Source organism: Helicobacter marmotae (genome assembly GCF_003364255.1).
Taxonomy (GTDB): domain Bacteria; phylum Campylobacterota; class Campylobacteria; order Campylobacterales; family Helicobacteraceae; genus Helicobacter_C; species Helicobacter_C marmotae.
This window is the reverse complement of the sequence record NZ_NXLR01000011.1, coordinates 1-57671: the sequence shown is the minus strand read 5'-3', so window position 1 is coordinate 57671 and position 57671 is coordinate 1. Positions and strand designations below refer to the sequence as shown.

Here is a 57671-nt window from a genome sequence, read left to right as displayed (position 1 = left end):
ATGCGCGAAGCGAAGCTATGAGCCATCATTACTATGAAAGTAAAGGGCGAGTTTAAAAGCCAAGTAAGCCACTCTGCATGGAAGATATTCTCCCTCAAATGCGCACTTACAATCAGCACGCCCGAGCTCACCCCCCTCAAAGTAGGCACTATCCCCGCACTCAATGCCCCACAGAGTGAAGAGCTAAGCCCCGCTATACATTCACACTCTACACCCTGCTTTTGTAAAAAGCTCACTTCCTCCCACACTCTACCAAAAAGCGCAGGGTCGCCCCCTTTAAGCCGACCTACGCATTTGCCTTCTCTAGCGTATTGAAGCATAAGGGCATTGATTGCTTCTTGCTTAAAGCTATGCTTACCTTTAGCCTTGCCTACATTTATACACTCTACACCCAAATGCTCCAAATATGCCCAAATCTCTTCCCCCACAAGATTATCTAATAATGCCACATCAAGCAGGCTTAAGCTTTCAAACGCCTTGAGCGTCAAGCTTGAGAGCTTATTGGGACCACAGCCTATAATAAACACCTTGCCTAAGTTCTCTTTACACAATGCCCTTATGCTTTGCTTGGCTTGCGCCCCTAGTGGCTTCGTGCGACTCTTTTGTAGCATATATGAAAAAGACGCAATAGCCTTAGGCAAAAGCGTAGCGATTTTATCCCTAATGTTTTGAGCCAGAAGGGGACTAGCACCATTTGAGCTTACAAGCACAGATACTTCACCCTTGCGCGTAATCGCACCGAAATAAAAATCACATAAATGCGGCATATCTACGACATTGAGCAAATACCCGCCCTTGCGCCTATAAGCAAACAAAAACTGCCCCAAAGCACCATCCCCACTCGCATCAACCACCAAGCCAAAGCCTCTTTTACTAATAAAATCACTTATATCCTCATGCCACTCTCTATCCATAATCGTATAGCCCATCTCCTCTGACATACCAAAATGAGCAAACACTATGTCTTCGCTTAAAGGAGAGAAAAATGCATCTTTTATCTCCTTTGCACAGATTTGTATCTCAAATCCCGCTTCTTTTAGCACTTGGTATTTTTGCTTGGCTACTGCCCCCGCCCCTATAAGCAAAGTTTTCTTAGGAGTGAGGGCTATAGGAAGCACATTTTTAGCATCTTGTTTTAATAATTTATTATCCCCCATAAGTTTTCCTTTAATCTATGCACCTTTTTTATTGTTTTCTTCCCCTATGCCTCTCTTGCTTAAGCTCACATCAAAAAGCTCATCACTTGTAAAATCATAATAAGGCTTTTGGTCTTCATCAAAATCTGGTATCTCTTCATACTTTTGGGCTAAAGAGATAATCTCCTGCTCTCCGCCCCCTTCTCCTAGCCATGATTCAAAGCTTGTAAATTTAGGCTTGTCTTTCATATAAGCTGATAAAACGGCATAAACAAATTCAGGTAATCTAAAGGCAGAAATATCTGCTATTTTTTTTCCTAGTCTTGTCTTCCCCTCCTCTATAAATGCCCCAACAAGCACATTATAAGCAGGATAAGAATGCTCCCCCTTGCGTTTAATCTTCCCAAAGAATCCTAAGTTTGCAGTGGCGTGATTTCCACAAGAATTGGGACAGCCAGACATATGCAGGCTAAAGCCTTGCAAACTATCAAGCTTCATATCTCTTTGGCTAAGGTAAGATTCAATAGCTAAAAGCGCACCCCTTGGGCGAGCTATCCCTAGCTGGCAAGTCGCTGCCCCTGTGCAAGCCACCATATCCCCCAGTAAAGTGGGCTTTAAACTTTGAGGAGAAAACTCCACTATAAGGCTATATAAAGAGAGCGCGAGCTTAGAGTTTAGATGCCTAAGATAGAGATTTTGCTCAGAGCTAAAGCAAATGCAACCTTGCGGGGCATACTTTAAAGCAATGCTTAGCTTCTCTGCCCACTCATAGGGTATATCCCCTAACTGCAAGGGTACTTTAATGTAATAATACCCTGCTTGCTTTTGCGGAGAGACAAAGCGACTCCACCATAGCTTTTCTTCCCTATTCATCTCTGGCAAGACAGTATCTTCAAGCGGAGGCAAAGATACAGAGTGAGATATATGAATCTCCCATCCCCCCTGCTGCCTTAGATATGCTATCTCTTTCTTAATAAGCCTTGCTAGCTCCTCCTCTCCCAATCTCTCTGCAACAAACCTTAGTCTTGCTTGAGACTTTCTCTCCCTATCACCAAACTTATCAAAAACGCGTTTTATGCTCTCTGCGACCAAAAACACTTCATTATCAGGGATAAAGTCAAAAAGCTTAAACCCCAATCTACTTTTTGCCCCCAAACCCCCTGCAGTATAAACGATAAACCCCCTTTTTTCCAAACCTTTATTGTCTTTATTAATAGTTGCTATAAAGCCCACATCTGTGATAGTTGCTAGGCTTCTATCAGCCCGAGAGCTAGAAAAGGCGATTTTAAACTTTTTGGGCAAGGTAAAGCTATCCTTAAGCCCTAAAAACTTGCTTGTGAGCGCATTTGCATAAGGCTGCACATCAAACACATCATCTAAAGCCACCCCGCTTAGCACATCACTCACAATATTACGTACACAGCCCCCTCCGCTGCCTCGTCCTGTAATGCCTATCTTATGGCAAGATTCTATAATCTCGCACAAATCCTCAAAGCGCGCATAATGCAGCTGCAAGCCTCCCCTTGTAGTTACATGCAGCTTTAAGTTCGCAAACTTTTTAGCAAAGCCAGAGAGCGCTAAAAGCTGCTTTGGGCTCACCACTCCCCCATGCGTTTTTAATCTAATCATATAAGTATTTCTTTCTCTTTGCTCATAGATTCCATAAGGTACGCGGATAGCCTTAAATGCGGCAGCATCTATTTTGCCATTTTTGAAGTCATCATAACTTTGCTTAAAAAACGCAAAATCATCCCTTAAAACCGAATCTGGTATGTTATACACACTCATCTCTCCCCCCTCCATTTATTACATATCTAGCCCATTAGGGCACAATCGCAAAAGCCCTCACAGGAAACCCGGGAAATCCCTCAAATTTAGGCACACCTATGACAATAAGCCCTCCCTTTGGTGGCAAAAGCGTGAGATTATTTAATATCTCTAGCTGGAATTTATTGTGTGCTAGTACAAATTTCTCACTCTCAAAAAAGCCATTTTTTGCCACATCAGCGCTGCCATCGGTATCAAAAGTTTCATGCCCTATAGCCACAACTCCCCTTTTGTTTAAAAGCAAATCAAGTGCTTCTATGCTCCAGCCGGGCGTATGAGGATTACCTTTAGAATCTTTATTGCTAAAATCACTTTTACCAAATCTTTTGCTCCACCCACTTGCAAAAGCCACAAAGCTCCCGCTAGGGATCTCCCCATGTATTGCCTCCCAATCCAAAATGTCCTGCGCGCTTAAAATAAAATCCGGATTCTGCTCTACTTCGCGCTCCTTATTCACCACCACCAAAGGCAAAATAAACTCTTTAAGCTCGATTTGCTCTAAAGTGCGTTTATTATCTACAAAATGCACAGGCACATCAATATGCGTGCCATATTGCGTTACAAAACTCACCTTATGCACAAAGAATCCATCTTCTGCCACACTATAGGGAGTCTCTATCTCCAAAGCAGGGAAAGCCCCAAATCGTGGAATCTCTGGGCTTACATTATGAGTCAAATCAATCCATTTGCCCTTTTGCAACACTTGCAATGCTTCTAAAAGTGTTTTATCTGTATTCAAACTCTCTTGCGGAGAGCTTGAACAGCCAAGGAATAAAATTGCCGCTAAAAGGCTTAAAGTCAAAGATTTCATATATGCTCCTTTTGTGTTTATTTTTATGATTCAAGGGCTTGCTTTAAATCCGCGATTAAATCATCAGCATTTTCTAAACCTATGCTTAGGCGCACTGTGTTTGGCGTGATACCCGCAGATAGCAGCTCTTCTTGGCTAAGTTGAGAATGCGTGGTTGAAGCAGGGTGAATAATAAGGCTTTTGCTATCACCAATATTCACAACCACCGCAAAAAGCTCTGTCGCATTACAGATTTGCTGCGCCTTTTGATGACTTTCTACCTCAAAGCTCAAAAGCCCGCTTGCTAGGGCATTGGTATAATATTTCTTTAGCAAGGCATTATAAGGATCAGAATCTAGCCCCGGATAAGCCACACTTTTTACCTTAGGGTGAGATTGTAAAAACTCTGCGACTTTCAATGCACTTTGGCTATGCTTTTTAATACGAAGCTCTAAAGTCTCCAAACCTTGCAAAATAATCCATGCCGCTTGCGCGCTTAAAGTCGCCCCGATATTCCTTAGCCACTCAATAATTACGCGTATAGAGAAAATAGGCAAGGGGAGGCTCGCATATATAAGCCCATGATAGCTAGGATCTGGGGTATTAAAGGCAGGATAACGTGGATTATCTTCAATCAGCGCATTTAAGCCATTTCTCTCTATAATCGCCCCACCTAGCGCACTTCCTTGCCCATTGATATATTTACTCAAACTATATACCACTACATCTACACCATAATCAAAAGGCTTGTGTAAGAATGCTGTAGCAACGGTATTATCACAAATAGTGATGATTTTATTTTGTTTAGCAATTTGAGTGATTTTCTCTGTATCAGCTATGGAAATTTGCGGATTTGAGAGACTTTCAAAGAAAATTGCCTTAGTTTTTGTATCTATCAGCTTGGGGAGGGAATTTTCTATATCATCTATATCAAAAACCCTCACTTCTATGCCAAAACGCTTTAAAACATGCACAAGCAGAGTTTGTGTGCCGCCATAGATTTTGTTTGAATACAAAATATTATCGCCATTTTGCGCACAATTCACAAGCGCGTAAAAAATCGCACTCGCCCCGCTTGCTGTAGGCACACCAAATGCCCCTCCCTCTAGGGCAGCTAGCCTAGCCCCTAAGACATCAACCGTGGGATTTGTAAGTCTGGAGTAGATATTCCCTAACTCTTGCAAGCCAAATCGTGCTGCGGCTTGCTGGAGGGATTCAAAACTATAGGCGGTATTTTGATAAATTGGCACACTCATTGTGCGCTGTGTATCATAAGTATAACCTGCGTGTAATGCAAGCGTATCTGGTGAAAATTTATTATGTGTTAAATTTGCCATTTTGTGTCCTTTATTTAAAATTAACGAGGTGATATTATCACAAAAAAATGAGATTACAATATGTAATATATGAAAATATGTAATTTTTTGCGGAGATGTTACTTTTTTACATATTTTTTAAAATACATATTGTAATTTTAATTTTTTGATGAAATACAGCGAGTTATCTCTCGGTAATAACATGCTTAATTCACATTTTCATTTACTCTCAAGGAAGATGAAGCCAAAAGTGTATCATAACCCAAATATCTTATTGGAAGTTTTGAGTGGTTGTATTGATTTGATGTCTTGGTTTGCAAAAATAAATTTTGCAAACCGCCTAAAGCCCTGCGGGGGGCACTCTATACTAACTTTTTTGCCCTTTTTTGGGTGTGGTTTGAGCTTCTCGCCTGTGTGGTTAGTTTGTCATTCTGAGCCTGTGAAACAGGCGAAGAATCTCTCTTATCCGCTAAAGACTCCTTAACAGAAACACTAGAAAGGCAGTTATTTTGTCATGTCTTGCGGGCTTTATGCCCGAAGAATCTCTTTTAGATTACTAGAAAATCCGTTAGCTTGTCATTCTGAGGGAGCACGAAGTGCGACCGAAGAATCTCTTAAAGAATCACTAGTCGTCAAAAGAGATTCTTCACCCCTTGCAGGGGTTCAGAATGACAAACTAACAACATTTACTAAAAATCCAAAAAGCAATGATTCACAGAAAGCCCACAGAGATTCTTCGGTTGCTACGCTCCCTCAGAATGACAACGGAATGAAATCTGCTAGAAATCCAAGTAGCAATTCTTCGGTAGCCATCACGCCTACCAGCAAGGGCTGACAAACTAAACAAAGTCTTTAAATAAACTGCAATTAAGCAATACACTTACGCCTTACTTAAGAAAACAAACTTATCCCTCTTTCTTGCCCCCTCTTTTTATCCCCTCTTTTTACCTAATCTTGGAGTCCGCATTGATATGCAATTATTCCATCACATACATCACATAAAGGTATGAAAGATTAAGATTCTCTAAGTAAAATCCCTAAATCATTGAACTCTATTAAGGTAATGGAGGCTTAGAATGAAAGCCGGCGCGTTTTTTTGGATTATATTTGGCTTAAGTGCATATGCGATGTATTATGTTTATTCTGCATATTTAATGGATATGCTTATAGCACTTTTAATTTCTATTGCGACTTTTGGCTTATATACTTATCTCTCACACCATATCAAATACCCCATTATCTCTGCTTTTATTAGTGTGTGTATTCTTGTGTTGCTCTTATTTGTGCCATTGTTTTTTTTGATTAAAAGTATCATCACTCAAGCCACAGAGCTCACACTTAATGCCTCTGCCTTTAGCGCATTTATCGAGGGGGCTAAGGGGGAGATTCTCTCCCTTTTTGCTTCATTCCCCGAAGTTCAAGCCAAAATTGAATCTGCTCTGCAAAATATATCAGCTACCTCCATCCTTAGCTATATCTTTAACTTCAGTTCCCAACTTGGCAAGTCAAGTTTAAGATTTATGGTAGATACAGGCTTTATCATTGTGTTTTTATTCTTTTACTTCCTCTATGGGAAGCAAGCATATATGTATGTACTCGAGCTTATACCCTTTGATAATGCCCAAATCTCGCTTGTCTCTAATGAAGTAACTAACACCATTAAAGTGGTCTTTTATACTTCATTACTCAATATCGTTTTGCAAGGCTTTGCCTTTGGCGTGATGATTGTTTTCTTTGGCTATGATGGGATATTTTTTGGTATGCTTTATGGACTAGCTTCCATTGTGCCTATCATCGGCGGGGGCTTAGTGTGGCTACCACTTGGGTTTTATGAATTCTATCTTGGGCATACGCAAAATGCCATTATCATCGCTGTTTATGCGCTTGTAGTATGCGCGGTGTTGATTGATAATATCATCAAGCCCATTTTAATTGGCATTATCAATAAAAAAGTGCTAAAAACTTCAGTGAAAATCAATGAATTGCTGATTTTCTTTGCGATTTTAGCGGGGCTTACAAGTCTTGGATTCTGGGGGATTATCATCGCCCCTGCCCTCACCGCGCTCTTTATCTCACTTTTAAGAATCTGCAAAACTCAAACCATTAAGACAGATTTAGGCAAAGAAGACTTGGGAGTAAAGTGAATAATTTTTAGCTTCAAAGTGGAGCGGAACTCATCTCTACTTAGCTCAAAGCACACATCGCCACTCTGCCCTACCTCACGCATAAATGGAGCGAAAAACTCAATACCCACAAGCTTAATATGAGCCCTCCTATCATAAAGGACATATTCAAAATGCTTGCCATCCTTGCCTATGGGCTTTATGGATTGTATCAGCAAATCCTCGCATATAAATAAAGGTATGGGATTCCCCTCCCCAAATGGAGCAAACTCCTCGCATAATGCCAAAAGCTCATAATCAATCTCTTCACTGCCAATAATGCCAAGTATGGGCTCTTGTGCTCGTGCCTCATACATAAAATGCTCCCCTAAAGTGCCTATAAAATCTTCTAATATATCCACACTTAAACTTAAGCCAACCGCGCCCTTATGCCCACCAAAGTGAAGCAAATAAGAATCTACGCAAGTAATGCTGCCTATAAGATTTGCTCCTCCCTCACTTCTGCCGCTGCCTTTAAGCACATCTTTATGTTTATTGAACACAAAGGCACTTTTTTGATATTCTTTAGCTAAAGTAGCCGCCACAATGCCTAATACCCCCTCATGCCAGCCCTCCCCATAGCTTAGAATAAAATGCTCCTTCTCTATAACACACTCTTTAGCGGCTGCTAAAACCTCCGCTTGAATGGCTTTACGCTCTGCATTTAAAGATGAAAGCTTGGCATAGAGTTGGTGTGCTTGGGTGAGATTTTCAGACACTAAAAACTCCAACGCAATATCCGCACTTGCCATACGTCCTGCAGAGTTTAAAAGCGGGGCGATATAAAATGCTAAAGTTTGTGCATTGATATACTTATATTTGAGGCAGAGAAACTCCGCCAAAGGGCTTTTCGCACTCTGCAAGGCTTGCAAGCCTTTTTGCACAAGTATGCGATTAATCCCCACAAGGGGCATTACATCACCAATGCTCGCTATGGCAAGGTATTCAAAAAAGCATTTCATATCAATATCTGCTTGCAAGGCTTCTTTGAGTGCAGCACAAAAATACCATGCCACTACCGCACCACAAATGTCCTTTTGAGGGAAAGAGCATTGAGGCAGGTGAGGGTCAATAATCACACTAGCCTTTGGGAGTTCTTTACTTGGGGTATGATGGTCTGTAATCACAAGCGGGATATGCGCTTTCGCACACCATTCCCCCGCACACATCGCACTTATGCCATTATCTACACTGATTATCACAGCGGCATTATGGGCATGCTTTTGCAATAATGCCGCGCTAATGCCATAGCCATCGATAAAACGATTAGGGATAACAAGCCGCATACGCTCATAGCCTAAAAGCTTAAAAAACTTCACCATAACCGCACTTGCGCATATCCCATCTGCGTCATAATCCCCCACTACAAGCACTTCTTTGGCATTTTTAATACATTGCGCGACAATTTGCGCCCCTTGTGTGATATGAGCTAAACTCTGCGGAAGGGGGAGATGAGAGAGTGAGAAAATGCCTCTTTGCACATCGCGAGATTTAAGAATCTCCACGACATCTGCTTTATTGATATAAGGATAAGACATGGCTATTTTTTATGCTTTAAGGTATGCTTGACAAACTCAAGGATAATGGGGTTTGGTCGTTGAAGGCGAGAGGTAAATTCTGGGTGGAATTGCACGGCAACAAACCAAGGGTGATTTGATAACTCAATAGCCTCTATAAGTCCATTACTTTGCGCACTTATCACCATGCCATGTGCTTCAAAAAGATCCCTATAAGCGGGGTTTGCCTCATAGCGATGACGATGTCGCTCTTTAATAAGGCTTGCGCGCCCATAGGCTTCATAGAGCTTACTACCCTCTTTTAAGGAGCATTCATACTCGCCTAAGCGCATTGTCCCACCCATAGGTGAAGTATGCGTTCTTAGCTGCATATTGCCTTGTGTATCAATAAAATCTTCAATCAAATACACTACAGGCTCTTTCGTGTGGGGATTAAACTCTATAGAATCTGCCTCAGCTAGCCCTAGCACATTGCGTGCAAACTCAATCAAAGAAAGCTGCATACCCAAACAAATCCCTAACATCGGTATGCCCTCAACCCTCGCATATTTAATGGCATTAAGCTTGCCCTCTATGCCCCGCTCACCAAAGCCCCCGGGGATAAGGATAGAATCTACATTATGTAATAAACTTGGCTCTTGAATGAGCGCCTCACTATCAATCCATTTGATATTCACACCTATGTCGGTATTTGCCCCTGCGTGGATAAGCGATTCTATAAGAGATTTATATGATTCTTTAAGGCTAAGATATTTACCCACAAAGCCAATGGTAATATGCGACTTTGGGGCGATGATTTTTTTAACAAGCATATTCCAATTATCCATTTTGGGCTCTAATTTCTCTAGCTTTAAATGCCTTGCTATGGGGATAAGTATCCCCTCATCTAAAAAATTAAGAGGACATTTATAAATGCTCTCTGTATCTTCTGCGACAATCACGCTATCATCATCGACATCACAACTCATCGCAAGTTTGCGCTTTAAGTCTTTATCAAGGCTTTTTTCACATCGTGCTACGAGAATCTGCGGGGAAATCCCTATGCGCCTTAACTCTTGCACTGAATGCTGCGTGGGCTTAGTTTTAAGCTCCCCTGCGGCACGTATAAGGGGAATGAGTGTAACATGTATAGAAATTACCTGATTTGATCCTAGCTCATGCTTCATTTGCCGCATAGCTTCCAAATAAGGCATACCCTCTATATCGCCAACCGTCCCTCCAAGCTCTACAACAAGAAAATCTCTATCCTCTCCTGCAAGTCGTATGCGCGCTTTGATTTCATCTACAATATGGGGGACAATCTGAATCGTTTTCCCCAAATATTTGCCTTTGCGCTCATTTTCAATCACAGACATATATACTTGCCCGGTAGTGAAGTTATTAGTCTTATGAAAATCTTTATTTAAAAAGCGCTCATAATGCCCTATGTCTAAATCCGTCTCCGCTCCATCACAGGTCACAAACACTTCCCCATGCTCTAAAGGGCTCATTGTGCCCGGATCTACATTAATATAAGGATCAATTTTAAGAATAGATACATTATAGCCGCTATGTTGAAGTAAGGTTGCTATTGAAGAAGAGGTAATGCCCTTGCCTAGAGAGCTTAGAACCCCTCCTGTTACAAATATATATTGAGCCATGCGAAGCCTTTAAAGTGATAAATTAGATTGGCAATAATATTAAATCCGTGGTTAAAAGCTCGTTAATTTACTTTATTTTGTATTTTCTTACCTATGATTCTACTCTAATCCAAGCTTTAATTAACATCAATAAGGAGCATACATTGCAAGATATTCTGCTTTTATCTATTGGTCTATTTATCTGTGCATATACCATTCCAAGCATTATTTTAGCTATGCTACAAAGCAAACATATCAAACTAGAGTTGCATAAACCTGCCGTTCTTTTAGAATCAGAAGACTATATCTTAGCAGGAGAATATGCCCTCGCCTCCCTTAGGCTTAATATCATCTCTCAGCTCTATGAAATGCTTATTTTCATCTTTTGGCTTACTTTTGGCTTAAGCTGGCTCTCTGCGGGGCTTGAATCTTTTTTCCCTCAAGCCAACTTCTCTTCTGCCTTTTCTTTAGAGGGCAATACACTCTATTATGATGTCGCTCTGGTGCTAAGCTTTGTGCTCTTAAATAGCATTGCAAACCTCCCCTTTACTATCTATCAAGTATTTGGGCTTGATAAAAAATTTCATTTCTCTAAGCAAACACCTCGCATTTTTATTACAGATTTGTTAAAAACATTTGTTTTGAGTGTGATTATTGGCGGTGCGGTTGTTGCATTGCTTATTTTTATTATTGATAATTTTAGGCTGTGGTGGATTTTAGGCTTTGGAGCACTCCTTGCTATAGTGATACTCGCAAATTGCATTTACCCCACCTTAATTGCCCCACTTTTTAATAAATTCACCCCGCTTGATGATGAAAATCTCAAATCACGTATAGAATCACTTCTTAATACCATAGGCTTTAAAAGTAATGGCGTTTTTGTTATGGACGCTTCTAAGCACGATGGGCGGCTTAATGCGTATTTTGGCGGCTTGGGGAAGAGTAAGAGAGTTGTGCTCTTTGATACCTTGCTTGATAAAATCAGTGCCGATGGGCTCATTGCGATTTTAGGACATGAGTTGGGGCATTTTAAGCATAAGGACATACTTAAAAATATAGTGATTATGGCAAGTTTGCTTTTTGTGCTCTTTTTTGTCGTGGGGCATTTGCCTAGCGCACTTTTTAACGCATTAGGCTTAGCTCATAATGGATCTGGCATACTTATTATTATGCTCCTTATCTCTCCTGTCATTGCTTTTTGGTTTATGCCGCTAGTTGGCTATTTTAGCCGCAAGGCAGAATATGCCGCTGATGAATTTGGTGCTCATATTTCAAGCAAACACTGCCTTGCAAATGCTCTTGTGCGGCTTGTGAATGAAAATAAAAGTTTCCCAAGCTCCCACCCTGCATATATTTTCTTTTATTGCACACATCCTCCACTCTTACAAAGGCTTAAAGCCCTTGATTATGAAATCCAGCATTGAAGCACTCTTAAAACAGGGCTCCTTAGAGCTGCAAAATGTGGCAGAAGAGCTAAATCTCAAGCCACATTTTGAGAGTGAGATTCTCCTTGCTTTTATCCTTAAAAAACCTCGAGTGTATCTCCACACACATACTAAAGATTCTGTAGAATCTCCCCTTGCAGAGCACTATCTCTCGCTTATCAAAATGCGTAAAAATGGTATGCCTATTGAGTATATCACACAAAGTGCGAGCTTTTATGGGTATGAATTTTTTGTGAATCCAGATGTGCTTATCCCTCGCCCAGAGACTGAACTGCTTATTGAAGAAGCAAGGGCGATTATAGAATCCCATAATATCCGCTCTATAGCAGAGATTGGCATAGGTTCAGGCGTGATTACCACCACACTTGCTAGGCTTATGCCACAATGCCACTTTTTCGCCACAGATATAAGCCTAGAAGCCTTAAATGTAGCCAAGCAAAATATCGCCACACACGCAAAAAACGCAAACATCACTCTGCAGCATTGCTCCCTGCTCCCACCCAATGCCCCTCGCTTTGAGCTCCTAGTGAGCAATCCCCCTTATATAGAAGAGGGCTATCCTATCAGCAAGCCCCTCACCTTTGAGCCAAAAGTCGCTCTTTTTGGAGGTAAAGACGGACTAGATGTATATAGAGAGATTATCAATCTTGTATCAAATTATTCAAATGTATGGCTTGTTTGCGAGATAGGTTATAATCAAAAAGCAGCCCTAGAAGCGCTATTAAAAGGGGCAAAGCATATTCACTTTTTTAAAGATTTAAGCGGTTTAGATAGGGGCTTTAGCGCGTATTTCCCCTAAAGGCGATGTTTTGAAAAGTCAATCAAATCCTGCACACTCACCACACAAAAGGGAAACATCAGCATAGCGATTTTAAAAATTTCAAAACTTGTTAGCGCATCAGCGTACGCACGATGAGAAACAGGAGTGTGTATGCCTAAAAAGTCATTGAGATATGAAAGCCCATATCGACGTGCAGGGATCGTTCTTTGTGCAAGCTCTATCGTGCAAAGCTTGGGATTAAGTAAGCCAAACATACCGCACTTTCGCAAGTGAATATCTAAAAAATTGTAATCAAAATTCACATTATGCGCCACAAACACGCTATCGCCTAAAAATGTGCGAAACTTTGCTAGGACTTCCTTTTTTTTAGGGGCATGGGCTATATCTTTAGAAGTAATACCTGTAAGGTTACTAATAACTTCAGGCACGCAAGCAGCATACACGAAGCTTTCAAAAGATTCTATAATTTCACCATTGCGAGTTTTTATCGCGCCAATCTCTATAATATCGCTACTTTTGGGCTTTGAGCCATTGGTTTCAATATCTACAAACACCAAATCACTCTCACGCCAGAGCTTTTTAAAAGTATTGAGACTAAAGTACATGCCATCATTACGCACCTCTATATCTAAAGGCGCACCACAGCCTTTGAGTAACTCTAATTCAGAATCTAAATCTGCATAAAGCCCGCCTATACTTTTAATATACATATAAAACTGCTTTTTGCTCATAGGCTCTAAACGCCTTAAACGCAGTCTTTCAAAAAGTTGGGAATAGGTCATAGACTATCTAAGGGCAGCTATGGATTTCGCATAATCTTGTGAGTTAAACACAAAACTTCCCGCCACCACCATATCAATCCCCGCATTTTTTAAAGCTTGGATATTTTTATCACTCACGCCCCCATCAATCTCTAGCATACAGGCAGGATTTAATCTATCGCGCATTTTTTTGAGATTAGCAAGTTTGGTTAGACTAGAGGGAATGAAGCTCTGCCCGCCAAAGCCCGGATTCACACTCATTAGCAAGATGACATCAATATCAGGCAAGATATATTCTAAAAGCTGCTCATTTGTATGGGGGTTAAGCACCACACCAGCCTTAATACCCGCATCTTTAATATGCCAAATAAGGCGATGTAAATGCACCACTTCCTCTATATGCACGCTTAAAATAGCAGGCTTTAAGGGGATAAATAAATCTACAAAAAATGGCACATTTTTTACCATAAGATGAATATCAAGGGGTTTAGAAGAAGCCTTAGCAATATGCTCTACCACGCAAGGACCCATGGTAAGATTTGGCACAAAATGCCCATCCATGACATCTATATGCACATAATCACAACCCGCAGCACAAATACGCCCTACCTCTTCTCCCAATCTTAGAAAATCTGCTGCGAGCATACTAGGGGAAACAAGCACTTCTTTTTTCATTCTTATCCTTTATGTATGCCATAAACTTTAAAAATGATTGTAACACAAAAAGCTACACCTGCCTAAAACCTTAAACTTTATAGCTACAATACTCTACTCTAAAAATAAGGGGGAGAGATAGTGATGGGGAGAAAGTATGGCGGAGGGAAAATGTCTAAGCTTAAAGCATTGTATATGCCTACATTTATCTGCCCAGATACACTCATAAAGCCCAAGCAAGCCTTTATCAACTATGGCTTTAGCATACCTATGCAACATATACTATCTCCACGCAACCCTAAGGCTATTGTAATCTTTATAGGCGGCTTTTGGGATACCATTATGTGTGCGGTATATAGGGAGTTTGAAGTCTTTAACACACCCTCTTGCATTAAAATATATGCAAGCTTTGATAGCAGCACGCTTTTTAGTACTTATCTAAAAAGCCTCTGTGCATATCAGCTCCCGCTTTTTGTGATCGCTCACTCATGGGGAGGAAGTAATTTTTATAAAGCCCTGCAACATAGCCTTGATACCCCGCTGCATTACCTCCTTACCCTTGATCCTGTGGGCTATCATACGCCCAAAATCCGCCCGCCTTATCTTCAAAAATGGGAGAATGTCTATATAGCAGATAAACCCTCATATTTACGGCGTACGAATATTATCGCTCTTATAGGGCATGCGTGGAACGCAATACCTCTAAGTGATACAAATATCCCACTCTATAAACCTGCCCACCACGCGAGCATTTCCCCAATGATCGCCGCAAGTAGCTTTGAACTAGAGCTTAAGAAAATCATTAAACTTTGAATATTAGAATCTTGGAGCTACAAAGGAGCGTGCCACATTAAGGAGATGACCCATATAAGGAGATGAAATGGTAGATATGATTATTGAAACGCTAAAAGAATCTGCTATCCATATAGACACATTGCTTAAAACCCACAAGGGAGGCTATTTGCAGAGCACAAATACAAGCGGAGATACACAGCTTGAAGTAGATGTCAAAGCAGATAAAATCCTTGAAGAGGCATTACTTGAGCTCCCTTGTGTAAAGGGTATCTGCAGTGAAGAGCAAGCAGAGCTGCATTATTCAGCATATCAAGATGCTCCATATATTGTGGCATATGACCCACTTGATGGCTCTTCACTCATTGATAGCAATCTTAGCGTGGGGAGTATCTTTGGTATTTATAATCAAAAGCTTAGCGCACAAGCACTCATAGCAAGTGGCTATATCATTTATGGACCTGCCCTTGAAATAGTCATAGCCCAAGAGCAAGTCTTGCACTATCACTACAATGGAAATATATGGCAAAACTTAGGGGCATTAGAGCTAAAGAAAAAGGGCTATATCAACGCACCCGGTGGCACGCAAAAGCATTGGGAAGCAAAACATAAAACACTCATAGAATCACTTTTTGCACAAGGGTATCGCTTGCGCTATTCTGGCGGGGCAGTGCCTGATTTACACCAGATTCTCATTAAAGGCGGAGGGTTATTTAGCTATCCTGCCACAAGCGATGCGCCTCAAGGCAAGCTACGCAAGCTTTTTGAGGTATTTCCCTTTGCTTTCATATATGAGAAAGCAGGAGGTGAAGCGAGCACAGGCACACAAAGAATCTTAGACCTTGAAGTGGGGCATATCCATGAGAGCACACCTTGCTTTTTTGGTAGCCTTGAAGAAATGAAACTTGTAAGGAATATTTATGAATGAAGCAAACCTAGCCCAAAACATAGCAATAGAATCTCCCATAAAGACTTCAATAGGAGCTTCAGCACAAGCTGCAATAGAGCAAGGAGATGATATTTATGAGCAAAGACTACAAGAGAAAACAAGCCTTTTGCAGCAATGCCAGCATGATAAATCCCTAAAAAGCTGCTCATTGTGTGAATCCTTTATAGGCTGTGAAGTGCGCGATGCGTATGTAAAAGCCGTATATGAGAGTATGTCTAAAGGACAACAAGGCAATTTTGATTTTAACTAGATTCCTAAAGGAGTATTATGGAGCAAAAAATCTACATTACCTCGCCTATTTATTATGTCAATGATGTCCCTCATATCGGGCATGCTTATACGACATTTTTATCTGATATGCTAAAAAAATTCTATACCCTAGAGGGTAAAGATGTGCTTTTCACCACAGGGACTGATGAACATGGGCAGAAGATAGAGCAATCTGCCCAAAAGCACGCCCTTAGCCCCAAAGCTTATGCGGATAAAATTAGCCTAAGATTCCGTGAGTTGTGGAATGAATTTAGCATAGATTATGATATTTTTGTGCGCACCACTGATGAATCTCACTGCCTTAGTGTGCAGAGGGCATTTGAGATTATGTATGCAAAAGGAGATATTTATAAGGGCAGCTATGAGGGGCATTATTGTATCTCTTGTGAGAGCTTTTTTACCAAAACGCAGCTAGGAGCAAATGAATCTTGCCCTGATTGCGGGAAGATAACCCAACTTGTGCAAGAAGAGAGCTACTTTTTTGCATTAAGCAAGTATGAGAAGCCTATTTTGGAATATCTCAAATCACACCCTAAAATGATTGCCCCCGCATTCTATCAAGATGAGATTATAAACTTTGTCCAAAATGGCTTAAATGACCTCTCCATTACTCGCACGAGTTTTGAATGGGGGGTAAGCCTACCAGAAAATCCTACACGAGATGATAGTAAAAAGCATGTAATGTATGTATGGCTTGATGCGCTTTTAAGCTATCTTAGCCCGCTTGGATATTTAAGTGATAATGCCAAAATGCCTTATTGGGAGGGAGCTATACATTTTGTAGGTAAAGATATATTGCGCTTTCATGCGATATATTGGCTTGGATTCTTAATGAGCCTCTCTCTCCCGCTACCTAAGCATATCTACGCACATGGCTGGTGGACAAGAGATGGAGCAAAAATGAGCAAAAGTATCGGCAATGTGGTGAATCCAAAAGAAATGGCAGATATATATGGCGTAGAGCCTTTAAGGTATTTTTTACTCCGTGAAATGCCCTTTGGGCAAGATGGAGACTTTAGTGAAACATCTTTGATTGAGCGCATTAATACAGAATTGGGCAATGATTTAGGCAATCTCTTAAATCGGCTCTATGGTATGAGTGAGAAATACTTTGACTTAAGCATAGATAGCACCGATGTGAGAGCATATTTTGAAAATGAGCTAGAGCAACTTCATACATACATACACAATGCTTTAGAGAAAATGCACCTTATGCAACCTCATCGCTTTATTGAAGAATTATGGAAGATTTTTAGTCTCGGTAATCACGCCATTAGCAAATATGAACCATGGAATCTCATTAAAGAGCATAAAAATACCCAAGCTATGGCTTTACTAGCCCTTATAGCCAATATCCTTGCTAAGGGGAGCATTCTCCTCTATCCCATTATGCCTAAAAATGCTACAAAAATCGCGCGCTCCTTGGGTTTAGACATAAATGCCAAAAGCTTTGAATCTTATATCACAAAAAATCAGCTCCTCCCACTCATTACTTTAGAGAAGATTCCACCGCTTTTCCCACGTTTAGAATCTAAACCCAAACAACAGCAAACACATAAGGAAAAAGAAGAAGTGAGAGAAAATCTGCTTGATATAAAAGACTTCCACAAGCTTGATATATGCATAGGCACGATTGTGGAGTGCCAAGCTATAGAAAAAAGTCAAAAACTATTGAAACTCTTAGTAGATATTGGGGAAAACAAGCCACGACAGATCATTTCAGGCATTGCCCAACATTACACGCCTAAAGATCTAATTCATAAGCAAGTATGCCTTATTATCAACCTCAAGCCAGCAAAACTTATGGGGCAAATCAGTGAGGGAATGATACTTGCTAGTTCTGATGAAAATGGCTTATCGCTCCTTAGCGTGGATAAGGCGCGAAAAAACGGGAGCAAGATTAGCTAATTTCTCTACTCAAGGAAGTTATGTGAGGGTAAATGAAATTGTAGAAATCGCCAAAGGCGTCCTCATTCAAGCACCATCTATTGCTATGTTTTCTCGCATAATCTGCGATGCGGGGCAGATTCAAAGGGGAGATTTATTTATCGCATTGAATCCATCGCATATAGAGCAGGCTATTTTAAATGGCGCATATGGGATTATTTGCGAGAGAGAGATACCCATAAGCGATAAAGAAGTTGCCTATATTCTTGTAGAAAATATGCAAGACTGCCTCGTACGATTAGTGCGCTATAGGCTTTTAGTGCAAGATATTGCATTCATTAGCGCTTTAAGTCCTATTGAACAAGCCATAGCTAAAAATATTATTGATGATGAAAGGGTGTGCTTTTTTAATGGAGATATTAGTGCATTTTGTGAGCTTTTAAATCAACCCTTGCATTTTATTATCACTAATAATACGCAGATTATGGAGCTTGGATTTAACACCATACAAGTAAATAAGCCTAAAGAGCGTCCATTCCTCACGCTCTCTTATACACTTTTTGATAGCACTATTCTCTATAAAGATATGCACTATCGCATTAATCTCCCTAAACTCTTTTTTAATGAATTAAGCACGATTTTGCACTTTTGCGAGCAAGAGGGGCTTAGCTGCCATCTTGGCAATTTTAAATATATCCCCTTTTTTAAGCCTAATTTTTTAAATGCTTTTGGCAAAGTCATAGAATATGGGCAAGCCTCAAAAGTAGCCATTGCTGAAGAAGATATAGAGCAATTTAAACGTTATATGGCTTATATCGCCAATAACGCCGCTTGGGGGAAAACACTCTTTTTGGTGCCCAAAATGTATGTAGAGCTTTTTAGCCAAATCGCCCAAACCTTTGCATACAACTCACAAGAAGAGCTATGCTCATATATTCATAGAGAGAATTTTAACTTCGCCCTTATTTTAGGCATTAATGATGATACCCTAATCAACGCGCTCAATACAAACCACAGGCAGATTCTCGAGCCAGATTTATTCTCAGGTATGTGGAATGAAGAGCAGCAACTTTGAAGAATATGCCCTCACAAAAGCACAACATATTCTAAAAGCAAAAAACATAGCCCCGCTTTTGGCGCAGATAGAGTCTCTCCCTAAGATTGAATCTACATTTTATAGCGATAATGGAATCCACATTTGCACATCACAAACACTTGATTCTAAAGTATGTGAGAGACTCTATAACCTTGCTTATACGCTTAAACCATGGCGTAAGGGACCATTTTTTTTATTTGATATACATATTGAGAGTGAGTGGAAAAGCTTTATAAAATGGCAGATTCTCGCGCCTCATTGTGATTTAGGCGGTAAAAGAGTAGCTGATGTAGGTTGCAATAATGGGTATTATATGTTTGAAATGCTATTACATAATAAAGCCAATGCCCCATCAAAGATTATAGGATTTGACCCTAGCGGGGTTTTCAAGGCACAATTTGATTTTATGAACCACTTTATTGGAGCACCATTAGACTTTGAACTCCTTGGAGTAGAAGACCTCCCGATGTTTTGCCAAAATAAGCAAAGCTATTTTGATATAATCTTTTGCTTAGGCGTGCTCTATCATAGATTAAGCCCCATAGAGACATTAAAACAACTCTATCAATCCCTTAATGCTAACGGGGAGGTAATCTTAGATACACTGATATATGAGCATGAGCTCCAAATATGTCTCTGCCCAAGCCCAAGCTATGCCAAAATGTCAAATGTCTATTTTATCCCAAGTGTCGCTGCCCTTAAAGGCTGGTGTGAGCGTGCGAAATTTACTTCCTTTGAGATACTTGGATTTAAAGCCACAACCACTGCTGAGCAAGCAAAAAGCAAGTGGGTAGATTCCCAAAGTTTAGATGGCTTTTTAAATGCAACACAAACACTCACTATAGAGGGCTACCCACCTCCATTAAGGGGATATTTTAAAATTAAAAAATAAGGAAGAAAAATGATTAAAGATGATTTAAATGAAGAAAATGCCCTCCCATTAGAAAATGATGATTTGCTTATCTGCACAGAGCTTAATGCAAATATGGTTGGAGATTTATTAGAGCTCTATCGCAATAAAGCCCTTGTGCGTTTTGTGCCTAGTGAGCGTATGATTATGGATGAAAATAAAATGATACATATGGGATATGTATTTAATGCAGCGAGTTTTGCAGCAATGGCGGCGATCAATAAAAAGCATAGCGTGCTTATCGCCGCTGATGTAAAGTTCTTAGCGCCTATTGAGTTAGGGCATGAGATACTTTTTAAAGCTGATGCGATCCAAACTGATACCAAAAAGTGTGAAGTCAAGGTTGAGGGTTATTTGCTCGATATTAAGATCTTTGATTCAATCTTTCATATCGCCGTTTTTGATAAAAAAATCTTCAAACTCCGCTTTAAAGATGAGGAAGAAAAAACGCATTGATGTATTGTGCTGCTTTTATGAATGGCTAATTTTCTCACCCCTTGAGGAAGCACACACAATGGAAGTGAAGTATCTCTACTTCAAACACTAGCCGCCCACGTGAATTCTTCGCCTCCTACGCTCTCTCTAGAGATGACAATAGGACAAAATCTGCTAGCAATCCAAAAAGATACTTCGCCGTCATTGATTTGATGTCTTGGTATGTGTGAAATCAATTCACACATACCGCCTAAAGCCCTGCGGGGGGCGCTCTATTGATTTGATGTCTTGCTCGCGGGAGTAAATCCCGCTTCGCGCCTAAAGCTTGACTTATAGCTAAGCTTACGCTTATCTATCAAGTCTTTTTTTAAGGTATGTCTTGCTTCACATAAAGTAAATTTTTGCACACGCCCTCAAAGATTGACTAGTAAGCGCACTTTGTGCGTTTATCAAGTCTTTTTCTAAGGGCTTTAAGTTGTTTGCCTAAAGCGCCTAGCGGGGGCGCTCATATTATTTTGATGTCTTGGTTTGCAAAAATAAATTTTGCAAACCGCCTAAAGCCCTGCGGGGGGCACTAGTTTTGACTTTTTACCTTTTTTGGGTGGTTTGTGCAACTCAAGCGGTAGCAAAGTTTGTCATTCTGAGGGAGCACGAAGTGCGACCGAAGAATCTCTCTTATCCGCTAAAGACTCCTTAACAGAAACACTAGAAAGGCAGTTACTTTGTCATGTCTTGCGGGCTTTATGCCCGAAGAATCTCTTTATAGATTTACTAGAAAATCCGTCATTTTGTCATGTCTAGAGCGTAGCGAAGAATCTCTACCCGAATCACTAGCCGCCAAGAGAGATTCTTCGCTTGATTCTCAAGCTCAGAATGACAAACTAACAACATTTACTAAAAATCCAAAAAGCAATGATTCACAGAAAGCCCACAGAGTTTCTTCGGTCATTACCATTCCCTCAGAATGACAACGGAATGAAATCTGCTAGAAATCCAAGTAGCAATTCTTCGCCTCCTATGCTCCCTAAGACATGACAATAGTGGTAGAGTCTCTAGTAAATCAAGCAGCAATTCTTCGGTAGCCATCACGCCTGCCTGCAAGAGGCGACAAATTCATTTCATTTATTCCAAGCACAATAACTCTAAAATAATCAAACCTTATAAGGCTTTAAGGCTAAGTCTATATCAATATGACAATAGCCTTGCGGGTGTTTTTGCAAGTATTTTTGATGATATGCCTCTGCAGGATAAAAGTTCTGTAATGGCAAAATTTCTGTAACTGCCCTTGCTTGATGTGCCTCCTCCCACGCACGAAGGCAATCTTTGATGATATGCTCATCACTTTGATTGACAAAATATATGCCATTGCGGTATTGGCTTCCTACATCATTGCCTTGAAAATTTAGCGCGCAAGGATCGATAATGCTTAAAAAGCGCCCTACAATCTCCTCTAAAGAGAGTATGTGGCTCTCATATTCTAGCTTTAAAGCCTCAACCGCCCCGCTTCTGCCCGTACATACCAACTCATAGCTTGGATTAGCTATCAAAGTATTAGCATAGCCCACAATTGAGTTACAAACCCCATTAAGCTTATCAAAATAGCCTTGTATCCCCCAGAAACAACCTCCAGCAAGATAAATAACCGCCATTCACGCTCCTTTTGAAATGCCCTCTCCTATAATTTACATAAGCAAGATAGAATCCTACTTTGGCTGTTTATACAAAGGAGAAACAGGTGCATACCCTACAAGAGCTTTTAAAATCTATCCCTAAAGTCGATACATTGCTTGCTTCTGCGGAGTTAAGGGTATTTGAGAAATCTCTGCTTTTACCGCTTATCACCTCTCATTTAGATAGCCTGCGTTGGGGGCTTAAAAACGCAACACTCTCACCTAAAGCATTCTCCCAAGCCATAAATGAGCTTATCCCTACACTTCAAGCTAAAGCCAAACTAGCACAAATGCCTACTTTAGAGCGAGTAATCAATGCCACAGGGGTTGTGTTGCATACCAATCTCGGGCGAAGTGTGTTTTCTAAAGAGATTATTGATGAAATCACACCATTTCTCTGCTCCTATCATACCTTAGAATATGACTTAGAAGCAGGCAAAAGGGGGGAACGCTATAGGCATTGTGTGCAATTGCTTTGCCAAATATGTGGCTGTGAAGATGCGCTTTTAGTCAATAATAATGCTGCGGCAGTGTTTTTAATCCTCCACACCTTTGCCAAACACAAAGAAGTAATTATCTCGCGTGGAGAGCTTGTAGAGATAGGCGGAGGGTTTAGAATCCCAGAAATTATGGAAAATGCCTCGTGTATCCTCCATGAAGTAGGGACAACCAATAAAACATACTTGCAAGATTATGAAAAAGCCATAAATGAGCAAAGTGCTTTGATTATGAAAGCCCATAGAAGTAATTTCTATCAAAGTGGATTCACACATTCATGTCATATAAAGGAACTTATAGCCCTAGCACAAGAGAGGGGGCTTATTGATTATTTTGACTTAGGTAGCGGACATATGGGGGCTATACCTCTTAAAGATGAAATGAGTGTGCAAGAGATTTGTGCTTATAAGCCCGCACTTCTCAGCTTTAGTGGGGATAAACTTTTAGGCGGACCTCAAGCGGGCATTATCTGCGGGAAGAGAGAGCTCATAGCGACATTAAAGAAAAACCCGCTTTTGCGCACTTTTAGAGTCGATAAATTTAGCATTCTCTCCCTCAAAGCGACACTCCAAGCCTATAAAGATAAAGCCTATCATAAAATCCCAACCCTAAGTATGCTCCTTGCCTCTCCTAAAGATTTAGAGCACCAAGCCTCTATGTTAAAAAACCGCCTCTCTTGCATAAGCAATAAGGCTGATATAGATATTATCGAGCTACACTCACTTGCAGGAGGAGGGGCTATGCCTGAAGATTCTTTTAAATCTTTTGGCATAGAGATTAATCCAAAATCTATGCTAGCAAAAGATTTAGAAGATTCCTTACGCACTAAGGGAGTGGTAGCCTGCATAAAAGCTAAAAGTGTGCTTTTTGATATGCGCACTTTATTAAAGGGGCAAGGAGAGATGTTAGCCAATATACTTATAGAGATTTTTAAGCATGCAAGATAATGATATTATCGTTGGTTTAGGTGGGCATATAGACCATGGCAAAACAACACTTATTAAAGCCCTAAATGGCTTTGATGGTGATAGCCTCAAAGAAGAAAAGCAAAGGGGCATTACCCTTGATTTAAGCTTCTCTTCACTTCAGCTCCCCTCTCGCAATGTCGCCTTTATTGACGTGCCCGGGCATGAAAAACTGCTTAAAAATATGATAGCCGGGGCATTTGGTATTGATGTGTTTTTACTTGTGATTGCCGCCAATGAGGGCATTATGCCTCAAAGTTTAGAGCATATGAAGGTCGCTAATTTGCTAGGCATTCAAACCTGCATATGTGTGATTACTAAAATTGACAAACTAAACTCCCCTAAAGAAGAACTTCCCCTTTTACAAGCTCAAATCAAAGCGTTATTTCAGTCTTGCGATATGACTCTTCATAGCATAATCGCCCTTAGCCTCCACCCAGAAGCAGAGAATGCAAAACAAATCCAAGAGCTAAAAATGTGCTTAGATTCTGTGCCTAAAATGCCCAAAACCGACTATGGTATGTTTGTATATTATATTGATAGAAGTTTTCATATTAAAGGCGCTGGTTGCGTGGTTAGCGGCAGTGTGCTAAGCGGCTCTTGTGCCCTAAATGATAAACTCTATGTCTATCAAGCCAATAAAGAAGTGCTTATTAAAGGCATACAAATCCATGATAGACCCGCAGCGGTGGCTACCCCCTCTCATCGCGTGGCATTCAATCTCTCACAAATAAATCACACAGAGCTACAAAGAGGCTATCTCCTTGCGCCAAAGGGCTATTTGCGCGGATTTGATAGCATTGATGTAGGGGTATTTGGGGAGATAAAACACAATATGATATATCAATGCTACTTAGGCACTCAAAAGTTTAATGCCAAAGTACAACTTTTAGATGATATACCCATTTCTTCCCATTCCTTTGGTAAAGCCCCACTTAAACTCGCCACACTTAAATGCGATATAGCGGTATTTGGGATATTTTCACAGCATTTTATTTTACGAAGTGATGATGGCAATATCTGCGGAGGCGTGATTTTAAACCCCATTATTGACCCTATCAAAAAGCATACAAAAATCGCGCTACTTCAGGCATTGGCTCAAAAGGACTTCCAAAATGCCTTTACACAGCTTACTCAAATCCACAAAAAAGGCTTTGGGCTTATTAGCTCAACACAACGTTTCGCCCTAAGCCATGAGCAAAGCAAAGCTATTGCAACAAATATAGAATCTATCTTTTTTGACCAAAGCTCTCTTACCCTCTATCCACTCTCTCAAATCCAAACTTTAGCAAATCTCATTCTTTGCATTTTTGAGAAAAATAAATCCGCCCTCCTCTCCGCTTCAAGCATTAGCCTAAGATATAAATATGCCTCACCTGCCCTTGCCCAGAAGGCACTTGATGAGCTATTAAAAGAGGGACTTATACGCTACAAAAATGGGCTGTATCTCTCTAAACTCAATACCATAAAAGACATAAATACCTTTGTGCAAGATACACTCTATACTACTCTCTCAAAGCAGCATTTTGCACCATTAGCCCCATATAATATTTATGAAGAGCTTGATATTGACAAGCAAACAGGGGATAATGCCCTAAAAGCCCTAAGCCTAGCTAAAAAGGTAGTGCGGCTTAATCACAATCTTTTCATCACTTCCAATGCACTCACACAAATGGTGCATCTTATGCGAGGGCTTATTGCTAAGCATGGCTATGTAGATGTGAGCACCTTGCGAGAGGAGACACATCTTAGCCGCAAGTATTTAATTGGCTATTTAGAATATTTAGATAGATTTGAAGATATTGCATGTATTGAAAACAAGCGGACATTGAAGTATAAAAGGACATAAATGACAACTCGCCTTGACTTCTTAGCAAACTTCCCACAAAATCAAGCTGCAAACGCACTCCTAGCTACCCCCTATCCTAATCCTAATACCTTTGATAATGTATTTTTAGCCCATCTTAAAGAAGATTCTCTAAAGCTTGCTAAAACATTTGCCAAAAACCATGCAACAAGCTTTGAATATAGTCATGCGGAATTTCTCTCGCTTTTTTGCACGCTCTTTTCTCATCATTATCACATTCTCCTCTCCCCTAGCCTCTCCCAGCAAAGCTTCTATGCGGGCAAGCAATTTCAAGCATTAATCCCAAATGGACTTTCTTTTCTCCCACTTAATCAAAATGGCATTACAGAATCGCTCTCTTGCAACGTCCCAAAAAGCCAAAAAATAGCCATTTTCCTGCCCATTATCAACCAAGATATACTCTCATGCAATCCTATAGAATCTCTCATAGATGAGGCACTTCAGCTCTCTCAAAATGCACTGATTTTTTGCGATATTTCACTTTTTGCAAGCCAACTCACACAAGAGGGTTTAGCATTTTTGCACACTTTAGCACACCCTCAAGTGTTTTTTCTCTGTAATGGCGAGCACATCGGCTTAATGCGCAAGAGCGCCTTTATACTTAGTGATATAACAGCACATAATCACGCTATAAATGACTATTACAGCACACAGCTTTTATGCCCAAATCTCTTTAAGGCAGCTATGAAAGCTTTAGAAGATATACTTGCTATCCCCCCTCAAGAAGAGAGCAAAGAAGCATTTTTTGAGCAACTCACATCTCATCTTAAAGAGCATATTTCGCTTTTTTCACCCTTGCATTTAAGTGCAAAAAATGCCCTTGCCTTGCGCTTTAAGCATATCAAAGCAAGGCTTTTCATACAAAGCTTGCAAATAGCGGGAATCTATGCCATTAATGGGAGTGATTGCCTTTTTGGTCATGCCAAGCCTTCTTTTGTGCTTTCACACATGGGCTATGAAGAGCATATATGCCGCGAATTATTAAGTGTAAGCTATAGGGAGATTACAGATATACCTGCTTTGAGCGCAAATATTGCCAATACATATTTGCAATTAGCACAATTTCACACATAAGGAGCTTATATGGTAAGTTTTAAGGAGGCATTCGCTCTTGGCACATCTCTCCCAATAAGCAAGGAGGGGCGCAAAAAAACCCTTACAACCAAGCTTTTTGAATCCTATGGGCGAGTGATAGCAAATGATATTATCGCCCGCAAGGCTCTCCCACCTTTTGATAACTCCGCCATGGATGGCTATGCGATTATGCTAGCAGATTATGGGAGTAGCTGTATCTGCGATGGACGCATTCTCGCTGGAGAATCAAGTGCAGGGCTTATATTGAAAAAAGGGCATACCTATAAAGTGATGACAGGAGCGCCACTCCCACAAAATACAGAGGCGGTAGTGCAGTTTGAATGGACACAAGTTGAGGGTAAGAAAGTGCGCATTCCTGCCCCAGATGTGCAAAACCACATCACTCAAGGGCAGAATATCCGCTTTCAAGGGGAGGAAATTGCCCAAAATGCCTTGCTTATCCCCAAAGGCACAAGACTTAATCACTTAGATTTAAGCATTTTAGCCTCACAGGGGATAGCACATATAGAATGCTTTGCTCCTTTATGCGTGGGGATATTCTCAAGCGGCGATGAAGTCATTGAACCAGAAGGGGTAGCAACACTCAATCAAATTTATAATACCAATGCCACAAGCTGCTACACACTCCTTAAAAGCCGCGGCTATGAATGCCACTATGGAGGCATTTTAGCAGATGATAAAGCCACACTTAAAGCAAAGCTTGAAGACTTCGCACAATATGATGTGATTATTACTAGTGGCGGAGCGAGTGTAGGAGAGGCGGATTTAATAAAAGAAGTGCTATTGCATGAGGGGGCAGAGTTTCTCTTCTCTGGGGTGGATATTAAACCCGGGCGCCACCTTAGCATTGCTACATTACAAGGGAGGCTTTTTATCTTGCTCCCGGGCAATCCCCTTGCTATGCTTTTACATCTTCATACATTAATCTTGCCTATTTTAGAATCTATGCAAGGAGCTAGGGCATTCTACCCCCAAAGTTTAAGCTTAAAACTTAGCCAAGAGTGCCAACTCAAGCCTTGTGTAAGTATGATTTTAGGCACAATCCATAATGATACTTTTATGCTCTACAAAAATGGCAAAATTGGCTCAAGTGCGCTCGTAAATATGTGGCAAAATAATGCTATAGCCATTTGTGAAAAGAGCCATTTTAGGCAAGGTGAGCATATTAAGGTTATCCCTTATGGTGCCGATTTTTGTGATATAATGGACTTTGTGAATGACTAAAGGAGAAAATATGGTAAAGCTTTTATTTGGTGTAAGTGATACCCAGGAATGCCGCAGAGCCATTTCAACCATTGTGCGCTTTTTTGGACATAGAGAAGAAACCCTGCTCACACTCTTGCATGTAACACCAGAAATAGTCGTATATGCTGAGAGTGGGATTGTGGATTATGGGACTATTGAACACATAGAGAATGAAAAGTCAAATAATATCTTAAATGAATTTGAAAGTGCGTTTCAAAAAGAGGGCATTACATGCCAAAAGATTCTCAAAACGGGTAATCCCATTGATGTAGTGCTTGAAATTGTACATGATTATGATTTACTTGTGATTGGCGCGAGTGAATCCTCTCTTTTACACAGAATCTTCAACTCTCATCAAAATAGTTTTATTAACTCCTCTCCTATACCTGTTTTGGTGGCAAAGTAAGATTCTATCTTAAGGAGAGCACATGAGGGCATTATACGCCATAATGTTAGGCTTTTGCAGCATAGCATATACTTTAGAATTTGGCTCCATGGGCAATACATCTGCGAGTATGGGCGGTGCGGGAGTAGCCCTAAAACACTCCGCTTGGGGCTTATACTACAACCCAGCCCTGCTAAGCTCCAGCCCTAAAGTCAAGCTTGGCTACTCACTTGGCATTGCCTTAAAAGAGCATAATCTTGCCAAAATTACAAAAATTGATGTCCAAAATATGTCAAATACCGCTGAGCGGTTGATACAAACTTTCACCAATGGCTCTAATACATCTGCAGGTGAGATAACCAACATCGTAGAAAAGGCACTCGATAGCTTAAGTACCACTTCAGGGAGTGCTGGAGGCGGTAGTGGAAGTGGAAGCACAAGTAGCGGCGTAGCAGACAAACTTAAAACATATTTGCAAAATAAGCAAGGTAGCGGGGATTATAGCGATCTTGCAAATGCGATAAAAACCCAAGTAGCTCAAAGCTCTAGCCTCTCTCAAGCACAAAAAGACATTATAGATTCTATTGCTTCGGGCATTGACTATAAAAACCTTAACTTCTCTAGCTCTACTGCGGCAACGCCTAATGTATTGGAGAGTATCACCATTACAAAAGGTGGAGACAAAGGGCTTGATAAAACAATGGAAGACATAAGTAACATGCAAGATATTTTAAAAGACAATAGTCTTAGCATTGTAAGCCAAAATGGCGTAATATTACAAATCTCAACACAAACAATGAATGAAGAGCTAGGCTCTTTAGCTGTAGCCTTATTTGCCTCTCTTTATTCAAACCTCTCTATTAAAGCCGACCCCAACAAGCTAAGACTCATCATTAAGGGAGGAAATGGCTATTATGAGCTAAGCAATAATGGCAATACCTACTCATATAAAAAATCTGATGAGAACTCCTATAATCAACACTCCCTTATTGCCTCTTTAGAAAATGGCAGTGATGCGCATAAACTCATAGCCACAAGCTTTGTGCTCTCTGAAATCCCCATTGGCTATGCACGTACCTTTTATCTCAAAAGGGGTAATCTCAATCTCGGGGTAAATGCGAAACTTATGAATGGACTAAGCGTGCAAAATAGTATCGCTATCACTAAAAACACAGATTTTCTTAAAGAGCTTAAAAACTTCGCTTCACTGGACAATACCACCCAATCCAATAACTTTGGGATAGATTTAGGTGTGCTATATGAGCTAGATTTGCCTAGATTCCGCTATTTGACACTAGGGCTTGTGGCTAAAAATATCAATTCCCCTACCTTTAAGGCAAGTTTAGAAAATATTGTACTCAAACCTCAATATCGTCTGGGCATAGGCTATAACTCACGATTTCTCACACTTGCTTTTGATGCAGACTTAGCCCCTAATGATTTAATTGCCTTTAGCAACACAAAACAGCAAAGTCAAATGATCGGTGGAGGGGTGGGCTTTGATTTGAAATTAATAGATTTGCGTCTAGGGGTAATGCAGGATTTAAAGCAAGATACAGGGCTTATCTTAACTGCTGGGACAAATGTGCTCGGATTTTTAGATATTGCCTTGCAATCAAGCACAAGATTTACCAATGTCTCTGGCACACCTATTCCGCATTACTTCAACCTCCGCGTGGGCGGAAGCTTTACCTTCTAGCATATAGAATCTAGCTTTTGGGTACTTTCTTTAATATCCTATACCGCATAGATATAGCCCTTGAGGGGCAATGGGGTAATAATAATGCCGCTTCTTAGCTAAAAGCTGCTCGCCTAAAGCCTGCATACTCATCTCTCCCCTACTCACACTCAAAGCCGCACCCACCATTAAACGCACTTGAGAGCGTAAAAACCCATTTCCACGCACATACACTATATCTAAACCGCTATGACTATAATATGCTATATTAAAAATCTCTCTTCTATTGTGCTGTGTATATGAACCATTCTTTTTAAACAATAAAAAGTTATGCTCCCCTTTAAACATACCCAATGCAGAGGCAAACCTAGCCTTATCGCCTATTTTTGCATAGCTTACATACCGCGCAAGAAAGGGATTAGGAGAAGAAGAGGAGAGTAAAAACCTATATGCCCTCCATTTTGCACTAAAACGTGGGTGGAAGCCCCAATCTACGCATTGAATAGAGCGCAAAGCAATATGCGGATAAAGCTTAGTATTTAATAAAGCGAGCAAAGCGTGTGTATCATAGGTATGAAGATATGCGTTTTTAAAGCTAATAACCTGCCTTGTAGCATGCACGCCCTTATCTGTCCTAGAAGCCCCCAAAATCTCCCCCTCAATCCCCACACGCTTAAATCCCTCCTGCAATGCCCCAAGCACACTTCTCTTATGCTTTTGCAAAGCAAATCCACAAAACGCACTGCCATCATAAGCAATCACAGCCTTATATGTACGCATTAATAAAACTTAACAATAAACTTCTTATATAAGCCAAAGCCTAGAGCAAACCACAATAATGGCATACATACCATACCCACCAGCGGAAAATGCTCTGAAATAATGTGCATACATATAAAATACACCCCCACACTTGCAATCACATAAAAATATGATCTATTTGCACTAAAGCGTGGGTTAGCTATGCCAAAAAGAGGCACAAAAAAGAGTGAAGATAGGGGGAAAAGTGATACTAGCACCGCTTGAGCAAGCTTGCGGGATTTTTGATGAGTTTGGCTATCAAAGGCATCATGCCAATATTCAAATAAATCATACCCCCTAAGTTGGGCTTCGCCGACATTTTGCCGTACGCTCATTTGCTCATAATCTACTCTTTTAATTTCTTCTGGTTGGGCAAAATATGCGCTGCCTTGCGTGAGATTAAGCTCAAATAAACCTTGATTATTATTTGTCTTGCCTGTTTGCGCGATGATAAATGTATCCCCCTCAAAGCCATTTTCAGAAAATAAAATGAGATTCTGATAAGTGCGATTTTGCACATCATCGACATACACAAGCCAATCACCCAGCTTTTGTCCAAATTCACCGGGTTTGATATTCACATCAATATCAGCCCTCTTTTGTGCCACGAAGTTTTTAGACGCACTATTAGCCAAAGGGAGCATAATGAGCGAAAAGACAAACAAAATCGCTGTAGCAAGCAATGTAATAGGCAAAAAGAATCCAATAATATCTGATGGCTTACTCCCAAGCGAAAAGCACACCATAAGCTCATACTCATAAGCCAAACGCGATATAGAAAGCACCAAAGCAGCAAAAAATGTAATAGGAATGATAAAAAACAAACTCCCGGGTATCAAGTATAAAAATAATGTCCCCAAATCTAAAAAACTCATCTTCACCACATAAGTGCGCCCCGCTATATCAATTAAAAGCACCACAGAGGCGATAAAAAACAACACCAAAAAGAAAGGGAAAAAAATCTGTGCAAAAGACATAAAAAGATAACGTTTAAGCATAGAGCCAAACTCCAAAACCTAAATGCAGCATAGTGCCCAAAAATACAAAAAAGCAAAAGGGAAGTTTGAGTTGGATTAAACTTTGCCTAGAATATAGTGCAAAAACAAGTGCGTATAAAAGCGCACAAATACTCCCCAAAAACACACTCATAAAAGTATCAAGCGTGCCAAAGGCTACCCCCAAAGAGCATAAAACAATAATATCTGCCTCCCCCATAATATCTCTATTACTCAAAGACTGATAGAGAATCTTAAGTGCGAAAAACACTCCCCCCACGCCAAAGCCCAAAAGCACCCTCTGTATAAAGGATTCTTGCATAAGAGTAGATTCTAAAAACGCATATACCACGCATATACCAAGAAGTGCAAAATTCAATATATCAGGCAATGCAAGGCATTTAATGTCAATAATCCCAAGCAAAAGCAAAAACATTAAAATCACATAAAGTGCCCCCAACCCCTGCCAAACAAGAATCATAAATGAAAAGGCACATAAAAGCAAAAAGTAGATTCTATACTCCCATGATGAAAACACAAATGGCAAAATATGCCCCCTATAGGTATGCACATATAAAGCGATTAAAATCACTCCCATAAAGGCATAGCATAAAGAAAAAAGCGCAAAACCCCATAGCGATATGTCCATTATCTACCTCACTACGCCATCTTTAACATCTACGAACAGACACTCTCCCAAAAATTCACCGCCCCCCAATATGCCATTATGCTTTCTAAAACGTTTAATAACCTGCCTTCCTCCCTCAAGTATGGGCGCTACAATCACCCCACCCTCTTGGAGCTGATTAATAATAGGCTGTGGGATAGCCCCTATGCACGCAGAAAATAAAATCGCATCAAAGGGAGCATACTCCTGCCAACCTTTTTGCCCATCATCAAGTTTGATAAAAATATTATGTGCCCCTAAAAGCTTGAATCGCTCTCGTGCTTGTGAGAGGAGCTTATCAATGCGCTCTATACTAAACACACGGCGAAACAGATGGGATAGCACCATAGCCTGATACCCACTCCCACAGCCAATTTCAAGCACACTATCTCCTCCATTGGGAGAGAGATATTCTGTCATTTGTGCAACAGTGAGCGGAGAGCTAATATATTGAGATTCACAAAGCGGCAGGGGATTTATATTATATGCCAAATGTCTAGCAAAACCAGCGGGAATAAACTTCTCCCTATCCACAACGCAAATAGCATGAGCCACTTTAGGCGATAGAGGGAAAAGCTTTTGAATCTCATTGCACATTTCTTTGAGGGCAAACTTGTACATCAATTTATCTTTAATTTATCTTTATATTCGTATTAATATACTTTCTCATTCGCGATGTTTCACTAATATCAACCTCACAGGCGACAAAATGCTTCTTGTCATTTTTATACACAATCCCATATGGCGTGATAATAGCACTCCCCCTTGCCATAATATCATTAGCACTATTGCTTGCTACAACAAATGCTTGATTTGCCACCGCTAATGCCGCAGAGAGAATCTCAAAGTGATTCTTACGCGCCTTGCCCCATTGAGCACTTACAAAAATAATATCCGCACCCTTTATTTGCTCCCATAGCTCCACAAAACGTAGCTCAAAGCAAATCAGCGCAGCACATTTAATGCCATCAATTTCAAAAATACTAATCTCCTCTCTCTCCCCTGCGCTAAAATGCAAATGCTCATCACCAAGCAAAAAAAGCTTATTTTTGCTCTGCTTATGCACCATTTCACCCTTAGAAAATACTTTCAGATTATTATAAAACTTTTTATTTTTCTCCTCAATCATCGTAGTAACAATTGTGTTCTTATATTTAGCACTACATACTAAAAGTGCTTCTGTAGCGCTTTTGGAGAACTCACTTGCCTCATTCATACGTTGGTAAGCAAAGCCGCTTAATACCACCTCAGGCGTACAAATAATCGCATCTTTCCCACATTGAGCGACAAAATCCTCCACTTGTTTGAGATTTTCTGTGAAATCTTGCCCGCTTTTAATCTGCATACTATAGAGTTTTTTAGAAATCATCAAAATTAATGCTCCCTTTTGAATAATTTGTTACCTTTGCTTCAAAGAAATTGGTTTTTTGATCATTGAAATTCGCAAACTGCTCGACCCATTTGATAGGATTCTTAGAATTGTAAAGAGGCTTAAAGCCAACTGCCTTAAGACGATCATCGGCTAAATGCTGGATATATTCGCGTATAATATCTGCAGTAAGCCCTAGAATCTGCCCCTGTGTAATATACTCACCCCAAATAGATTCAATATCTACTGCCTTTCTAAACATCTCTATGACCTCTTCTTCTAAAGCAGGGGTAAAGAGATATGCTTGCTCCGTGCGTAAAGACTTAATCATATTTTGGAATAACAATAAATGCGTTACCTCATCGCGCTGGATAAATCGTATCATTTGCGCAGAGCCTAGCATTTTACCACTACGTGCAAGTGTATAAAAATATGAAAACCCACTATAAAAATAAATCCCCTCCAAAATTTGATTAGCAAACATAGCTTTTAAGAGATTTTCTTCATTGGGATTCTTAGCAAGCTCAATATAAACATTGGCGATATTATCATTCTTGCTTCGTAACTGCATATCAACACGCCACATATTATAAATCTCATCAGTATTGGCAGAGATAGATTCTACCATTACCGCATAGCTTTGAGAATGCAGTGCCTCTTCATACGCTTGACGCACAAGGATAAGATTAATCTCTGGGCTTGTGATATAGGGATTGACATTATCTATAAGATTGTTTGTCTGCAAAGAATCCATAAAAATAAGTTGAGCCAAAGCCCTATCATAACCTAACCTTTCTTGTGCGGTTAAGCCATCATTATAATCGCGTTTATCTGGATTCATATTGACTTCTTCAGGAAACCAAGTATTCGCAAGCATTACTTTCCATAAGTGATACGCCCATTGATATTTAATTTTATTGAGCTCAAACATACTTGTAGGATTTCCACCAAAAATGCGTCTATCATTCACACTTTCATTTGATTCTGGATTATAAATAAGCTTGCGCGTAATTGGTTGAGACCTGTCTGCGTTATTCATTAAAACCCTTTAAGAAAGAAATAAGGTGCAATTATATTTATTCCTCGCTTTTAGCACGATTAAATTGTGCTATTCTTTATATAAATCTGCTATTACCTCACTTCAAATAGCCCTACCCTCCTTTATTTTTTATATGTGCTTAAAAGCATTTGGAGAAGATAGAGTGCTAGAGTTCTTTATCTCTGCTTGTCTTTTGTGTGTTTTTCAAAGAATTGTGCAAGTGCGCTCATATACTACGCTTGTATGCGAGGTCTAACATATAACTAATGCTCTTGCCCCCTTATATATCCCCCACAAGAGGGAAGCTTTTAAAGGTGGTACTTTGTGCGATTTTATTTTATCCTGTGATGAGGATATATCTTACCGCTAGAAGACGTTTGGGACTTCCTCCATAAGGGTAATGAGCTTGTCATGTCTTAGGGAGTGGTAATGACCGAAGAATCTCTGTGGGTGACTAGTGATTCGTTTGTGAATTCTTCGGGCATAAAGCCCGCAAGACATGACAAAGTAACTGCCTTTCTAGTGTTTCTGTTAAGGAGTCTTTAGCGGATAAGAGAGATTCTTCGGTCGCACTTCGTGCTCCCTCAGAATGACAAACGAACTACCTTTTGTAGGAGAAACCAAAACCACCCAAAAGGGTAAAAAAGTTAGTATAGAGTGCCCACCCGCAGGGCTTTAGGCGGTTTGCAAAATTTATTTTTGCAAACCAAGACATCAAATTAATAGAAATGCCCCCAGCACAGGCGCTTTCAGGCGACAATTTAAAGCCCTCAAAAAAAAAGACTTGATAGATAAGCGTAGCTTAGCTATAAGTCAAGCTTTGAGGGCGTTTGTGTGAAATCAATTCACACAAACCAAGATATTGAATCAAATAGACTAAGCATTATGAATGATACTTTGAATCTTATGAGCCACTTGCATAGCTTTCATGCCATCATCTTGATTTGGTCTATTATCTGTAGGGATATTTTTACACATATTCACAAAGTCAATAAGCTCTGAGAGCAAGCTCTCCTGCCCTCTTACTTCAATAGTCTCGGTATTGGCACTAATGGAGACATTATCAAGCCGTTGCTCCACGCTCTGCTTATCCACAAAAACTTCCTTACGCAATAAATTACAATCAATATATTCATTATGTGTTGTAATGCTAATTTGGCGAAGTCGCTTCTCTGTAATGCGACTTGCTACGATATTAGAAAAAGAGCCATTTGTATGCTTCATACACGCCCTCGCATACTCTATCATACCATCTATCACCACGCCATGGGCATAAATATCTGCTATATCACCATTAAAATTAAGAGCCAAATCAATATCATGTATCATCAAATCAATCACAACATCAACATCTGTGATACGCGAACTCATCTTATTTGTGCGGGTGAGGTCGATGTTGATAATATTGTGATTATTATGGGCGAGAATGGCTTTGAGCGTGATAACAGCTGGATTATATCGCTCAATAAAGCCTACTTGAATATTTAAGTGTTTATCCTTAGCAAGATTTACTATCACTTGGGTTGATTCTAAGGTATTAGTCAGGGGCTTTTCTACAAAAATATTTTTCACATAATCGCTAACTTTATTAATATAATCAAAATGCGTGAAAGTAGGCGTTACAATAATGGCTCCATCGCAGCTTTTGAGGTCTTGGTCAAGATTCTCTAAAATTTTAATACCAAACTTCCTGCTCAAATCCTCGCATAGCTCTACATTGCTATCATATAAAAATGCAATTTCTACATCTTTAAGCATACTTAAGATTCTCAAATGGTTTTGCCCCATTTTCCCAATACCAAAGAGGGCAATACGTACGGGCTTATCCATTCACAACCTCTATTACCCTATCTTGCTCATCTTGGCTAAAAAACGCACTAAAAGGCAGGGAGAGGACATTATCACAAAGCTCTTCGCTCACAGGGAAATCGCCCTTTTTATAAGGATATGCCTTACATACAACTTCTTGCAAATGTAAAGGAATAGGATAATGCACCGCATAAGGGATATGCGCAGCTTCAAGCCTAGCTATTAGCGCAGCACGATTAGGGGTAGCAATGGAATATTGCGCATACGCACTGATATTACCCGCTGCTATAAAGGGGATAGTCACATCTTTAAGCTGCTCATCATATCGCTTTGCAATGACTTGACGCCTGTTGATTTCATCATCTAAATGTGCCAACTTCACACTTAAAATAGCTGCTTGGAGGGCATCAAGTCGCGCATTAAGCCCGATAAAGCTATGCTCATAACGTCTCATCTGCCCATGGTTAAGAAGATAGCGGATTTTTTGAGCCAAAGCCTTATTGTTTGTAAAGACCGCCCCACCATCACCATAGCAGCCCAAAGGCTTACTGGGGAAAAAGCTCGTAGTAGCCATCATGCTTGCATTGCAGGATTTGAGTGTTTTCCCATCACTTGTCTTCTGGCTTGCTCCAAAGCTCTGAGCGGCATCTTCAATCACAGGAATATCATATTTTTTGGCAATGGTATTTATAGATTCCATATCTGCCATTTGCCCAAAAATCGCCACGGGGATAATCGCCTTTGTATGGGAAGTAATGGCATTTTCAAGCTTTGATGGGGAGAGATTGTAGGTTTTAGGGTCAATATCTACAAACACAGGTTTTGCCCCAAGAAGCATAATCGCCTCTACACTTGCTATAAAGCTAAATGGGGAGGTAATCACCTCATCGCCGCTTTTTACATCAAGTGCCATAAGGGCTAAGATCAGTGCATCTGTCCCACTGCTGCATGCTATGGCTTCACTTCCCCTCACATACTCGCTAAGGGCGAGCTCTAAATCACTTACAGGCTTGCCCATAATAAATTGCGATGAATGCAATACATCTGATATTGCCCTATCAATTTCTGCCTTATAGCTTTGATACTGCGCTTTGAGATTAATAAATTCCACTTACAATGCCCTTACTTTCAAATTAGCCAAAGATTATAACAAAAAAATGGCAATCTCATTATTTTATATGCCTCTTATAAGCCATTACTCTCCCTCTCCATATACTCTACAATTTGGCGGGCTATCTCTGCTATAGAAGCACTGCCATTTACTCTATATTGAGCTTTTTTCTCATATATCTTTTTACGCTCATTGTAAAGTTGCTTTGCTTGAGGAATATTATGAAATAATGGACGCTTGTCTCTTTGAATACTATCAAGACGTTCAAGGATAGAATCAAATCTCACATCAAGCCAAAAAACCTTCCCCAAATAACTTATATCATTATAAACCGCCATTCCCCCGCCTGTGGCAATCACTGCATTTTTAACATTCGCCCCAAGCCATAAAATCAGCTGGGATTCTATACGGCGAAACCCACTCTCACCCACTGATTGAAAAATCTCTTTTATGCTTTTACCCATATTTTGCTCTATAATCTGGTCTGTATCAAGCAAGAATCTCCCCCCGAGTGAGGCTATTTCTCTACCGATAGTCGTTTTACCACAACCCATAAAACCAATCAAAACGATATTTTCCACACTCACTCCAAAGTAATCATAAAGCCATCGCGTTGGGGTGATATACGATATTTATAGCGTCCATCAAGCTCAATGGAGATTCTATAAAATCCCTCATGCGTAGAAACATCTGCCCCACTAAAATATTTTTTATTCAAAGTGATTTTTTCATATTCGCTCTCTTTAACCCCCTCAACATCAAGCACAAGCCGATAGGGCTCAGGCAAAATAAAATCTCGCAAGATTTTTTTACGTGTGGTTACAAAAAGCGTATTATTATTAATAATCAGCTCAAAACTGCCAACTTTAAAGCGATTTTCCGCCTTGTAGCTCGCACCCTCCGCCCTTTGAGAAATTAAAAGAGGATAATGCCAATCTATGCCCTCATCGAGTTGAATAATTTTATTTTCAATAGATCCATCAAGGTTTTGATATGTAATTTGCACACTTTTTAGCACTCTTGCCGTGCTTGGGAGCACAAACTCTACATTAGATAGCGGGTCTTGGTATATATTTGGAGGTTTATGGGCTTCTGCCTTTGGCGTAATCACAGATTCAAAAGGATTTTCCCTCGCCCATAGTATGCAAGAGAGACATAACCAAATCAATATGCTATTTTTCAAAATTTACTCCATTTAGCTCAAAAATCCGCCTTTGCAAACGAGCATTTTGCTCTTCTATCATCTGCGCATTTTGTATTAAACGCATTTTTTGTGCCCTTAATTGCAAGAGTACTTCCACAGAATTACTCCCAAAAAGGAGATAACCTATATAAAGTCCGCTTGCTACAATAATGCCAAAAATAGCAAACCAAACGCGATTCACATAAAGTAAGCGCCATAATTTTGAGGGTTTATCAAATAATTCTTGGTTGTGCTCAAGCATTTTTATGCCTATTTTTTAAAGAGTGTTTTGCCTATGTATTCTGTATCGCTCACTTCGCGTTCAATCTCAAGCAAGCGATTGTATTTTGCGATTCGCTCACTTCGCGCAGTAGAGCCTGTCTTAATCTCACATGTATTGAGAGCTACGGCAAAATCCGCAATAAAGGTATCTTCACTCTCTCCGCTTCTATGACTCATAATACATTTGTAATTATTGCGTTGGGCTAAGCGCACACTTTGCATTGTCTCACTCACACTGCCAATTTGATTAGGTTTAATCAAAATCGCATTAGCGACATTTTTATCAATACCCTCTTGCAAGATTTTTTTATTGGTTACAAACAAATCATCGCCCACTAATTGAATTTTCCCTCCAAGCTTTTGAGTAAGGGCTTTCCAGCCATCCCAATCATCTTCGCTCAAGCCATCTTCAATAGAAACAATAGGATATTTTGCGACAAGATTCTCATAATATTCAATCATACCCGCGCTATCAAGCACCTTGCCCTCGCCTTGCAAATGATATTTCCCATCTTTACCTACAAGCTCACTACTTGCTACATCAAGGGCAATGGCAATTTCATCAAGTGGCTTATAACCCGCTTTTTCAATGGCTTTAAGGATAAGCTCGATAGGCTCTTCATTGCTTTTAAGATTTGGGGCGAACCCTCCCTCATCACCAATACTTGTAATATGCCCACTTTCTTTAAGAATAGCTCTTAAATGATGATAGACTTCAGCAGAAGCACGCAGACTTTCTGCAAAAGTATCAAAGCCTAAGGGCATAATCATATATTCTTGGAAATCTACCGTGTTATCAGCATGGCTGCCGCCATTAATGATATTTAACATAGGCGTTGGGATAACAAGCGCATTACTCCCGCCTAAATAGCGATAAAGGGGCAAATGCAAAGATTGTGCGCTTGCCCTTGCAATCGCCATACTCACGCCTAAAATGGCATTTGCCCCAAGCTCTGAATAATTCTCTGTGCCGTCTATTTTTTTGAGAATCAAATCAATTTTGCTTTGATCATAAGGGGATACGCCATTAAGATGTGTGGCAATTTCTGTTTTAATATTCCCACAAGCCTTTAATACGCCCTTACCCAAATAGCGCTCTTTATCCCCATCACGTAGCTCTAGGGCTTCTCTTTTACCCGTGCTTGCACCACTTGGCACTATAGCCCCCGCCCTTGTGCCATCGCTTAATCTTACCATTGCCCTAATAGTAGGATTTCCACGACTATCCAACACTTCTTGTGCATCAATTGATTCAATATACACCATTTTATCTCCTTTGTTTATGCTTCAGATTCTGGCTCGCTAGGCAATGGCAAGATTTCATCTTGTGCGCCTATTTGCTCTTTAATCTTTGCAGTGATTTCATCTGCTAAAGCCTTATCTTCTTTAAGCAATACCTTTGCATTCTCACGTCCCTGCCCAAGCTTTTTATCGTTATAGCTAAGCCATGCACCACTTTTATCGATAATATCAAGCTTTATGCCATAATCGATAATCTCGCCCTCTTTACTAATACCCTCGCCAAACATAATATCAAACTCCGCTTCACGGAATGGCGGGGCAACTTTGTTTTTCACAACCTTTGCCTTTGTGCGGTTTCCAATTTGCTGGTCATTTTGCTTTAAGGTCGCTATTCTCCTTACATCTATACGCACACTCGCATAAAATTTCAGTGCATTACCGCCTGTGGTGGTTTCTGGGCTACCATAACCCATTGTGCCAATTTTCATACGAATTTGATTAATAAAAATCAATGTGGCATTCATCTTATGAAGCACACCTGTAATCTTGCGCAAAGCATGGCTCATAAGCCGCGCTTGCAACCCTACATGCTGCTCTCCCATATCTCCCTCAATTTCAGCCTTTGGCGTAAGGGCAGCCACAGAATCTATCACAATCAAATCCACTGCTCCACTTCGTGTAAGTGTCTCTAAAATTTCCAATGCCTGCTCACCTGTATCAGGCTGGGAGACAAGCAGATTCTCCGTATCTACACCCAAACGTTTTGCATAATATACATCAAGGGCATGCTCAGCATCGATAAAAGCACAAACTCCGCCTTGCCTTTGGCATTCTGCTACTACTTGAAGACTAAGGGTTGTTTTCCCACTTGATTCTGGACCATAGATTTCAATAATCCTCCCCTTAGGCACGCCGCCAATACCAAGAGCCATATCAAGCCCGAGTGAGCCTGTTGATATACTATCAATTTTCTCAACTTGTTTATCGCCTAAGCGCACTAAGGCACCCTTGCCAAATGCCTTGTCAATTTGCTTTAAGGCTAATTCTATGGCTTTTTGCTTCTTTTCATCTATCATTACTATCCTTTCTTAAACCCAGTGAGGGGGTAAAAATAGTGGATTTTATCCAAACTTGACTAAATTAACCTTATAATTTTATACAAAACCACAAGGAGAGATAATGATAAAACTTGCCCATAGCCCCGATGCTGATGATTTATTTATGTATTATGCTATTGTTTTTGGGTGGGTAGATTCTACAAATCTTCGCTTCTCTAATACCGCTGAAGATATACAAACGCTTAATCTTGCAACACTAAAGGGCATATATGATATTAGTGCTATTTCTTTTGCCCTCTATCCGCTCATCGCCCAAGACTATGCGCTTTTACGCACGGGTGTAAGCTTTGGCAATGGCTATGGACCAAAGCTTATTAAAAAGAAAAATACTCTCCTTAAAAAACATTTCAAAGTCGCCCTGAGTGGGGAGCATACAACCAATGCTATGATCTTTCGCATAGCTTATCCCAACGCACGCATTGTGTATAAAAACTTCTTGCAAATAGAAGAATCTGTGCTGAATGGAGAGGTAGATGCGGGCGTGCTGATACATGAGTCTATTTTAGATTTTGATGATAGTCTCTGTGTGGAGGCTGAATTATGGGATATATGGCAAGAATTAAGCGGGGGAGGGCTTCCCTTGCCACTTGGGGGTATGGCTTTGCGGCGCTCATTACCCCTCACTCAAGCAATAGAATGTGAAAATCTGCTCACAAAAGCTGTCCAACTTGCTGTAGAAAATAAACACATACTGAGTCAAATGCTCCTTGAGCGCGGCATTATCCGCGTAGATGCCAAACAGCTTGATACCTATCTCACACTCTATGCCAATGTAGATTCTATATCTATGAACGATAAGGAGCTAGAGGCGCTCAATAGGCTTTTTGCACTAGGCTATAATGCAGGATATTATAGGCAAAAGATAAAGGCACAAGATTATCTTATCCCCACTGAATATGCACAGCTAAGATTCTCCTAACCTAAGGCTGAAAGCAACTTATACCCGCAAAACCTCCTAGCCCTAATGCCCTTAAAACCTCTGTGTGTGAGGGGGTGATACCTCCAAGAGCGATGACTCTTTGACGCAAATGGCAAGGGATATGCTCGAAGACTTCTAAGCCTAAAGGTGCGCCTTTATTGGACGTGGGAAATATGGGGCTTAATGTGCAATAATGTGCCCCCAAATGCAAGGCATACATTAACTCTTCTACACTATGGGCACTATAGCCTATGATTTTATCTTGCTTTATCATTGTCTTTAGTGGAGCAATATAATCCAAAAGATGAGACTTTAAATGCACACCGCCAAATTCACAAGATAGCCTAAGGGCTTGTTGGGGGCTTGTGAATGGAATATTAAGTAAAAGCTTTTTACCAAAGGGGGAAAGCGTATCTAAAAAAAGTCTAATGTATTGCTCATTTTCATAGCGATACATAATCCAATCTATATTGAATCGAGGGATGGCTAAAGCGAGTGCGTGAATATACACCCTATCTATGGAGGGTGTAATCAAAAGGGAAGTAAAATTAGTGGTCTTCATCCACGACTACTGCGCCGTGAATATAAACATAAGTAAGAATCATAAAAACAAATGCTTGAAGTAAAGCCATAAAAGTAAGGATAGCAAATGGCGCTACAGGCACAACCCAAGGAGCGAGCATAAGCATAACAAGCAAGAACATATCATCACCCTTGATATTTCCAAACAAACGGAAAGAGAGGGAAATAATGCGTGAGAGATGAGAGATGATCTCCACAGGGAACATAAGCGGAGCAAGCCACCATACAGGACCCATAAAGTGCTTAAAGTATTTTAACACGCCTTGAGTACGGATACCCTCAAAGTGATAGTAAAAAAACACAACCAAAGCCAAAACCAATGTAAAGCTCCAGCTTGAAGTGGGAGATTCAAAGCCCGGAATGATACCAATGGCATTACCAAAAAACACTAAAAACGCAATAGTAGCTGCAAGCGGGAAGTACTTACGTGCTACTTCTTCACCCACAATGTCTTTTGCAAAAGTAATAATCCCCGAAATAATATACTCAAATACATTTTGTATGCCACCGGGCACAACTTGCATTTTGTGCGTAGCATAACGTGCAAAAATAAGGATAATCAATGCTACAAGCAGTGTATGAAAGCCGATAATAAAATCGTGGTCGCTATTAATCAAGCCTGCAAAAGTAAAAACTCTATCATCCATGCTAACCCCTTGAAGTTATGAAGTGCAAGGATTATGCCTTGTTTTTTGTTAGTTTTACTTTAAACTTTCTCTACTTTTATGAAAATTTTTGATTTAAGCGACCAATATGCCACAAAAATATAATAAATAATATACCCATAGGGAGGAGCAAACCTATTTCGGGGTATATAAGCCCTGCTACGCTTAATTGGGAGAGAGAGAAAAACAAGCCCCAAATAGCTAAAGCAGCCACAATGGAGACAAAGCTAATAAGCGCAAGATTCCCATAACGAGGCAGAGAGGGGATATAATAAGCAACAATGGCTATACAAAGAGGGACAAAAAATGGCACAATCAATAAGCCATAGAGGATTCCTCGTATTTTATGCGAGCTCACCCCTTGTTTATAGGCAATACGAAGTGAATTTAGGGCATCAATAACTGAGGCTGTGGGTTTGTCTTGAGCAATGGTCTCAAGCACCTTAGAGCTAAACCCCCTTAATGTCTCTATTTCTTTATTTACCCTCATCTTTAAAACACTCTCTCCTAATGCCAATATAGGAGCAATCTCCACACTTTTAGCGTCTTTAAGAATCCACGCATTGTTTTCAAAAAATGCTTCTTGTGCTTCATGGTATCCTACGAGCTTATGCTCATCATTGAGCGTAAAAATCTTAATACCCTCTGCCCTTGCCTCACCATTAAGCAAGGGATAAAGTGTGCGTAAAAAGATGTATTGATTATCGCTTTTTAAAAGCAGATTTTCTCGCACATTTTGTGTATTTTGATAGATAATACTCTCTGCATATTCTTGCGCATAAGCAAAAGATGTAGAGCTTAGCGCAATAAGACCTAGCGTAAAAAGACTTGAAATCAAAAGTAATGGATAGAGAATCTGCCTCTTAGAATACCCTAAAGCCATAAGCGCGGTAAGTTGCGAACTTTTAAGAAAAGCCATATAAAACAAAATCGAGCAAAGCACAAGAGAAATAGGCAGAGTATAACTTAAGGCGAAAATCCCATCATAAAACAAAAACAAAATAAGCAAATTAGCAGAATCTGGCAAATCATCAACATATTTTAATGTATCAATAGCAAGAAAAAACCCCTCCAAAGCCAAAAACACAATAAGAAAATACTTAAGGTAGTAAAATCCTATAAACCTGAAAGCCCTCATTTAGGCTCCTTAGAGGTATTGTTTGCTTGAGAATGTCGAGAATGTAAAGTCATTTGAGATTTTGTCTTAAAGCTAAAGTGATTTTGCAAGTATGCAAGTAGCTCTTGGGGGCTTTGATCAAATGCTGCACAAAAGTATTGGCAAAAATATTGGATAGAAGATTGTATAAGAGGCATTCTCTCCATGAGGCATTCTCTCTCTTGCTTGCTAAAATCACTTAATACATAATGCACAACATCTTCATTTGGATTCCTACCTATGCCTAAACGCAAGCGCAAATACTGCGACCCAATAGCTTTATCAATAGACTTTAAGCCATTATGCCCACCGCTTGAACCACCATATTTAAAACGTATATCACCCAATGCAATATCAAGCTCATCATGTATCACCAATGTATGAGCCACATCAAAATAACGCACAAAAGGGGCTATACTCTCACCAGAGCGATTCATAAAAGTATGTGGCTTAAGGAAGAATACCTTATGGGAATGCACTTGCAATGTGCCAACCTCTGCTTGAAACTTACTCTCAAAACACCAATGAAAGTTTAGGCTCTCTGATAGAAAATCAAGTGCGATAAAGCCCGCATTATGCCGAGTATTTTGGTATTTCAAACCGGGATTGCCAAGCCCCACAACAAGAAGGCAAGACATTATTTCGCTTTAATTACCCCAACTACCGCTACAGATGGGCGATTTATAATACTCACGCCATCAATTTGTGGTAAATCACGCACTAAAATAGAATCCCCCACATCTAGATCACTCACATCAAGTTCATACGTATTAGGGAGATTCTCTGGAGTGCATTTGACACTAATGCGCTTTGTAGAGACAAAAAGCACACCTTTATTTTTTAAGCCTTTCGCACTACCCTTGACACTCACAGGTACTTTATATTTGCTTACTATGCCTCTTTGGGCTAAAAGCAAATCAACATGAATGATAGTATTTGTCACAGGGTCTTTTTGATACTCCTGAATCACCACATCTAAAGTCTTCCCACCAACTTTAACCGGGAAGATTAAGGTATTTTTATGTTTGATAGCCTTAATGAAGTCATTCAGCTTAAAGGCGCAGTGGATATTCTCCTGCCCTTTACCATAAATGTTTGCAATTAGATAACCATCATTCCTCAAAGCTTTTGCCTGAGATTTAGAAATACTCTCTCTAATTTGTCCTTCTAACATTCCTATCCTTTATGCTTAAAATAAAAAATCGCCATTATACTCAAGCTAACTTAAATGCACTTGAGTTAGTCTCCTATATACACTTGACGTGGGCGAGTAATCCTTGTAGTTGGGTCTTTCACATGCTCTAAAAGCTGCGCACACCAACCGGGCATACGTCCAATAACAAAAATAGGCGTAAAGAGCGATACAGGGATTTTAAGGGCAGAGAGGATAATACCAGAATAAAAATCCACATTCGGATAGAGATTTCTCTCAACAAAATAGCTATCATGCAAGGCAACTTCCTCGACTTTATGCGCTAAGTCGCTTAAGCGGGAATCCATTTTAATCCCCTTAGCGTCTAAATCATCTTTAAGCTTTTTAAGAATCTTCGCGCGCGGGTCATAATTTTTATATACACGATGTCCAAAGCCCATAAGTCTAAATGGGTCATTTTTATCTTTGGCTTTAGCAATAAATTTATCAACATTCTTTGCATCGCCAATTTCATTAAGCATATCAAGCACCTTTTCATTCGCACCTCCATGTGCAGCACCCCACAGAGCGTTAATCCCCGCACTCAATGCCGCATAAGGATGCGCTCCTGTAGAAGCTACATTGCGAACGGTAGTCGTAGAAGCATTTTGCCCATGATCTGCATGGAGTATAAAGATCTTATCAAGTGCCTCTACTTCTAAAGGTGTAATCTCAACCGCACCTTTTATAGTCTGCTTCATCTTACCCCCCGGATACGCACGAAGCATATAGAGGAAATTCTCAATATACCCTCGCTCCACATCGGGGTAAATATAAGGTATCCCTAAAGAATGGCGATAAGCAAAAGCCACAAGTGTAGTGATTTTAGCTATAGCGCGCTTAGCCATTACTTGGCGCTCTTCTTCATTAGACATATCTATATGGTGGAAGTGAAATGTTGAGAGCGCAGAGAGTGCAGCAGAGAGATTTGCCATAGGATGTGCTGTATCAGGAAATGCTTTAAAAATATTGATAAGCCCCTCAGGCAGAAAACTCCTGTGCATAAGCTCTATTTCAAACTCTTTAGATTCTGTATCATTATTTGGAGCCTTGCCTGTAATGAGCAATTTACATACATCTGTAAAGTGATATTTATCCACAAGATCCGCTATAGGAATACCCTTATAAAGAAGCTCGCCTGCTTTGCCATTAATATAGCTAATGGTAGATTTACACCCCGCTGTCGAGCCATAACCCGGATCATAAGAAAAAATATTTGTACGTTCAAAAAGCTTAGAAAAATCCACCGCCTTAGGACCCCTTTTGCATTCAATTAAATCAAAATCAAAACTTTCTTTTGTTTCATTGTTCGTTAGAGTAATGGTTGCCATACTTTCTCTTTCAAATAGTATATACCTCGCATTATGGCACAAATGTCTTATCAAAAGTCAAAAAAAAATTAAATTTTCACTTAAAAATGCCCCAAAAAGCACTAAATGATACATTTAAGCCCTCAAACGAGATAAAAACTTTATAAAATTTCTTATATAATACATACATCATATAAATTTATAAAAACTCTTTAAGGACATCTTATGTCAAAGCATAAAATCATTTTAACCAAGCAAGATAGAGAAGAGCTTATGCCATTGCTCCATATCACAAAAGCTGAACGCGAGGTTATGCCTAAAGAAGTTTTAGAAAAGCTTGAACTTCTCCAATCTGAGCAAGAAGTGGGGCACTTTAAAGAGCTAGAAGAAATCATTGAAGAATCGTTGCAAATTGTGCAATCTCTCACACCCAATATGCTAAAGAGCAAATCCGCACAAACCCACATCAAGCAACAACTTCTCAAACAAGCCAAATATCATCTCTTCCTTGCCAAACGCAAAGCCCAACGTGCTCGCCATAAAACTCACTAACACTTATCCCATTAAAAATGAATGCACATCAGCATAAAGTGCTGAAAAATCGCTAATAATATGCCCTCCTTGTATATGACGTATTTGCGCATACTCTCCCCAATACGCCTCTGAGATACTCCCATCAATGCGTTCATCATCTACGCTTAAAAATACAAGTGTGCGGATAGCACTAGGCATAGGCGTGCGCAAGGCATGGGCATAACTTTGCCAATTTTTCCTAGAAAGGCTAAATCCAGCCCCCGTTGTGCTATTACTTTGAGGCATATTGATATATTTTTTTAGCTGACTAAGTGGCTCAAATACAGGATTAAAAAGTATAAAAACTTCAGGCAATGCTATATTAAGCTTTGGGGCGTGCAAAATAAGCTGCCAGAGATAAAATGCCCCCAATGAATTCCCTATAAAGCCAAAAGGAGGGCGGAATTTATGCTCTATAAGTTGGCTTTTGCAAGCTTGCAAATTTGTCCTAAAATCTCCGCCATTCTCATATATAAGCTCTAAGGGCGCAAGATTCAAACCCGCGCATATACCTTTATAGCTTAGAGAATTTTGCGATGAATGAAATCCATGAGAGTAGAAAAACTGCATTTGCTATTGTGCCCAATGCTCAAGTTGGAGCTCTTTGGGAATTGGCGAGACAAACTCATACCCCAAAAGCGCGATCTTATGGGCATGGAGCATAAGTCTTGGAGCACTATCTTGTATGCCATAGATTCTATCCCCATATATAGGGTGTTTGAGGCTTTGGCAATGCACGCGTATCTGATGTGTGCGCCCTGTAGTGATATAAACTTGCACTAAAGTCTTTTTACCCACAATAGCAAGTGGATTAAGCTGCGTATAAGCATATAAGCCATTTTTATCTATATATGATTTAGCAAATCCCCTCCTAATCGTGCTTATGGGCTTCTCTATAGAAATAGAATCCACTATACGCCCATGCACAATAGCTCGATATTCTTTCTGTACTTTTTGCTCCTTAAAAGCTTCTTTGCATTTTTTTGCAAAAGCACTTTTCTCTTTAATAAGCAATATCACACCACTTGTCTCTCTATCAAGCCTATGGAGCAAATTCCAGCCTTCATAAAATGTGCATAAATCATATGATTCTATAAATGCCGGTTTATCCACTGCAAGAATCTCATCATTGCAAAAAAGCACTTGAGGGGTGCGTATCTCTAAAATTTCAAAATGGCTATCAGAGGGGATATATGCACGGGCTAATGTAAGCTTTTTGCCCCCTATATGCACAAGCCCCTTATCAATCAATGCCTTAGCTTGCTTATGCGAGAGGGTATGCTTTTTAGCAAGAATCTTATAGGCTTTATCTTTGCTCATATTGTATCTTTGCTACAAGGGCATTAAGCTTCTCGTGCGAGCTTACATTTAAGGAGGTTGGTAGAAGAGATTCCCAACGATTGAGAGTATCAAAAAGGCTTTGTGGAGGGATTAACACATAATTTGCCACCTCCTCAAAAAGCGCATATTGGTTAAAAATATGCTCCCCGCTTATGAGCCTCGCTCCAAAAAATGCCGGCTCAAGGGGATTATGCCCTCCTACATTTTTGACAAAGCTCCCCCCAAGGATCACTACATCGCTTATCGCATAAAGGTTATTTAGCTCCCCTAATACATCAACCACAATGACATCACCCTCCCCCTCTAAGGCATTATTTGAAAACAAAGTTGTATGTGCAAACATACTCTTGCTTAACTCATAGACTTCCTTAAATCGTTCAGGGTGGCGGGGGGCTAGGAGTAAAAGTGCGTTTTTGCCATCTTTATATTGCTTAAAGGCTTCAAGCACAAGGAGCTCCTCACCTTTATGCGTGCTTGCAGCGATAAATACAGGCAAGTTTGGCTTAGCATAATGAGTGCTTAGCAATGGAGTATTAAGTGTCTTAAGATTCCCAAAAACCTCAACGCTCCTCGCCCCTAAATCTTCTAATCTCTGCTTGTCTTTATGGCTTTGTGCCAATACCTCATCAATGAGTGCAAATACCCCACGATAAAACCACGCAAAGCGTTCATAGCTTTTTAACGAACGCTCAGAAATACGTGCATTAAGGAGTAAAGTGCGGGCATTATGAGATTTTGCAAAGTAAAAAAGCATTTTCCACATTTCCGCTTCTGTAACAACAAGCGTTTTGAGCTTGGCACAACGCCTCCCCCACATAAATAAAAATATTTCAAAAGGCAAATAACGTACCATAATAGGAGCCTTATATGTCTGCTCATAAAGACGTTTTGCCTCTTTGTAGCCAGTGTGTGTAATGGTCGTAATAAGAATAGGCGCAGATTCAGTGCTAAGTGTGCTAAGGAGTGGCTGCAAGGATCGTATTTCACCAAATGAACACGCATGAAACCAATAATATGGCTCATATTCAAGCTTTTTAATATGCCATGGAAAAAAACGTGCAGGAATAGAATCGCGATGTTTAGAGCGAAATGAACTCACAATTAAAAAAGGCAAAGCCACCACAAAAATGAGCACACAAGCAAGATAATAGAGAAAAGGAAAAGGGGGTGATATATGATTTTTCAAAGCATTCACCTCCTTTTAATATCAAGTTAATATCAATTATGCTTTCGTCTTTTTCTTAGGCTTTTCTTCTAAATCTGCTTGTGACTCTTCGGGCTTGATATACAAAATACGCCCACAATGAGGGCAATTAATAATATCATTGCCCTTAAGAATCTCATTATAAATACTCTCATTTAGTCTAATAAAACACCCGCCACAAGCTTGTTTAAACACAGGCACAACGCTCGTATTTAATGCCCAACGTCTAATTTTGGCATAAAAGCCTGTAATTTTGCTATCCATTTGCGTTACAAGGGCTTGCTTTTGTTCAAAAAGCTTTTGTTGTGTTTTTTTAATTTCTTCTACTTCTTTTTGTGTTTTCACTTCAAGCTCTTGTATGGCTTTATCTAATTCATCTAATTGTGGGGTATATGCTTGCTTTTGTTCAGTTTTAGCATTTTTCAATGCTTCAAGTCGCTCTATCTCGGCATTAGAGTGCGTCATATTCTCTTTGGCAATATCATTTTCCACATCAAGGGCGCGTACTTCTTTTTCTGTTTTCACTTCTTTTTGCTTTTTGATGATTTGCTCTAATTTAAGAGACGCCTCTTGTATATTGCGATCATGGCGGGATATTTCAAGCTCAATATTATGAATCTCCTCGCCCAAAGCCGCTACATCTTTTAAAATATGTTCTTTTTGCTTGATTTTCTCATCAAGCCCAGAACGTGCTTGAGAAATCTTAGGCTCTAAATCATCAATTTGCTTATCAAAGCTCGCTACTTTTATGAGTTCTTCTAAATGTTTATTCATTACATCTCCTTGGATATGGGGTATCTCTTAACTTGACTGCAGGCATAAAGAGAATGGATTTTTACAATCTTTAATTATAACCTTATATCCTGCATTTTGCAAAATAGATTGAAAAATTTCTACAAAATACTTTTCACTCTCATAATGCCCCATATCAATTAAACTTATACCCATACTTTTAGCACTCATTGCATCGTGGTGCTTAATATCGCCGGTAATAAAGCAAGTTCGCTCCAAAAGTGGCAATGAATCAAGTAAAGAGCAGCCACTCCCACAGACCACATACACCTCTTCAATCAAATGATCTACACTCGCTTGTACTACATTCACACTCCTAGCCCCAAGGGCAGAGCATACATAATGCCCAAGCTCCATAAGAGGCATAGCCTCAATCCTCCCATACATACACAAGCCTTGAGGGAGAAAATGCCTCCATTTGAGCACATTATGCGTAAGATAGGCATTCAAATGAGATTTATCAAAATTCGTGTGCAAGCTTAAAAGAGAGCATTGCTTAGCAATGAGAATACTTGCAAGATTCGCAGGATATGTATCTGTATGAAAGGCACTTAATGCTCTAAAAAACAAAGGATGGTGAGTGATAACCAACGTATGAGGCTTTAAAGAGAGGGCTATCTCTTTACTAAGCTCAAGGCAAACCACTATGTCGCTACATTCATCATTCAAACTTCCTAAATTTAAGCCACTTTTATCCCATGATTCTTGGCTATCAAATGGTGATAGGCTATCGCATAACTCATATATATCTCTCACTTTATAAGCCATAATCCTACCTCCTATGCCCTAAAGCCCCATTGCTTTTGTATATCTTTAATCTGCTCACTTTGCAATTCTATTATCATCACGCCCTCTCTTTCTTCAAGGCTATCCTCTATATGCCCATCTGCATTCACAAAAAGGCTATCCCCATAGAATCTCCATATCGCCCCATCATAGTTAAGCTCGCCAATACGATTAATACGCAAGATCACCATATTATTATTAAAAGCCCGTGCTTGGGTTAAAATACGCCAACGTTCTTGTGAGGCAAATGTATTGCTACAAGGCATAATGACCACATCAACGCCTGCACGCTTCAATTTAAGCCATATCTCATCAAAATGGACTTCAAAGCCACTCACAAGAGCGATTTTACAACCATCTTTTTCAAAAATAAGCGGGGTTTTAGGCGATTTGGGCAAAGCATTATCAAAAAAGTCTCTCTCATTCCAATGAGAATAAGCCATAAGACGTTGCGGATAGTAGAATTGAACACTCTCTTGCTGAATAAGTACGATACTTTTATAAAGTTTGTCTTCTTTTGCATGTATCACGGGGGCTACTATATCAAGCTTGTATTTGTGAGATAGCTTTTTTAGGGTATTTATAAGCATATTGCATTCTTTATAGAATCTTGCATCTTTTAGCACATCGCGATAAAAGGGAGAAAACACATATTCGCCAAATGCAGCTAAATGCACCTTTTGCTTCTTGCAGCTCTGTAAATACTTGCTTAGTCTCACATCATTAGAGGCAAGTGGCGGAAGCTGCAAGAGAGCAAGATTCATTAATTATCCTTCTTTAATGGCTTTAAGTGGGTCTCAAAGCATTGTAGCATATCAAGTTTGCTTATAAGCTGAAATAAAGCAAGCTAGGGCGTATGATAATTAATTTTATAAAATGTATAGTCTCCCTGCTTGAAGATAGGAATTAAATATGGCATAAAACTTTCATCTACGCTCAAACCCCGATAATCCAAAAGATATTGTGCTTCTAAAAGCTTATCTAAGGTATGTGTAGCAAAGCTTAGGCGATTGGTAAATAAATACAACACTCTAGGCTTAAAAAAGATAATCACATCTTGGCTTTGTGTATGCTCTTTAATATATGTATATATGGCTTGACTTTGTGCGTTATTGGCGGGGTAGTACTTCTCTAATATCACTTCTTTATGCTTAATATGCAGACTATAGGCAAAATGGGCTATCTTTAAAGCAAAAAACATCAGAGTAAGGGTCATTAAGCTTATACAAATGATTTTAAGGCTTAAAGAGCAACGTTGCATAACTCTCATAACCCCAAAAGCACACCAAAACACCATAAAAGGTAGCATACAAAATACAAATCTAATCCCCTGCAAGGCGGGCCACAAAATCAACATACACAACGAGCCGAGCACAAAAAGTATAAAAAACATATCTTGCTTATATCGTTCTCTAAGCCCTATAAACATAAATATACACGCAAGCACAAAAGCCACAAACCCAAAAGGATTAGGTATAAGGTAGCTTGGCTTAAAAGACAACAACTCAAGCGGATTAGGAAAGCTAAAAAAATCGCTAAAAACACCCATATAATAGAGCATATTTCTAGCAATACTCTGCCAACTTATAGATTCTAAAACGCCTATATGCCCCTCACCACCAAATGAAGAGAAACTATAGCCTATAAAGACAAAAAACAAGAGACAAATCAAATATGGCATTATATAGGCTATGCTCCAAAAGCTCTTTAAGCAAAGCGCACTATATGGACAAAGTTTGGCAATCCTTGATTGTGGCAGCAAGCATTTCAAAAGAAGCAGACATTCCATCGCAAAAAATGCACAGAAAATAATAACCCCATTACTGCGAATACATAATGCTATACTTGCAAAGATTCCCCCTAAAATCGCATAAAGAAGAGGCTTATACCCCCCCCCCCGCAGAGGTCGCAAGCAGACGTTCTAAACACAATATGGCAAAAAAGCTTGCGCAAAGATAGGGAATATCTGAGAGAATATTATTTGCAAACCCCACAAGAAGCGGATTAAGCATAAAAAAGAGTGTTGCTATAATGCAAGCACTTCTCTTAAGCCTTGAAGCACAAAAACAATAAAACCCCGCGACAAACAAGCCAAAGCTTATGACCCCTACCATTTTCAAAGCATAAAAAGACAAGCCAAACATCGCATACAATGGTGCAAGCAACAAAGGAAACCCCCACGGATACACATAAGGACCAAAAAGTGAATCACAATGGCTCATCATAAAGGTATTATTAGCTATTTGCTCTTTTATAGAATCTGAGACAATGGCTATAGCTTGTGCGATATATTGAGAAAAGTCTCCACCCCAATCATGCCCATTATGCAAAATAAGTATCTGCAACGCACAGCTAAAGATAAAAACCAAACACATTTGAGCAAATATTCCCATCTTAGCCCTAAACATATAACTCCTTTCCAACTCCCCCTCTCATCTACTCTTGCAATCTATTCTTCTTGCATTTGCGCGCGCACTTGAGAGAGCCCTGATAAGCAATTCTCCGCCTTGCAATCAAGCTTTGCACTAATCTCACCTAATTTATTATAACTTCTTTGCCAAAGGGCTTGATTATCCTCATAAAGCATTTGCATTTTTACCTTGCCATCAGGGTAAAACCATGTAACTTTCACTTGAGCGGGGATTCCTTGAATATACTCAAACTCCGTGCTTAAAGCACCATTTGTATCATAGCTACGTTCAAAGCCAACTTTCTGTCCATTTTTATAATGTGATTCTCTATGCAGGGCACCATTTTCATAATATTCGCGCACATCGCCATTTTTTACACCTTGAAGATATGTAGCCACTTCTATGGTTTGACCATTGGGAGAGAATTTCCGCGCTTGCCCATCAAGCTTGCCATTCTTATAATGATACTGCTGAGCGATTTTGCCATTTTGATGATACTCTACACTCTTGCCCTCTAAGATTCCATTATTATAATGCTCCTCTTTAGCAAGCTTGCCATTTTCATAATACCACTTTGCCTTATCTTGTATTTTATCTTCATTGTAGATAATCTCTGAGCGCAAGATATTATGCGGGTAAAACTCCCATGCTACCCCCTGAAGCTTATTATTTTTATAATACGCATCATAAATCACTTCCCCCTCAGGTGAATATTTGAGCTCCCTGCCCTCTTTACGCCCATTGACAAAGTGCATTTGATAGAGTAAATGCCCCTCTCCACTATACCACGCCTCCCTGCCATGCTTTATATCTGTGCCTTTTATATAGCTAATCTTTCCTTGCAAGACTTCTCCCGCCGTTTTTTTAGTAATCGTGCGTATCTCAAGCTCTAAGCCCACACAAATGCTAAATAGCCCCAATACAGATAATACTACCCTTAGCACCGCTCGCTCCCTCTATGAATTCCTAACACCAATTTGATAATACACAAAGCCTTTAGATGCTAAATGGCAATGCTGATAAATATTGCGCCCATCAAAAACCACAGGCTCGCTTAAAAGCTTTTTTATCTCTTCAAAATCCGGACTTCTAAACTCCCGCCATTCCGTCAAAAGCACTAGGCTTTGTGCATTTTTAAGCGCCTCATATTTGCTTGAATACAAAGTAATATGCTCTAAAATATCTTTGAAATAAAACTTAGCCTGTGAAAATGCCTTTGGATCATATGCTTGAATCTTCGCTCCCCTCTTTACTAGCTCCCTCACAAGCACTAAAGAGCTTGCCTCGCGCATATCATCAGTCTCTGGCTTAAAGCTAAGCCCCCAAAGGGCGAAAGTTTTTCCCCTTAAATCCTCTCCAAAATGCCCTACAATCTTCTCTACCAAAAGCATTTTTTGCTTTTCATTCACTTCTTGCACAGCTTTTAATATCACTGCCTCATAGCCAGAATCTTGTGCGCTTTTTTCTAATGCCCGCACATCTTTAGGGAAGCAACTCCCCCCATAACCACAACCCGGATAAATAAAGCTATAGCCAATGCGTGAATCTGAGCCAATCCCCAAACGTACATCATTGATATTTGCCCCTACCCTCTCGCAAATTTGAGCCATTTCATTAATAAAGCTAATCTTTGTAGCAAGCATAGCATTTGCCGCATATTTAGTCATTTCAGCAGATTCTATACCCATAGTAAGGAATCTATCACTTTTGAGTAAAAACGGCGCATAAAGGGATTTCATCACTTCAAGGGCACGTGCCGAATCTGAGCCTATCACCACCCTATCTGGGCTCATAAAATCCTTAATAGCCACACCCTCTTTTAAAAATTCCGGATTACTCACTACATCAAAGCAAAATTCCAAGCCACTCTCCCCGCACCCTGCCTTTATACCGCGACTTTGCAAGATAGATTCTATAATTTCGCGCACCATTTTTGCGCTCCCCACAGGCACGGTGCTTTTATTAACCACCACACAATAGCCTGCCTGCATATATGTGCCAATATCTTTTGCCACACTTTGTACATATCTTAAATCCGCACTGCCATCTTCGCCCATAGGCGTCCCCACCGCGATAAAAATCACTTGTGCATTTTGGAGGGCTTGGGGCTTATTGGTAGTAAAGGAGAGTGTCCCTAAGGCTACATTATCTTTAACCATCGATTCTAAGCCGGGCTCATAAATAGGTATCTCCCCATTTGATAAAGCCTCTATCTTGGCTTCATCTACATCAAGGCAGATGACATGATTCCCCATTTGAGCAAAGCACGCTCCCGCTACAAGCCCCACATACCCACTGCCAACAATGCTAACCTGCATTTACGCTCCTTTAGACATATTTGAGAGATTGGTAAAAATCGTTTTTAAACAACGTTTGATTACATCTTCCTTTTGTTCCTTACTTATATCTACCTCTTGTCCTATGCCGAGATATTTTTTCTCACTGAGCTTGAGTGTGCTTGTGGCATTTTGCTCAATGCTTTTAGAGGTATGAGTAAGCTTAAATTGCATATCACCACGAAGTGTTATACTATCCTTAGAGCTAAGAAGACTTGTGTTTTCTTTTGTCTCCAAGAGGGCGAGATTATAGAAAATATCAAGTTTATAGACATTGTCTGTGGGCTTTTTGACTTTATCAAAGCACCCACTTTGTGCTAATGCTACATCCAAAATAGGCATAAATTCTTCTTTTGAGAGGATATTATCTTTATGTGTTTGTATTTCCCCTAATATGATTTGATACTCGGGGTTTTTGCAAAATTGAGTGGGTTTAGCAGGCGGGGTATCAGGCTTCTTTGAAGCACAACTTGTTGTAAGCAACACTGCAGCAAACATAGCTACATAAAATAACATTTTCATACATACTCCTTAAGCGATCTCTCTATTCTATAATAATTTAAAAAATAAAAAACTATGAGAATCGCTGAAGACATATTGTGCTCATTACATTTTCATTATCTCTAGAGCCTTCTGTAGAGCCTAAGAAATTTTAACACTTCATTGTGTAGATTAAAGATTTTTTAGAGGGTATCGCAGACTCTTGCTCGCCCCCATTTTGCTAAAAGCCCATAAGGCATAGAGGCATCTTTTAAGGCTTTTTAAGTGAGAGGGGCTGAACTTCAACAAAAGGTAGTTAGTTTATCATCTCTTTAGTGATTCTAGTAGAAACTCTTCAGCCCAGCTCTTCCAAGACTAAAAGAGCTGACAAACTTAGCTACCGCTTGAATTACTCAACAAATCGCTTAAATGAAGTGTTAAAACTCTCAAGGCTACATAAATCGGTCTATTTTTCACCACATTTGCACTTGTAGGTGTGAGTAATGCAATAAACATTATAGATGGATTCAATGGTCTAGCAAGTGGTGTGTGCTTGCT

60 protein-coding genes and 1 pseudogene (1 of these 61 running past the window's edge) are annotated in these 57671 nt (G+C 39.9%); 22 read left to right on the top strand and 39 right to left on the bottom strand.

The window, feature by feature from the left end:
* The 4 genes in view from CQA63_RS06510 to CQA63_RS06495 are tightly spaced (at most 34 nt apart) and all read right to left on the bottom strand, a layout consistent with a single transcriptional unit that may run on beyond the window.
* Window positions 1-1157 carry the 5' portion of a siroheme synthase gene (locus CQA63_RS06510; protein WP_104699741.1) on the bottom strand. Its footprint begins 304 nt before the window's first position, so 1157 of the gene's 1461 nt are visible here — the first part of the coding sequence; the start codon lies at window positions 1155-1157; its stop codon lies off the left edge, out of view.
* Window positions 1158-1172: 15 nt separating this feature from the next.
* The gene (locus CQA63_RS06505) at window positions 1173-2924 is read right to left on the bottom strand and encodes a nitrite/sulfite reductase (protein ID WP_158655463.1); all 1752 of its coding nucleotides are present in this window, start codon (window positions 2922-2924) and stop codon (window positions 1173-1175) included.
* Window positions 2925-2958: 34 nt separating this feature from the next.
* Window positions 2959-3774 (bottom strand): cyclase family protein, encoded by an 816-nt coding sequence (locus CQA63_RS06500; RefSeq protein WP_104699743.1) that lies wholly within the window; start codon window positions 3772-3774, stop codon window positions 2959-2961.
* A 23-nt stretch (window positions 3775-3797) separates the two neighbouring features.
* The gene (locus tag CQA63_RS06495) at window positions 3798-5090 is read right to left on the bottom strand and encodes an O-acetylhomoserine aminocarboxypropyltransferase/cysteine synthase family protein (RefSeq protein WP_104699744.1); all 1293 of its coding nucleotides are present in this window, start codon (window positions 5088-5090) and stop codon (window positions 3798-3800) included.
* 493 nt (window positions 5091-5583) lie between these two features.
* On the opposite strand from CQA63_RS06495, the gene CQA63_RS06490 reads away from it, so the two are divergent.
* On the top strand, window positions 5584-5904 hold the full coding sequence (locus tag CQA63_RS06490; RefSeq protein ID WP_115511845.1) for a hypothetical protein: 321 nt from the start codon (window positions 5584-5586) through the stop codon (window positions 5902-5904).
* Window positions 5905-6145: 241 nt separating this feature from the next.
* A complete protein-coding gene (locus CQA63_RS06485) occupies window positions 6146-7213 on the top strand; it encodes an AI-2E family transporter (RefSeq protein ID WP_104699746.1) in 1068 nt (355 codons plus the stop codon).
* Here the strand turns inward: CQA63_RS06485 and recJ are convergent.
* The gene (recJ, locus tag CQA63_RS06480; RefSeq protein WP_104699747.1) at window positions 7165-8769 is read right to left on the bottom strand and encodes a single-stranded-DNA-specific exonuclease RecJ; all 1605 of its coding nucleotides are present in this window, start codon (window positions 8767-8769) and stop codon (window positions 7165-7167) included. The genes CQA63_RS06485 and recJ overlap by 49 nt on opposite strands.
* 2 nt (window positions 8770-8771) lie before the next feature.
* A complete protein-coding gene (gene pyrG / locus CQA63_RS06475) occupies window positions 8772-10388 on the bottom strand; it encodes a glutamine hydrolyzing CTP synthase (protein ID WP_104699748.1) in 1617 nt (538 codons plus the stop codon).
* Between the two features lie 152 nt (window positions 10389-10540).
* Between pyrG and CQA63_RS06470 the strand changes: the two genes are divergently transcribed.
* Complete coding sequence (locus tag CQA63_RS06470) at window positions 10541-11791, top strand: M48 family metallopeptidase (protein WP_104699821.1); 1251 nt, start codon at window positions 10541-10543, stop codon at window positions 11789-11791.
* On the top strand, window positions 11775-12611 hold the full coding sequence (gene prmC / locus CQA63_RS06465; RefSeq protein WP_233706589.1) for a peptide chain release factor N(5)-glutamine methyltransferase: 837 nt from the start codon (window positions 11775-11777) through the stop codon (window positions 12609-12611). Before CQA63_RS06470 ends, prmC begins: the two co-directional genes overlap by 17 nt.
* On the opposite strand, the gene CQA63_RS06460 is transcribed toward prmC, so the two are convergent.
* Together CQA63_RS06460 and rpe are read right to left on the bottom strand one after the other, a co-directional pair.
* On the bottom strand, window positions 12608-13375 hold the full coding sequence (locus CQA63_RS06460; protein ID WP_104699750.1) for a 3'-5' exonuclease: 768 nt from the start codon (window positions 13373-13375) through the stop codon (window positions 12608-12610). The genes prmC and CQA63_RS06460 overlap by 4 nt on opposite strands.
* 3 nt (window positions 13376-13378) lie before the next feature.
* Window positions 13379-14029 (bottom strand): ribulose-phosphate 3-epimerase, encoded by a 651-nt coding sequence (gene rpe, locus CQA63_RS06455; RefSeq protein WP_104699751.1) that lies wholly within the window; start codon window positions 14027-14029, stop codon window positions 13379-13381.
* A gap of 123 nt (window positions 14030-14152) precedes the next feature.
* Between rpe and CQA63_RS06450 the strand changes: the two genes are divergently transcribed.
* From CQA63_RS06450 to CQA63_RS09485, 9 genes are all read left to right on the top strand, one after another.
* The gene (locus tag CQA63_RS06450) at window positions 14153-14821 is read left to right on the top strand and encodes a hypothetical protein (protein ID WP_104699752.1); all 669 of its coding nucleotides are present in this window, start codon (window positions 14153-14155) and stop codon (window positions 14819-14821) included.
* Window positions 14822-14888: 67 nt separating this feature from the next.
* The gene (locus CQA63_RS06445) at window positions 14889-15728 is read left to right on the top strand and encodes a class 1 fructose-bisphosphatase (protein ID WP_104699753.1); all 840 of its coding nucleotides are present in this window, start codon (window positions 14889-14891) and stop codon (window positions 15726-15728) included.
* The gene (locus CQA63_RS06440; RefSeq protein WP_233706591.1) at window positions 15721-15999 is read left to right on the top strand and encodes a hypothetical protein; all 279 of its coding nucleotides are present in this window, start codon (window positions 15721-15723) and stop codon (window positions 15997-15999) included. Before CQA63_RS06445 ends, CQA63_RS06440 begins: the two co-directional genes overlap by 8 nt.
* 17 nt (window positions 16000-16016) lie before the next feature.
* Complete coding sequence (gene metG, locus CQA63_RS06435) at window positions 16017-17927, top strand: methionine--tRNA ligase (RefSeq protein WP_104699754.1); 1911 nt, start codon at window positions 16017-16019, stop codon at window positions 17925-17927.
* A 22-nt stretch (window positions 17928-17949) separates the two neighbouring features.
* Window positions 17950-18981, top strand: a complete 1032-nt coding sequence (locus CQA63_RS06430; protein ID WP_104699755.1) for a hypothetical protein — start codon at window positions 17950-17952, stop codon at window positions 18979-18981.
* Window positions 18962-19894 carry a tRNA 5-methoxyuridine(34)/uridine 5-oxyacetic acid(34) synthase CmoB gene (cmoB, locus tag CQA63_RS06425; RefSeq protein ID WP_104699756.1) on the top strand — a complete coding sequence of 311 codons (933 nt, stop codon included), beginning with the start codon at window positions 18962-18964 and terminating at the stop codon, window positions 19892-19894. The genes CQA63_RS06430 and cmoB overlap by 20 nt, the downstream gene beginning before the upstream one ends.
* Before the next feature lie 9 nt (window positions 19895-19903).
* Window positions 19904-20368: a thioesterase gene (locus tag CQA63_RS06420; protein ID WP_104699757.1), complete on the top strand. Its 465-nt coding sequence runs from the start codon at window positions 19904-19906 to the stop codon at window positions 20366-20368.
* A gap of 576 nt (window positions 20369-20944) precedes the next feature.
* On the top strand, window positions 20945-21148 hold the full coding sequence (locus tag CQA63_RS09490) for a hypothetical protein (RefSeq protein ID WP_147288740.1): 204 nt from the start codon (window positions 20945-20947) through the stop codon (window positions 21146-21148).
* Window positions 21136-21315 carry a hypothetical protein gene (locus CQA63_RS09485; protein WP_147288739.1) on the top strand — a complete coding sequence of 60 codons (180 nt, stop codon included), beginning with the start codon at window positions 21136-21138 and terminating at the stop codon, window positions 21313-21315. Before CQA63_RS09490 ends, CQA63_RS09485 begins: the two co-directional genes overlap by 13 nt.
* 183 nt (window positions 21316-21498) lie before the next feature.
* Here CQA63_RS09485 and msrA read toward each other — a convergent pair whose 3' ends face one another.
* Window positions 21499-21996: a peptide-methionine (S)-S-oxide reductase MsrA gene (msrA, locus tag CQA63_RS06415; RefSeq protein ID WP_104699758.1), complete on the bottom strand. Its 498-nt coding sequence runs from the start codon at window positions 21994-21996 to the stop codon at window positions 21499-21501.
* A gap of 86 nt (window positions 21997-22082) precedes the next feature.
* On the opposite strand from msrA, the gene selA reads away from it, so the two are divergent.
* The 6 genes from selA to traF are packed head-to-tail and all read left to right on the top strand — an operon-like array spanning window position 22083 to window position 29771.
* Entirely contained in the window at window positions 22083-23462 is a 1380-nt protein-coding gene (selA, locus tag CQA63_RS06410) for an L-seryl-tRNA(Sec) selenium transferase (protein WP_199770689.1), read from the top strand.
* The gene (selB, locus tag CQA63_RS06405; RefSeq protein ID WP_104699760.1) at window positions 23452-25329 is read left to right on the top strand and encodes a selenocysteine-specific translation elongation factor; all 1878 of its coding nucleotides are present in this window, start codon (window positions 23452-23454) and stop codon (window positions 25327-25329) included. Before selA ends, selB begins: the two co-directional genes overlap by 11 nt.
* Window positions 25330-26421: a cysteine desulfurase gene (locus tag CQA63_RS06400; protein ID WP_104699761.1), complete on the top strand. Its 1092-nt coding sequence runs from the start codon at window positions 25330-25332 to the stop codon at window positions 26419-26421. It abuts the gene before it with no gap.
* Window positions 26422-26430: 9 nt separating this feature from the next.
* Complete coding sequence (locus tag CQA63_RS06395; RefSeq protein ID WP_104699762.1) at window positions 26431-27666, top strand: molybdopterin molybdotransferase MoeA; 1236 nt, start codon at window positions 26431-26433, stop codon at window positions 27664-27666.
* A 10-nt stretch (window positions 27667-27676) separates the two neighbouring features.
* Entirely contained in the window at window positions 27677-28093 is a 417-nt protein-coding gene (locus tag CQA63_RS06390; protein ID WP_104699763.1) for a universal stress protein, read from the top strand.
* Between the two features lie 22 nt (window positions 28094-28115).
* Window positions 28116-29771, top strand: a complete 1656-nt coding sequence (traF, locus tag CQA63_RS06385; protein WP_233706592.1) for a conjugal transfer protein TraF — start codon at window positions 28116-28118, stop codon at window positions 29769-29771.
* Between the two features lie 30 nt (window positions 29772-29801).
* Here the strand turns inward: traF and truA are convergent, their stop codons facing one another.
* From truA to recA, 13 genes are all read right to left on the bottom strand, one after another.
* Window positions 29802-30530 (bottom strand): tRNA pseudouridine(38-40) synthase TruA, encoded by a 729-nt coding sequence (truA, locus tag CQA63_RS06380; protein ID WP_104699764.1) that lies wholly within the window; start codon window positions 30528-30530, stop codon window positions 29802-29804.
* On the bottom strand, window positions 30530-31549 hold the full coding sequence (locus CQA63_RS06375) for an LptF/LptG family permease (protein ID WP_104699765.1): 1020 nt from the start codon (window positions 31547-31549) through the stop codon (window positions 30530-30532). The genes truA and CQA63_RS06375 overlap by 1 nt, the downstream gene beginning before the upstream one ends.
* A complete protein-coding gene (locus CQA63_RS06370) occupies window positions 31542-32195 on the bottom strand; it encodes a prepilin peptidase (RefSeq protein ID WP_104699766.1) in 654 nt (217 codons plus the stop codon). The genes CQA63_RS06375 and CQA63_RS06370 overlap by 8 nt, the downstream gene beginning before the upstream one ends.
* A 3-nt stretch (window positions 32196-32198) precedes the next feature.
* Entirely contained in the window at window positions 32199-32834 is a 636-nt protein-coding gene (locus CQA63_RS06365; protein WP_104699767.1) for a protein-L-isoaspartate(D-aspartate) O-methyltransferase, read from the bottom strand.
* Window positions 32835-32844: 10 nt separating this feature from the next.
* Window positions 32845-33582, bottom strand: coding sequence for a carbon-nitrogen hydrolase family protein (locus tag CQA63_RS06360; RefSeq protein ID WP_104699768.1), 738 nt, complete (start codon window positions 33580-33582; stop codon window positions 32845-32847).
* Window positions 33572-34621, bottom strand: coding sequence for a ribonucleotide-diphosphate reductase subunit beta (locus tag CQA63_RS06355; protein WP_104699769.1), 1050 nt, complete (start codon window positions 34619-34621; stop codon window positions 33572-33574). Before CQA63_RS06355 ends, CQA63_RS06360 begins: the two co-directional genes overlap by 11 nt.
* An 876-nt stretch (window positions 34622-35497) precedes the next feature.
* Entirely contained in the window at window positions 35498-36451 is a 954-nt protein-coding gene (locus CQA63_RS06345; protein ID WP_104699771.1) for a Gfo/Idh/MocA family protein, read from the bottom strand.
* Window positions 36444-37541 carry a DegT/DnrJ/EryC1/StrS family aminotransferase gene (locus tag CQA63_RS06340; protein ID WP_104699772.1) on the bottom strand — a complete coding sequence of 366 codons (1098 nt, stop codon included), beginning with the start codon at window positions 37539-37541 and terminating at the stop codon, window positions 36444-36446. Before CQA63_RS06340 ends, CQA63_RS06345 begins: the two co-directional genes overlap by 8 nt.
* A 74-nt stretch (window positions 37542-37615) precedes the next feature.
* Window positions 37616-38122, bottom strand: coding sequence for a shikimate kinase (locus CQA63_RS06335; protein WP_104699773.1), 507 nt, complete (start codon window positions 38120-38122; stop codon window positions 37616-37618).
* Window positions 38123-38124: 2 nt separating this feature from the next.
* Entirely contained in the window at window positions 38125-38724 is a 600-nt protein-coding gene (locus CQA63_RS06330; protein WP_104699774.1) for an AMIN domain-containing protein, read from the bottom strand.
* Window positions 38714-38986 carry a hypothetical protein gene (locus CQA63_RS06325; RefSeq protein ID WP_104699775.1) on the bottom strand — a complete coding sequence of 91 codons (273 nt, stop codon included), beginning with the start codon at window positions 38984-38986 and terminating at the stop codon, window positions 38714-38716. Before CQA63_RS06325 ends, CQA63_RS06330 begins: the two co-directional genes overlap by 11 nt.
* 8 nt (window positions 38987-38994) lie before the next feature.
* Complete coding sequence (eno, locus tag CQA63_RS06320; protein WP_104699776.1) at window positions 38995-40272, bottom strand: phosphopyruvate hydratase; 1278 nt, start codon at window positions 40270-40272, stop codon at window positions 38995-38997.
* 14 nt (window positions 40273-40286) lie between these two features.
* On the bottom strand, window positions 40287-41324 hold the full coding sequence (gene recA / locus CQA63_RS06315) for a recombinase RecA (RefSeq protein ID WP_104699777.1): 1038 nt from the start codon (window positions 41322-41324) through the stop codon (window positions 40287-40289).
* Window positions 41325-41427: 103 nt separating this feature from the next.
* Between recA and CQA63_RS06310 the strand changes: the two genes are divergently transcribed.
* Window positions 41428-42285 (top strand): menaquinone biosynthesis family protein, encoded by an 858-nt coding sequence (locus CQA63_RS06310; protein ID WP_104699778.1) that lies wholly within the window; start codon window positions 41428-41430, stop codon window positions 42283-42285.
* 1 nt (window position 42286) lies between these two features.
* Here the strand turns inward: CQA63_RS06310 and CQA63_RS06305 are convergent, their stop codons facing one another.
* From CQA63_RS06305 to CQA63_RS06280, 6 genes are all read right to left on the bottom strand, one after another.
* Complete coding sequence (locus tag CQA63_RS06305; protein WP_244916279.1) at window positions 42287-42820, bottom strand: thiamine phosphate synthase; 534 nt, start codon at window positions 42818-42820, stop codon at window positions 42287-42289.
* A 13-nt stretch (window positions 42821-42833) separates the two neighbouring features.
* Window positions 42834-43514, bottom strand: coding sequence for a F0F1 ATP synthase subunit A (locus CQA63_RS06300; protein WP_104699780.1), 681 nt, complete (start codon window positions 43512-43514; stop codon window positions 42834-42836).
* 76 nt (window positions 43515-43590) lie between these two features.
* Complete coding sequence (locus CQA63_RS06295; protein ID WP_104699781.1) at window positions 43591-44670, bottom strand: LptF/LptG family permease; 1080 nt, start codon at window positions 44668-44670, stop codon at window positions 43591-43593.
* Window positions 44667-45326, bottom strand: coding sequence for an aminoacyl-tRNA hydrolase (pth, locus tag CQA63_RS06290; RefSeq protein WP_104699782.1), 660 nt, complete (start codon window positions 45324-45326; stop codon window positions 44667-44669). Before pth ends, CQA63_RS06295 begins: the two co-directional genes overlap by 4 nt.
* Window positions 45326-45862 carry a 50S ribosomal protein L25/general stress protein Ctc gene (locus CQA63_RS06285; protein WP_104699783.1) on the bottom strand — a complete coding sequence of 179 codons (537 nt, stop codon included), beginning with the start codon at window positions 45860-45862 and terminating at the stop codon, window positions 45326-45328. Before CQA63_RS06285 ends, pth begins: the two co-directional genes overlap by 1 nt.
* 65 nt (window positions 45863-45927) lie before the next feature.
* A complete protein-coding gene (locus CQA63_RS06280; RefSeq protein WP_104699784.1) occupies window positions 45928-47211 on the bottom strand; it encodes a citrate synthase in 1284 nt (427 codons plus the stop codon).
* A gap of 204 nt (window positions 47212-47415) precedes the next feature.
* Between CQA63_RS06280 and CQA63_RS06275 the strand changes: the two genes are divergently transcribed.
* Window positions 47416-47742, top strand: coding sequence for a hypothetical protein (locus CQA63_RS06275; protein ID WP_104699785.1), 327 nt, complete (start codon window positions 47416-47418; stop codon window positions 47740-47742).
* Between the two features lie 3 nt (window positions 47743-47745).
* Here the strand turns inward: CQA63_RS06275 and CQA63_RS06270 are convergent, their stop codons facing one another.
* From CQA63_RS06270 to CQA63_RS06220, 11 genes are all read right to left on the bottom strand, one after another.
* On the bottom strand, window positions 47746-48333 hold the full coding sequence (locus CQA63_RS06270) for a YqiA/YcfP family alpha/beta fold hydrolase (protein ID WP_104699786.1): 588 nt from the start codon (window positions 48331-48333) through the stop codon (window positions 47746-47748).
* Between the two features lie 3 nt (window positions 48334-48336).
* Window positions 48337-49083 carry a pseudouridine synthase family protein gene (locus CQA63_RS06265; RefSeq protein ID WP_104699787.1) on the bottom strand — a complete coding sequence of 249 codons (747 nt, stop codon included), beginning with the start codon at window positions 49081-49083 and terminating at the stop codon, window positions 48337-48339.
* The gene (waaA, locus tag CQA63_RS06260) at window positions 49070-50290 is read right to left on the bottom strand and encodes a lipid IV(A) 3-deoxy-D-manno-octulosonic acid transferase (protein ID WP_411710155.1); all 1221 of its coding nucleotides are present in this window, start codon (window positions 50288-50290) and stop codon (window positions 49070-49072) included. The genes CQA63_RS06265 and waaA overlap by 14 nt, the downstream gene beginning before the upstream one ends.
* A 36-nt stretch (window positions 50291-50326) precedes the next feature.
* Window positions 50327-51082 (bottom strand): zinc ribbon domain-containing protein, encoded by a 756-nt coding sequence (locus tag CQA63_RS06255; protein WP_104699788.1) that lies wholly within the window; start codon window positions 51080-51082, stop codon window positions 50327-50329.
* A 27-nt stretch (window positions 51083-51109) separates the two neighbouring features.
* Window positions 51110-51868: a Nif3-like dinuclear metal center hexameric protein gene (locus CQA63_RS06250; protein WP_104699789.1), complete on the bottom strand. Its 759-nt coding sequence runs from the start codon at window positions 51866-51868 to the stop codon at window positions 51110-51112.
* An 11-nt stretch (window positions 51869-51879) separates the two neighbouring features.
* Window positions 51880-52650, bottom strand: a complete 771-nt coding sequence (locus CQA63_RS06245) for a carbon-nitrogen hydrolase family protein (RefSeq protein ID WP_104699790.1) — start codon at window positions 52648-52650, stop codon at window positions 51880-51882.
* Between the two features lie 83 nt (window positions 52651-52733).
* Window positions 52734-53675: a hypothetical protein gene (locus CQA63_RS06240; RefSeq protein WP_104699791.1), complete on the bottom strand. Its 942-nt coding sequence runs from the start codon at window positions 53673-53675 to the stop codon at window positions 52734-52736.
* Window positions 53676-53769: 94 nt separating this feature from the next.
* Window positions 53770-54294 carry a hypothetical protein gene (locus tag CQA63_RS06235; RefSeq protein WP_104699792.1) on the bottom strand — a complete coding sequence of 175 codons (525 nt, stop codon included), beginning with the start codon at window positions 54292-54294 and terminating at the stop codon, window positions 53770-53772.
* Window positions 54295-54335: 41 nt separating this feature from the next.
* Window positions 54336-55241: a toxin-antitoxin system YwqK family antitoxin gene (locus CQA63_RS06230; RefSeq protein WP_104699793.1), complete on the bottom strand. Its 906-nt coding sequence runs from the start codon at window positions 55239-55241 to the stop codon at window positions 54336-54338.
* 12 nt (window positions 55242-55253) lie between these two features.
* A complete protein-coding gene (locus tag CQA63_RS06225; RefSeq protein ID WP_104699794.1) occupies window positions 55254-56615 on the bottom strand; it encodes a UDP-glucose dehydrogenase family protein in 1362 nt (453 codons plus the stop codon).
* Window positions 56616-57155, bottom strand: a complete 540-nt coding sequence (locus CQA63_RS06220) for a hypothetical protein (RefSeq protein ID WP_104699795.1) — start codon at window positions 57153-57155, stop codon at window positions 56616-56618.
* A gap of 418 nt (window positions 57156-57573) precedes the next feature.
* Here CQA63_RS06220 and CQA63_RS06215 point away from each other — a divergent pair.
* Window positions 57574-57671: pseudogene (locus CQA63_RS06215) on the top strand (hypothetical protein); the annotation flags it as partial.

What these genes read in the sequence shown, in the direction of transcription:
- CQA63_RS06270 (WP_104699786.1), bottom strand. Translation starts at nt 48,333, where the DNA reads ATGCAGTTTTTCTACTCTCATGGATTTCATTCATCGCAAAATTCTCTA.
- CQA63_RS06505 (WP_158655463.1), bottom strand. Translation starts at nt 2,924, where the DNA reads ATGAGTGTGTATAACATACCAGATTCGGTTTTAAGGGATGATTTTGCG.
- CQA63_RS06395 (WP_104699762.1), top strand. Translation starts at nt 26,431, where the DNA reads ATGGTAAGTTTTAAGGAGGCATTCGCTCTTGGCACATCTCTCCCAATA.
- CQA63_RS06365 (WP_104699767.1), bottom strand. Translation starts at nt 32,834, where the DNA reads ATGTACAAGTTTGCCCTCAAAGAAATGTGCAATGAGATTCAAAAGCTT.
- msrA (WP_104699758.1), bottom strand. Translation starts at nt 21,996, where the DNA reads ATGGCGGTTATTTATCTTGCTGGAGGTTGTTTCTGGGGGATACAAGGC.
- CQA63_RS06220 (WP_104699795.1), bottom strand. Translation starts at nt 57,155, where the DNA reads ATGAAAATGTTATTTTATGTAGCTATGTTTGCTGCAGTGTTGCTTACA.
- pth (WP_104699782.1), bottom strand. Translation starts at nt 45,326, where the DNA reads ATGTCTTGCCTTCTTGTTGTGGGGCTTGGCAATCCCGGTTTGAAATAC.
- CQA63_RS06460 (WP_104699750.1), bottom strand. Translation starts at nt 13,375, where the DNA reads ATGACCTATTCCCAACTTTTTGAAAGACTGCGTTTAAGGCGTTTAGAG.
- CQA63_RS06400 (WP_104699761.1), top strand. Translation starts at nt 25,330, where the DNA reads ATGACAACTCGCCTTGACTTCTTAGCAAACTTCCCACAAAATCAAGCT.
- CQA63_RS06420 (WP_104699757.1), top strand. Translation starts at nt 19,904, where the DNA reads ATGATTAAAGATGATTTAAATGAAGAAAATGCCCTCCCATTAGAAAAT.
- recA (WP_104699777.1), bottom strand. Translation starts at nt 41,324, where the DNA reads ATGATAGATGAAAAGAAGCAAAAAGCCATAGAATTAGCCTTAAAGCAA.
- CQA63_RS06500 (WP_104699743.1), bottom strand. Translation starts at nt 3,774, where the DNA reads ATGAAATCTTTGACTTTAAGCCTTTTAGCGGCAATTTTATTCCTTGGC.
- CQA63_RS06295 (WP_104699781.1), bottom strand. Translation starts at nt 44,670, where the DNA reads ATGAGGGCTTTCAGGTTTATAGGATTTTACTACCTTAAGTATTTTCTT.
- CQA63_RS06250 (WP_104699789.1), bottom strand. Translation starts at nt 51,868, where the DNA reads ATGGCTTATAAAGTGAGAGATATATATGAGTTATGCGATAGCCTATCA.
- CQA63_RS06265 (WP_104699787.1), bottom strand. Translation starts at nt 49,083, where the DNA reads ATGAGCAAAGATAAAGCCTATAAGATTCTTGCTAAAAAGCATACCCTC.
- CQA63_RS06280 (WP_104699784.1), bottom strand. Translation starts at nt 47,211, where the DNA reads ATGGCAACCATTACTCTAACGAACAATGAAACAAAAGAAAGTTTTGAT.
- CQA63_RS06450 (WP_104699752.1), top strand. Translation starts at nt 14,153, where the DNA reads ATGGGGAGAAAGTATGGCGGAGGGAAAATGTCTAAGCTTAAAGCATTG.
- CQA63_RS06300 (WP_104699780.1), bottom strand. Translation starts at nt 43,514, where the DNA reads ATGGATGATAGAGTTTTTACTTTTGCAGGCTTGATTAATAGCGACCAC.
- CQA63_RS06310 (WP_104699778.1), top strand. Translation starts at nt 41,428, where the DNA reads ATGATAAAACTTGCCCATAGCCCCGATGCTGATGATTTATTTATGTAT.
- selB (WP_104699760.1), top strand. Translation starts at nt 23,452, where the DNA reads ATGCAAGATAATGATATTATCGTTGGTTTAGGTGGGCATATAGACCAT.
- cmoB (WP_104699756.1), top strand. Translation starts at nt 18,962, where the DNA reads ATGAAGAGCAGCAACTTTGAAGAATATGCCCTCACAAAAGCACAACAT.
- CQA63_RS06355 (WP_104699769.1), bottom strand. Translation starts at nt 34,621, where the DNA reads ATGAATAACGCAGACAGGTCTCAACCAATTACGCGCAAGCTTATTTAT.
- CQA63_RS06440 (WP_233706591.1), top strand. Translation starts at nt 15,721, where the DNA reads ATGAATGAAGCAAACCTAGCCCAAAACATAGCAATAGAATCTCCCATA.
- CQA63_RS06485 (WP_104699746.1), top strand. Translation starts at nt 6,146, where the DNA reads ATGAAAGCCGGCGCGTTTTTTTGGATTATATTTGGCTTAAGTGCATAT.
- CQA63_RS06285 (WP_104699783.1), bottom strand. Translation starts at nt 45,862, where the DNA reads ATGTTAGAAGGACAAATTAGAGAGAGTATTTCTAAATCTCAGGCAAAA.
- traF (WP_233706592.1), top strand. Translation starts at nt 28,116, where the DNA reads ATGAGGGCATTATACGCCATAATGTTAGGCTTTTGCAGCATAGCATAT.
- prmC (WP_233706589.1), top strand. Translation starts at nt 11,775, where the DNA reads ATGAAATCCAGCATTGAAGCACTCTTAAAACAGGGCTCCTTAGAGCTG.
- CQA63_RS06495 (WP_104699744.1), bottom strand. Translation starts at nt 5,090, where the DNA reads ATGGCAAATTTAACACATAATAAATTTTCACCAGATACGCTTGCATTA.
- pyrG (WP_104699748.1), bottom strand. Translation starts at nt 10,388, where the DNA reads ATGGCTCAATATATATTTGTAACAGGAGGGGTTCTAAGCTCTCTAGGC.
- CQA63_RS06245 (WP_104699790.1), bottom strand. Translation starts at nt 52,650, where the DNA reads ATGAATCTTGCTCTCTTGCAGCTTCCGCCACTTGCCTCTAATGATGTG.
- CQA63_RS06275 (WP_104699785.1), top strand. Translation starts at nt 47,416, where the DNA reads ATGTCAAAGCATAAAATCATTTTAACCAAGCAAGATAGAGAAGAGCTT.
- CQA63_RS06345 (WP_104699771.1), bottom strand. Translation starts at nt 36,451, where the DNA reads ATGGATAAGCCCGTACGTATTGCCCTCTTTGGTATTGGGAAAATGGGG.
- CQA63_RS06445 (WP_104699753.1), top strand. Translation starts at nt 14,889, where the DNA reads ATGGTAGATATGATTATTGAAACGCTAAAAGAATCTGCTATCCATATA.
- CQA63_RS06370 (WP_104699766.1), bottom strand. Translation starts at nt 32,195, where the DNA reads ATGGACATATCGCTATGGGGTTTTGCGCTTTTTTCTTTATGCTATGCC.
- CQA63_RS06325 (WP_104699775.1), bottom strand. Translation starts at nt 38,986, where the DNA reads ATGCTTGAGCACAACCAAGAATTATTTGATAAACCCTCAAAATTATGG.
- CQA63_RS06235 (WP_104699792.1), bottom strand. Translation starts at nt 54,294, where the DNA reads ATGTTTAGGGCTAAGATGGGAATATTTGCTCAAATGTGTTTGGTTTTT.
- CQA63_RS06255 (WP_104699788.1), bottom strand. Translation starts at nt 51,082, where the DNA reads ATGAATAAACATTTAGAAGAACTCATAAAAGTAGCGAGCTTTGATAAG.
- eno (WP_104699776.1), bottom strand. Translation starts at nt 40,272, where the DNA reads ATGGTGTATATTGAATCAATTGATGCACAAGAAGTGTTGGATAGTCGT.
- truA (WP_104699764.1), bottom strand. Translation starts at nt 30,530, where the DNA reads ATGCGTACATATAAGGCTGTGATTGCTTATGATGGCAGTGCGTTTTGT.
- rpe (WP_104699751.1), bottom strand. Translation starts at nt 14,029, where the DNA reads ATGAAAAAAGAAGTGCTTGTTTCCCCTAGTATGCTCGCAGCAGATTTT.
- CQA63_RS06490 (WP_115511845.1), top strand. Translation starts at nt 5,584, where the DNA reads ATGTCTTGCGGGCTTTATGCCCGAAGAATCTCTTTTAGATTACTAGAA.
- CQA63_RS06225 (WP_104699794.1), bottom strand. Translation starts at nt 56,615, where the DNA reads ATGCAGGTTAGCATTGTTGGCAGTGGGTATGTGGGGCTTGTAGCGGGA.
- CQA63_RS06360 (WP_104699768.1), bottom strand. Translation starts at nt 33,582, where the DNA reads ATGATTTCTAAAAAACTCTATAGTATGCAGATTAAAAGCGGGCAAGAT.
- CQA63_RS06240 (WP_104699791.1), bottom strand. Translation starts at nt 53,675, where the DNA reads ATGGAATGTCTGCTTCTTTTGAAATGCTTGCTGCCACAATCAAGGATT.
- CQA63_RS06375 (WP_104699765.1), bottom strand. Translation starts at nt 31,549, where the DNA reads ATGCTTAAACGTTATCTTTTTATGTCTTTTGCACAGATTTTTTTCCCT.
- CQA63_RS06390 (WP_104699763.1), top strand. Translation starts at nt 27,677, where the DNA reads ATGGTAAAGCTTTTATTTGGTGTAAGTGATACCCAGGAATGCCGCAGA.
- metG (WP_104699754.1), top strand. Translation starts at nt 16,017, where the DNA reads ATGGAGCAAAAAATCTACATTACCTCGCCTATTTATTATGTCAATGAT.
- recJ (WP_104699747.1), bottom strand. Translation starts at nt 8,769, where the DNA reads ATGTCTTATCCTTATATCAATAAAGCAGATGTCGTGGAGATTCTTAAA.